The sequence below is a fragment of the Clostridium thermobutyricum DSM 4928 genome (assembly GCF_002050515.1).
GTDB lineage: Bacteria > Bacillota > Clostridia > Clostridiales > Clostridiaceae > Clostridium > Clostridium thermobutyricum.
Map to the genome: position 1 here is coordinate 173,015 of NZ_LTAY01000037.1, position 55,628 is coordinate 228,642.

The window sequence follows — 55,628 nt, forward strand, 5'->3', positions numbered from 1 at the left end:
TTTATGAAAAAAAGAAAACAGATAGTTTAATAACAGCAATAAATAAATTTAAATATGAGTATACGGGACATTTATCCAATAATATGCAATTATATTCTGCTTTAAAAAATTTTGAAGATGTAAATGGAGCCAAAATTGCAATATTTTCGCTTAATGGAGAATTAAAATTTATACCAGGTGAATCTTATACTGATGAACATGATTTAACAATATTAAAAAGTTTTTGTTCAGATATATTAAAAAATAAATCTGTTCTTTATAATATACTTTCACAAAATAAAACTGTTTCAACTCATTTTTCTGGTATCGAAGGTCAAAATATAGGAATTGCTTCTGCTATATCCACTAATTCTAATAATGATTCTATAATACTTTGTGTAGCATCAATTCAACCTATTTTAGAAGCTAGTAATATTATTAGTGAATTTTATATTTATATTTTTATAGGAGCTATAATACTTTCTATACTTTTATCTTATTGTTATAGTAGACAAATTTCTCGCCCACTTATCCAAATAAATAATGTTGCAAAAAAAATGAGCGAAATGGATTTTTCTGAAAGATGCAATATAAAAAAAGAAGACGAAATTGGAAACTTAGCTAAAACTTTTAATTTTCTTTCTGAAAAACTAGAATCTACTTTAGGTGAATTAAAAGAAAAGAATTTAAAGCTTGAAAAAGATATTGAAAAAGAAAGACAACTAGAAGTTATGAGAAAAGATTTTATTGCAAGTGTTAGTCATGAACTTAAAACTCCAATAGGAATAATTGAAGGTTATGCAGAAGGAATAAAAGATGGAGTAGTAAAAGGCGAAGACAGAGATGAATATTTACAAATAATAATAGATGAATCACAAAAAATGGGTAAATTAGTTTCTAATATGCTCCAATTATCAAAATTAGAATCTGGTGCAGTTACTCCACAATTTGAAATATTTAATATAAATAGATTAGCCAAAAAAATTATTAATACTTTTTCTTTAGAATGTTTAGAAAAAAATTTATCTTTAGAGTTTATACCTAAAAATGAGTATTCATATATAAAAGGAGATGTTCTTCAATTAAATCAAGTTTTAACAAATTTAATGTCTAATGCAATAAAATATACTCCTGAAAATTCAGAAATAAAGCTTTCTATTGAATCTACTGATGACAATTTTGTTATTATTAAATTATTAAATACAAATGCTTTTATTCCTGAAAATGAATATGACAATCTTTTCAATAAATTTTATAGACTAGATAAATCAGGTAATCGTGAAAAAAATAGTGCTGGTTTAGGATTAGCAATAGTAAAAAATATATTAGATTTGCACAAATTTGAATATGATTTAAGAAGTATAGAAGAAGGTGTTTTATTTACTATTAAAGCTCCTTTAGAGCAAGTTGATTAATATATTTAAAATATAAAATTATAAAAAAAAAATAAGACAAAAGCATTTATACTTTTGTCTTATTTTTTTATATCATTCCACCATCTGCTTTTATTATTTGACCAGTTATATATGAAGAATCTTCGCTACATAAAAATACTGCAAGCTTTCCAATTTCAGATACATCTCCAAACCTTCCCATTGGAATTTCTTCATTTAATTCTTCTTTTTCTTCTTCATTTAGAAAAGAATTCATATCAGTATTAATAACTCCTGGGGCAATAGCATTAACTCTTATATTGGCCATAGCAAGTTCTTTTCCTAATGCTTTAGTAAAAAGATTTATTCCACCTTTACTAGCAGAATATAAAGTTTCACAAGATGCTCCACAGTCTCCCCATATAGATGATATATTTAAAATAGATCCTCCAGTAGATATCATATGATTTACTACTTCTTTAGTTAAATATATAGGACCTAAAAGATTTATGTTAAATAAATTTTCTATATCTTCCTTTGTAGAATCCATAAAAAGACCTATTTTGCTTATTCCTGCATTATTTACTAAGATATCTATTTTCCCAAAATACTCTTTTGCTTTATTACATATTTCACTTGATAAGCTAAAATCACTTATATCAGCTTTAAAAAACCTTACATTTCCCTTAAAGTTTTCTAACTCTTGTTCAGCTTTAATTTTACTCTTTTCATCTTTAGAATAAGTTCCTAAAACCATAGCTCCTTCATCTAAAAAAGCTTTAGTTATCCCTAAACCTATCCCTTTTGTTGCTCCTGTTATTATAGCTACTTTACCAGTTAATTTTCCCATTCTGCTCTCCTACTTAAAGATCCTCATTGCATTTTTATAGAATACTTTTTCTATATCATTTACTGTAAAACCTTCTTTTTTCATTTCATCTATTAATATTCCCATATAACTACAATCTTTAACTTCTACTTCATTTTCTATTCCATCAAAGTCACTTCCTAAAGCCAAAATATCTATTCCACCTTTATTTCTTATATGGCTCATATGACGAACTAAATCTTTTACTTTTGTTATTTCTGAATCAGCAACAAAATCACTACAGAAATTTATTCCTGTTATTCCACCTTTATTTCCTAAAGCTTTTATCATTTCATCTGTTAAATTTCTTGGATGATTTTGAATAGCTCTTGCATTAGAATGAGTAGCTATAAATGGTTTTTTACAATGCTCTATTAAATCCCAAAATCCTCTATCTGATAAATGAGAACAATCTGGTATTATATTAAATCTTTCTAATTCATCAACAATATCAAAGCCTGTCTTCTTTAACCCTTTATCTTTATGAACAAAATTAAAGTTAGGATATCCTATACTATTTTCATAATTCCAAGTAAGTGTAACCGCTTTTATTCCCATATCACTTATCTTTTCTACATTATAAGGATTTCCTTCTAATACTTCTCCTTCTTCTATTGTAAGACAAGCATATAATTTATTTAAATCTATTTTTCCATCAAATAATTCTATGCTATCTTTATTTTTTTCTAATTGAATTTTGAAGTTATCATACATAGCTAAAAATTCATCCAAGGGACTTCTTTTTATTTCTCCTAAATCTATAAAGAAAGCAAACATTTGCATTAAAGCGTCCCCTTTTTTTAATTTATTTATATCAACTTTACATATGCTATCCTTTAACTCTAAATTTTTTTCATAAAATAATCTACTAGCTGTATCACAGTGTAAATCTATAAACTTCATATCTTTTTCCTCCTATAAATATGTTCTTTTAATTTATTATAGTTTTTTAATCTGTATATTTCAAATAATCGCCAATTCTTTCAGGTCCATCTATGATTCCTCTCTTTATATAAAGATTGTTACTTTCATTTACTTCTATACTCCATTTAATAAGTGTAATAAGACCATTATTTATCTCTAAACTAGTTATTATACCTGGATTTACACAACATCCATCATTAAAATAAAGACCTTTTCCTACTTCAGGAAATTTTACATTATGAGTATGTCCACATATAATCATCTTTTTATTTTTATTAGCAAAATCATTTAATTTTTTATCTACTTTACTTCCTTTTTTATAATTTTTAGCAGATGATATTGGCTCTTTAAAACCTGCTACCCCTTCTAAAAATCTCCATAAATATCTTACTAAAAATCTACTAACTAATTCTAATTCATCATTCATAAAATCAAGCTGGTGTCCATGAGTTAAAAAAATTTCTTTTCCATTATGAATATATTTTAAAGATAAGGCTTCTAAAAATTCAATATTATTTATTAAATTTAAGCAGTCTTTTCCAAAATCCTTATCTATCTTTCTAAAAAGTTTTTTTTGTTTTTCTATAAATCTTTTACTATTTTTTTTCTTATCGTGATTACCATAAAGCATATATAATTTATTTTTTGTATTAAATCTATTTAGCATTCTAAAAACTTCTTTATAAATATATCCTATATCTACGAAATTTTTATTTTTCCATAATTCATCTCCATCACCTATTTCTATTAAAGTATAATCTTCTTTATAATAATATCTAAGTGCTGAAAGATATATATTTTTATTTCCTATTAAACTATCACTACTTCCTCCGTCTCCTCTATGCACATCACTCATTAATACAATTTTACTTTCTTTATCTATATTTATTTTTTTACAAGTCTTAGTTAATTTTAAAAGTCTATTAGCGCTCATAACCTCATTCCTATAAATTTTTATAATATAATATATTCTTTTTCTTATTTTAGGAACATTGCTATAAAAAAAGACCAATCAAAAATTGATCAGCCTTTTTAAACTTATTTATACATTGGATGTTTAGAACTTAATTTTTTTACTCTAATCTTTAATTCTTCTAAATCACCATCTTTATTTTCTATTGCATCATTTATTATTGATGCTATTTCTTTCATATCTTCTGTTGTATATCCTTTTGTTGTAACTGCTGCTGTTCCTATTCTAACTCCTGAAGTTACAAAAGGACTTCTTGTTTCATTTGGAACAGTATTTTTATTTAAAGTTATTCCTATTTTATCTAAAAGATTTTCAACTTCTTTTCCTGTAACATTTTTATTAGTTAAGTCAACTAAAATAAGATGATTATCTGTTCCATTTGATACAAGTTTAAAACCTTTTTTAACTAATTCTTCTCCTAGAACTTTACAATTTTCAACTACATTCTTAGCATACTCTTTAAAACTAGGTTCTAAAGCTTCTTTAAAACATACTGCTTTCCCTGCTATTACATGTATTAAAGGACCTCCTTGCATACCTGGGAATATATTTTTATTTAAATCTTTTGCAAATTTTTCTTTACATAAAATAAGTCCACCTCTAGGTCCTCTTAATGTTTTATGTGTTGTAGTTGTTACAAAATCTGCATATGGTATTGGAGATTGATGAATTCCAGCTGCTACTAATCCTGCAATATGTGCCATATCAACCATTAAATAAGCATTTACTTCATCAGCTATTTCTTTAAACTTTTTAAAATCTAAAACTCTTGGATATGCACTAGCCCCTGCTACTATAAGCTTCGGTTTATTTTCTAAAGCTATTTTTCTAACTTCTTCATAATCTATCATTTCAGTTTCTTTATTTACTCCATAAGAAACAAAATTAAATAATTTTCCTGAAAAATTTACTTTTGAACCATGTGTTAAATGACCACCATGACTTAAATCCATTCCTAATACCGTATCTCCTGGATTTAAAACTGTAAAATAAACAGCCATATTAGCTTGTGATCCTGAATGTGGTTGAACATTAGCATGTTCTGCTCCAAATAATTTTTTTGCTCTATCTATAGCTATTTGCTCTATTTTATCTACAACTTCACATCCACCATAATATCTTTTTTCTGGATATCCTTCAGCGTATTTATTAGTTAAATATGACCCCATTGCTTCCATAACTGCTTCACTAGTAAAATTTTCTGAAGCTATAAGCTCTATTCCCTCTTCTTGTCTATCTAATTCTTCTTCTATTAAACTGTAAATTTCTTTATCAGTTTTAATTATTTTTTCAAAATTCATTTTATCACCCCAAAATATACTTTTTTTATAAAATTATAGTTGTTAAAGTTAAATCTTTCAATATATTTTAAAAATTTATATTATTTTTTTTATATTAACTAATTCTTTTTTAAATGAATTTATTTTTCTATGAAAATGTATTTATATGTTGTAATATTAAAAGTGTATGAATTTTGGAGGTATATTATTATGGATATAAATAAATTGCTTAAACTTTCTATTAGAGCTGGAACATTAATGCTTCAAAGTGGAGCTGAAACTTATAGAGTCGAAGAAACTATATGCCGTATATGTAATTCATATGATATAGATTCTGCTGAAAGCTTTGTTACTCCAACAGGAATAATGGTTTCAATTTGTGCAAATAATCAAACATATTCATTAGTTACAAGGATTTCTTCTAGAGGAGTAAATTTGCATAGAATCGAAGAAATTAATGCACTTTCAAGATATATAACAAGTAATTCTCCAGACTTTGATTTTATAGAGAAAGAATTAGAAAAAATTAGCGAGGAAAAAAGATATTCAGATCCAATAACTATTTTCTTTTCAGCTTTAGCCGCTGCTTGTTTTTCTTGGCTATTTGGTGGAAATTGGAATGATTTTGCAGTTACATTTTTTATTGGAGGATTTATAAAAATACTGTCTATTAAATTTTATAAACTTCAAATAAATGATTTTTTCATAAATTTAATTTGTGCTGGTGTATCAGCTTTATTAGCTATAATAGCTATGAACTTAGGTTTTGTAAATGAAATTGATAAAACTATAATAGGTAGTATAATGCTATTAGTTCCCGGTCTTGCAATAACAAATGCTATTAGGGATACAATAGCTGGTGATTTTTTAGCAGGAATTACAAAAGCTTTTGAGGCTGTACTAGTTGCTGTTTCTATAGCTGTTGGAACAGGTATGGTTCTTAGCCTTTGGATTAGGATATTTGGAGGGATTTAGATGGAAAATGTAATAGTTCAAAGTATTTTCGCTTTTATTTCTACAATAGGATTTGGAGTGGTATTTAATATAAAAGGAAGAAATTTATTTTTTGCTTCAATTGCCGGAGGATTAAGTTGGTTTGTATATAAATTTTGTCTTTTATTTGATCCTTCTACATCTTTTGCAATGTTTATATCAGCTGTTTGTTTCAGTACATATTCAGAAATTTTAGCAAGGAAATTAAAAACTCCAGTAACTACTCTAGTTATTTGTGCTCTTATTCCACTTGTTCCTGGTTCTGGTATGTATTATACAATGCACGCAGCCGTAACTGGAGATACATTAAAGGCTTTAGATTTAGCTATTGATACATTATCAAGTGCTGGTTCTTTAGCTCTTGGAATACTTTTTGTATCAACTATAACAAGGCATTATTATTCTAAAAAACATAAAAAATTATTAAAAAAACAAAATATTTCTAATACTAAATAGAAATTAATCAATAAAAAAACTCTACAACTTTTATTGTTGTAGAGTTTTATTTTTTATTTTTTTCTTTTAAATTTTTTAGCTATTTGATCAAATATAGAATATACAACTGGAATTACTATTAAAGTTAGTAAAGTTCCTATTGTAAGTCCACCTATAACTGTCATAGCAAGAGGTAATTGAATTTCATTTCCCTCTCCTATTCCAAGAGCCATTGGAAGTAATCCAATTATTGTAGTTAATGCAGTCATTAATATTGGTTGTAATCTTGTTTTTCCTGAGTTTATAATAGCTTGTCTAGTTTCTATTCCCTTTTCTTTTTCTTTATTTATAAAATCTATTAAAACTATCCCATTATTTACTATTATCCCTGTTAGCATTACAAATCCAATCATAGCTGGAATACTTATTGTTACTCCAGTATAAAATAATACAAATATGGCTCCTATAAATGCTAAAGGAACTGTGAACATAATTATAAATGGATTTATTAAAGACTCAAATTGAGCTGCCATTACCATATAAACTAATAATACAGCTAAAATTAAAGCTAATGCCATTTGAGAAAATGCATCTTTCATCTGCTCTATTTCTCCACCATAAACTATTTCATATCCTTGTGGAATATTATAATCATTTAAACTATTTTTTATTTCCTTTACAGCTTCATTAAGTGGTTTTCCATCTAATCCTGCACTAATTGTAACTTCTCTTAATCCATCAGTTCTATATATTTCTGAAAATCCTTCCCCTCTTTCTATTTTACATATCTGTAGAAGTGGGATTTTACTTCCTGTAATTGAAGTTACTGTTACTTCTTTTAATGATTCTAAGTCAGGATTTTTATTAGAAATTGGTGATATATATACTTCATAATTAGAGTCATCTATTCTTAAATTCATAACTCTTGTATTTTTAAAGTATCCACTTATACTTTGAGATATAGTTAAAGCATTTAATCCATATTTAGCACTCTTTTCTTTATCTATAGAAATTTTTATTTCTTCGGCTTTATCACTATTAGTTGATTTTATATTTTCTATTCCACTTATAGTTTCCATTCTTTTTAAAACTTCATTTGATATTTCTTCTAATACATTAAAATCAGCACCTTTGACACTAATTGAAATTGGTGAACTCTGTGACATTTGAGTTCCTCCTGTGCTAACTTCAACTTTTAATCCTGGGACATCAGATATTACTTTTCTTATATCTCTTGCAATTTCTTTATCACTTTTCTTTCTATTTTTATCTAATAAAATAGACATATTTGCAGTATTATCTTTTCCTTTTAAAGAAACATTTGCTACTCCATCTACTTCTTTTACTTCATTAGCTAATTTTAAGGATTCTTCTTTTAATATGTTATTTAAAGTTCCATTTGGAGTTTCTAATTTTACATTTACTATCCCTTGATCTGATGTTGGGAAAAATTCTATTCCAACACCTGAAAATGCTATCCCTCCTAATATTATAAATAAAATAACTAATCCTATTATATTTTTTCTTTTATCTAAAGAGTATATTAATGCTTTTTCATATAATTTTTTTAATTTTTCTACTGTTTTATTTTCTTTATTTAAAGAATCATTTTTAAGAAGTTTACTTGCTAATACAGGCACTAATGTAAATGATACTATTAAAGAGGATATTAAAGAGAATGTAACTGTTAACGCCATTTCTTTAAATATATCTGCTGCAATTCCTTGAACAAATACAATTGGTAAAAATACGCATATAGATGTTATTGTGGAAGCTATAATAGCCTTTGAAACTTCTTTTGTTCCATATAAAGCAGCTTCACTATTATTATATCCTAGCTTCTTATACCTATATATACTCTCTATAACTACTATCGAGTTATCAACAAGCATTCCAATTCCTAGTGCTATACCTCCTAGAGATATCATATTTAGTGTCAATCCACTAAAGTAAACCATAACGAAAGTCCAAACTATAGAAATTGGAATTGATATTCCCATTATTATTGTAGTTCTTATATCCTTTAGGAAAAGTAATAATACTATTATTGCAAGGATACCACCTATAACTGCATTTTTCTTTACTGCACTTACCATGTACTCAATTATTTCACCTTGGTCAATAATTTTTATTACTTCTAAATCACTATTCTTTTCTTTTAATTCTTCTAATTTTTTATTTATTTTTCTAGATACATCAACTGTATTTGCTGTACTTTCCTTTTGTATAGTTAATATTAATGCATCATTTCCATCTATTTTTGAAAAAGATTCTTCTTTTTTATCTTCATAACTTATATTAGCTATGTCTGATAGTTTTACTACTTCTCCTGAATTTGTTTTTATTCTTATATTTTTTATATCATCTAAATTTTTTATACTATTAGAAGTTCTTACTAATACACCATAATCACCTTCAACAATACTCCCTATAGGAATATTGACATTTTCACTTTTTATAGCTGCTATTAAGCTTTGTATGTTTATTCCGTTTGAAGATAACTTATCATTGTCTACTTCTATTTTTATTCCTTTTTTCACATTTCCTGATATATCTACTGAAGCTACTCCTTCTACACTTTCAATAGAATTTTTCAAAACTTCATCAGCAAAATTTCCTATTTTATCGTTTCTATCTCCTTTAAAGCTTACACCTAAATTCATTATTGGCATCATAGAAGGATCCATTTGCATTATCATAGGCTGAATAATCTCTTTAGGTAATGCTTCTTTTATCATATCAACTTTTTCTCTTAATTCCAAAGAAGCAAAATTCATATCTGTTCCATCTGCAAATTGAATTATTATTGTTGACATTCCTTCTCTTGATATTGATTTTACATTTTCTACATTTGATACTGTACTTATTACATTTTCTAAAGGCTTTGTAACTTCTCCTTCTACATCAGTTGGTCCAGCTCCAATATATTGAGTATTAACGAGTATTATAGGCACATCCATAGTAGGTAACATATCTAAATTTAATCTTGAATATGAAACTATCCCAAATATAAGTAATGCTACTATTCCCATAAATACTGTGATTGGTCTTTTAATGCTAAATTCAGAAATTTTCATTATTTTTCCCCCTCCACAATATTTACTTTTTGTCCTTCTTTTACATATTCTTTTCCTTTTTCTATAACTAAATCATCTGTGGAAAGTCCTTCTTTTATTCTTATTTTATGAGTTCCTTCTTCTCCAGTTTTTACTTCTTTTTTATTAACTATATTATCTTTTACTACATAAACAAAAGTTTTATCTCCTTCTCTAATAATACAGTTTTTACTTATCATATCATTTGATACATTTGAATTATTCTGTAAAAAGAAGCTTACATAATCATTTATTTTATAATTACCATTATTTTTTATCTCTAAATATACATTATATTGTCCTGTTCTAAGATCACTTTTTTTATCAATCTTTTTTACAATTCCAATATCTTTATACTTTCCTTTATCTCCTTCTATTTGAACCTCTATCTTGTCCCCAACTTTAAAATTAGATAGATATTCTTCATCAACTCCAAACTTCATTTCTAAAACATTTTCATTAGAAATAGTAACTGCTGGAAGCATTTTATTTTCTATTTTTTCATTTAAAAAAGCATTTAAATTAGTTATTTTTCCATCTATTCCGGCTTTAATTGTATAACTTTCTTTTAGCTTTTCCATTTGCTCATAAACTTTATTATTTCCATTACCTTCTAAAGCTCCTAAATCTATTTTATCTATTCCTTCTACAGATTTTTTAAGAGCTAATATTTCTACTTCTTTTGTTTTAATTTCTGCTGAAACTTTTAAAAGTTCAGATTTCTTTTTTATATTTTCTTTATTTTTTTCTTCTTTTAACTTCTCATATTCTTCTATTGAAATTTCATCTTTTTTCTCTTCTAAATTATTTAAACTATTTTCTAATTCTTTTATTTCAGATTCTAATTTTTCCTTAGATTCTTTTAATTTTTTTAATTCATCTTCATTAGTTTTAAGATTATCCTTTAATCCATCTAATTTTTTTAAACTTTCTTTTCCTTTATTTAAGGCTTCTGAATAATTAGATTTAACTTTTTCTAAGTTTTTATCTATATCCGAAGAATCAAATTTTAATATTATGTCACCTTTTTTTACATAGTCACCTTCCTTAACGCCTACATAAACTACTTTTGAATCTAATATAGACATTACTTTTTGTTCTTCTCCATAAGAAAGTTTTCCTGAATATTTTATTTTATCCCCATAAGATGATTGTCCAATTTTTTGTACTAATACTGCTGTCTCTCTATTAGTTTCTACTTCTCTTGTATTCTTTTCATTTACTCTATTTATATAAGTCCATGTAAAGCTACCAATCAAACCAATAGAAATAAGTATTCCCAATATCTTTTTCTTCCCCATAACGTTTACCTCTTATTCATCTTTTATTTACCTTTTGTTCATTATTAGTATACCACTTTTTTCAAATTTATTGAATTTAAAAATATATTTTTTAAAAATTTATGATAAATTTGTATTAATTTGAAAAAGTCTTAAGAATTTAATATTCTTAAGACTTATTTTTTTAAAATTTAACAACAGCTGATATTTCTTTTATATTGTCATAAAAGCTTTTAATATCAATAACTCGTTCAAATTCACTTGATGGATATTTTATATTTTTCTCTAATTCCATATATTTTTCTAAACTTTCATTTGCAATTTTAAAATTACCTAATTGAACTTCACAAAGACATTTTAAAAAATATAGATCTTTAAAATCTTCATATTCTTTTATGCTTTTATCTAAAAATTCTATTTCCATATCAAATAAACCTAGCTTATGCATAGCTTTAGCTTTATTCAAAATAAGACTAGCTTTAAATAACTTATTAGAATCATATATTTCAAATGCTTTATCATAATTTTCTAAGGCAAGTTCAAAATCAAACATTCTACCATATTCATTTCCTATATCAAAATAGTATTTACAGTCTTTTTCTTCATCTCCCATTAAAGAAAATACTTTTAAATTTCTTCTAAGTTTTTCTTTTACGTCAACTATATTTTTATCACTACCATAATGTTGTATTTCTAAGTCAGTATATTTAATTTTATCTATTCCGAAATTTTCTATTACAGATTTTTCTATACTTTCATGTATTCTTCCTTCAAATTTTATCCTTTCATCTTTTTTAAATAATCTTATTATATTATTTTCATTCCTTTTTACGGAATCTAGATAACTACAAACTCTCATTGATATACAAACTTCATCTTTAACTTCTTCTAACACTTTATAAATATCATATTTATTTTGTATTTTTTCATCACAATCTAAAAATAATATCCAATCTCCTGTAGCTTTTTCAATTCCTTTATTTCTTATATCTGAAAAATCATAATAAAAATCTTCATTATAAATTTTAGCTCCAAGTTCTTTAGCTATTTCTATTGTTTTATCTTTTGAACCAGTATCAATTAATATTATTTCATCTACAACTTCTCTTACACTCTCTATTGCATTCCTAATTAAACTTTCTTCATTTTTGCTTATTATACATAAAGATAATTTTTTTCTCCCCATTTTCTCCTCCAAAACTAAAAATTTAATGTTATCTATAATTATGCAAACTTATTTTATATTAGAATAGTTTTAATTAATTTTATTACGTAAACAAAAAAGTCTATCCTAAATGGATAGACTTCTTAACTACACTTTATTTTTATGATAATTATAAATATAAAATGGAACTCCTAATAATAAAAGTATGAATCCCCACATTACTGTTTCTGCCCCTGAACCATATATTGTCCAAATGGAATATACAAAAGCTAAAAGAGGAACTATAGCTCTCTTTATAAATATTTTTAAATTAAATTCTTCTCCTACTTTAAACATAAGCATTATTTCAGCAGCTGCTGTTAAAAGATATATAGGTAAAAATGAAAGTGTTGCAAGTATTGTTATAAAAGTAAATGCGTCTACCATACTTTGCTGATAATTCATTATAAGAAGTATATTAACTAATACAGATCCAATTATTAATGAATTTGCTGGTGTTTTGTATTTAGGATGTAATTTTCCAAAAAACTTTGGAAATACTCCATCTTCTCCTGCCGCATAAGCAACACGTGCAGTTGAAAGAAGCCATCCAATAGTTGTCCCTAAAATACAAATAACAACTGCGAATGTTATTGGCTTTCCTACTGAACTTCCTAAAATTTTTGAAAGAATATCTGTAAGCGGTGCTTGACTTTGGCTTAACTCACTATTTGGCATTGCTCCCATAGAAGCTAAGCTTATTAATATATAAATTACAGATGCAATAAGTATTCCATATATTGTACTTTTTCTTACATTCTTTTTAGGATTTTTTATTTCTCCTGCTGTAACTGTTGCACTTTCCATCCCAACAAATGCCCATAAAGTTGAAGTAGCTGCTAGTGGAATTGTGCTAAATCCTTTTCCTTCTGGTATTAATGGTAAAAGATTTCCTGAATCAAAATTTAAAAAAGCTATAACTATGAATACAAGGAAAAATAAAATTTTAAAAACTGTTGCAAAACTTTGTAATTTTCCTGCTTTTTCAACTCCAACTATATTTATTATTGTAAAAATCCAAAGTATAGCACTTGTATATATTATTGATACAAGAGGATTATTTAAAACTGGAATAACAGCTGCACTATAACTTGCTAGCGTTACAATTATTGCTGCATTTCCTATCCAAGAACCATTCCAATAAAGCCATGCACTTAGAAATCCAGTAAATTCTCCAAATGCTGTTTTAGTATATTGGTATGCTCCTCCTGTTTCAGGATATCTAGTACCTAAGTTTGCAAATGATAAGGCTATTAATATAGAACCTCCTGCTGTTATTATCCAAGCTATTATTGTAGATAATGGTCCTGAAACACTAGCAAGAGTTGCTGGCAACATAAATACTCCTGAACCTATCATATTACCACATACAAGCATGGTAGCCATAAAAAGACTTATTTCTTTTTTTAAATTTCTGTCCTCCATCTAATCCTCCTATGTTTTTATTCTTTTTCTCACAAATGTAATTGTATCAAATTCGTGACTTTTGTCAATTTTTGTTCATAAATTTTAATAAAAAAAAGAAGTAAAAATTTAAAATTTCTACTTCTTTCCATACTAATCTCTTTCTTTGTTAAATAAACTTTTCATAGGTTTAATTATTTTTACTTTTGTTAAAGCCTTTATATATCCATTTTCAGCAGCACGTTTATATAATTCTAATGCTCTTTCTTCATCTCTTCCAACAAAGTTGCCTTTTTCAAATAATTGAGCTAGTTTATACTGTGCTTCTCTATTTTCTTTTTCTGAAGCAATACTATACCATTCAATACATTTTATATCTTCTTCTTCATATAAAATGTCTCCTATTTCAAGAGCTAATTCTCCAGCTTTAACTCTTCCTTCTTCATTACCATCAGTTTCAGATTTATTATACCAATCAAAAGCTTCCTCTTCATCTCTTTCTACCCATTCCCCAATATTATATATTTCTCCAAGCATAAATGAAGCTTCTGGGTCATTTTGAGTAGCTAAATCAATATATATATTTATAAGTTTATTTATACTTTCTTCTACACCTTTTTCAGCTGCTATCATGTAGTATTCCATATATTTTTCTTTATTTTCTTCAACAAAGTCACCATTAAAGAATATATCTCCTAGATAATGATAATAAATATACTCTCCTTCATTACCTTTATTTTCATATATTTGGATTAGTTTTTCTATAGCTTCTTCATATCTTCCAAAACTTGCTCTTTTATAATATTCAATTGCTAAATCTATATCTTTATAAAATTCATTTTCATAATATATATTTCCTAATATATAACTTGCCTTTATACTTCCTAAATCAGAAGCTTCTCCTAAATAATCCATAGATATAATAAGATCTTCATGATTATTATATCTATCTAAATAATATTCTCCTTCTTTTAATAATCCATTTATATCTCTTTTATCTATTTCTTTTGGTTCTTTCCTATCTAAATTCTGTTTTTCTAAAGAAAGCTCTTCTGATGGTTTATTTATAATATTATTGTAATTTTCTTTTTTTAATTCTTTAATGCTATCTAATTTCTCTAAAATTAAATCTAATTTTTTATTTTCCAAACTGTTTTCCCTTAATTTATTCTTTAATTCTGCATTTTCATCTATTAAATATTGTATTTTACTTTCTAAAAAATTTATTTTATTGCTTATATTTTTTAATATATCTTCTTTTTTCTCTATAATTTCTTTTTCTAACCCCTCCATGCTTTTACCTCCCATACATATTTCTAAATATATCGCATAAAATCAACTAATTTTTTATAAATATATTATACTATTATTTTTAATTATTAAAAAAGGTCTTTTTTCATATTAACAAATTCTTCTTTAGTTATTAAATTTAAATCTAATAATTCTTTTAATTTTAATAAATTCTCTAAATCATAACCTTTTTCTTCATAATCTAAATTTTCAATTGTAAATTTGTTTAAAAATTCTTCTTTAGCTTCTAGTATATCTATTTTCTCTATTTTAGAATTTAAGTAATTAGTTATCTTATCCTTCCCAACTCTTATTCCTTGTAATTTAGTTATAATATCCATATAATTTTCTGCTAATACCCCATTTTTTATTTTTATCTTTTTATTATTATAAATTTCTCTTAATGAATCTTCTAAAGCTTCTATTTCATCTTTATCAAATGAGAATCCTTTAATTGATAATTTATTTATAACTATATTTTTTATTTCATTTTCTGAATAATCATTAAGTCTTATATATTCTAAGAATATTCCACCAAGTTTTGTATTTCTATATAGAAGCTCTTTTATCTCTTTCTCTTTTCCTCCTAAAATAAGTACTATCTTTCCACTATTTTTATTCATAAAATCTATTAATTCATTTATATAATAAACTCCATTTTTATCTTTTATTATGCTATCCAAATTATATAAATAAACTGTTTTTCCTATATTTTTTCCTAAAATACTATCAACAGAATTATTTTTTAATTTTTCACTTAACTCTATTCCTTTTATTCTTACTAAATTTTTAGTTTTTGTTAAACCTAAAGAAAATAATTCTTCACTTATAGTTTCAGCAAAAATACTTTTTCCTGAACCTTCATCTCCTGAAAGAATTATATTTAAGTCTTTAGGAGCCGATACAGATATACCTTTTTTTCTTCTAAACTCTCTAAGTTTTATTAGTTCTGCTATGTTTTTAAATATTCTTTTTTCTTTTTCTCTTCCTATTATATTTAAAGTTAACTTATCAAAGTCTATTACATTTCTAGCATAATCTCCAACACTTTCTATATCTTTAGCAGTTATTAAATTCATATCATAAGTACTTATGTCAGTTTCTGAAATTCTTATACTTTGAATTCTAATTAAATTCTCTACATAGTTTCTAACCATACGCCCATTTCCTGATTGAGCATCTGATTCTTCATATATATTTTCAAAGCTCTTTTTAAGCCATACATATCCATTTTTAGATAACTTAAAGCCTTTATTATTTATTATTTTTACGGCCATATCTAAAAGCTCTTCAGGATTATAATCTTCAAACTTAGTCCATAATGGGAATCTTGATTTCAATCCTATATTTACATCAAAGAAATCTTCAAGTTCCTTTTCATATCCTGCTAAAATAACAACTACGCTGTTTCCATAGTCCTCTATAAGCTTTAATAAAGTTTCTATGGCTTCTATTCCAAGTTCATCATTTGCAAGAGTATAAGCTTCATCAATAAATAATACTCCTCCAATAGCTTTTTTAAACACTTCTTCTGTTCTTTTTGCAGTACTTCCTTTTTCTCCAGTTACAAAGCTACTTCTATCTGTTTCTATTAATTGACCAGTTTTTAGAAGCCCAATACTATTAAGCATTTCTGCTACTAATCTAGCTATACTAGTTTTTCCTGTTCCTGGATTACCTGCAAATACCATATTTAAGTTTTGGTCTATTTCAGTATGAATTCCAACTGATTTTCTTTTTTCTTGTGCAATAATTAATTTATATTGATCTCTTAAAAGTCTCTTAACGCTATGAAGCCCTATAATTTCTGAAAGTTTCTTTTCTAAATCAAATTTAGTTTTTACTTTAAAGTTAAAGTTTTCAAAATCAAGGACATCTATGCCTTTTCCTTCTCCACTAATATATTTTTTAGAAGCATCCATTATTGCATTTTCAACTATGTTTCTTACAAATCTAGCATTACCTAAATCATTTTTACCTGATATTTGGTTTTTATAAAATAATTCAATTATTTCATTTTTAATTTCTGGATTTATTTCATAACCTTTTGCTTTTGCAATATTTATAGCAATATCATACATTTCTTCTGGAGTATAATCATAAAAATGAATTGTATTTGGGAATCTTGACTTTAATCCTTGATTTATAGAAAAGAATCTTTCCATATCTTTTTCATATCCAGCCATTATAACAATAAGATTTTCTCTATTATCTTCTATTCCTTTTAATAAAGCATCTACTATTTCTTTTCCCCACTTATCATCTTCACTTTCACATAAAGAATAAGCTTCATCTATAAATAATACTCCTCCCATAGCTGAATCTATAATGTCCATAGTTATTTTAGAAGCATCATTTACATTTTCAGAAACAAAATCACTTTTACTTACTTCTCTAAAAACTCCATTAGATAAAAGACCTAATGCATTAAAATATTCAAATGTTACTCTTGCTGCATTTGTCTTTCCTGTTCCTGCATTACCTGCAAAAATCATATTTAATGAAGGAGAAGTTACTTTTAAGCCTAATTTTTTTCTTATTTTTTGTACCTTTACATTATTTTCAACATTTTCAATGAAATCTTTTAATTCCTTAACTCCTATTATAGAGTTCAATTTATATTTAGCTTCTTCTAATGTTGTGTCTGAATAGTTACTTAAATTATATTCTTCACTTCCATCACTGCAATAAATACTATCTTCTTTTCTATAAACTATTAGATTACTTCCTTCTTCGAGTCTTTCTCTAACTATAAGATTTTTAACTGGCTTTAATACTGTATAATTTACATATTTTTTTATATCTAATTCTTCATCTGATCTAAAACTTTCATAAATAAATTTACTTAAATCATATTTTCCATCTTCTATATTTTCATTTAGATTTATCCATAAATCAATTTTATAGTTTTCTTTTATCATTTCTATATTTGATGAAAGAATTCTTTTTATTATCTCGTATCTTTCTTTAAGAGTTAAACTTTTACTTTTAAAAACTCTATCAACTCTATTTAGATAATCTTTACCAAATAATTTTTCTATATCTAACTCTCTATCATCTGATACAAAAATAAAAAATTTGCTGTGACAAACAATTTGATTAAAATCTGATTTCTCATCATTTTCTGCTCTTACTAAAATATCATTTTTCATTATGTAATTATCCATTAAGTTTAAACAACTATTAGGATATATGCTATTTATTAAATTTAAGATATCTTTACTTCCTTTTTTCAAATTTTTAAAAATTATTCCTTCTGACTCACTATTTAAACTTCTATATAAATCTGTTAAAAATGCATTATATCCAAATTTAAAATTATATGAACCTAAATCTATAGTATCTATTTTTGATGATTTAGTTTTTCCTTCTTTATGTAATAATTCAAATAACTTTTTGACTAAAACTTTCTTTCCAGTATCTTTTTCACCTTGAATGAAAATTACACTTTTTTCTTTTTTATCTATCTTATCATAAAAATAATTGCAAACTTCATTAATTAATTCTTCTTGTCCTATTAACATTTCATTTAACTCTTTTTTAATTTCTTTTATCATTTGTTTCTCCCCTCATTTAATAATTATTATTAAATAATAATATACGCTCTTTTTTTATTTATTTCAACTCATTCTTATTATTTATTTTAAATTAAAATTCTATGCTATTGTCTTATAAAAGATTTAAATATATACTTTTTATATAACAATTCAATATGAAAGGATAGATGATTATGACAAGCTTAATATTAGAAGGCGGAACATTTAGACCTATATTTAGTGCTGGAATTATGGATGCTCTTCTAGATAATGATATTATGGCACCTTATTGCATTGGGGTTTCTGCTGGAATTACTAATGCTTTCTCATATCTTTCTAGACAAAAAAGAAGAAATCTAGAGGTATTAGAAAACTTTAGAAATGATAAGCGTTATTTAAGTTTTAGAAATCTATTTAATTGTAGAAGTATATTTGGTTTAGATTTTGTTTTTGATACTATACCAAATGAAATTAATCCATTTGATTATGATACTTTCAATAAATACACTGGAAAAGTATTAGTAGGTGTAACTAATGCTTTAACTGGAAAATCTGAATATTTAAATGGAATGGAACTTGATAAAAAATGTACTATGTTAAGAGCTACATGTGCTATTCCTATGGCTTTTCCTAGCATAATGATAAATGGAACACCTTATTTTGATGGTGGACTTTGTGATCCTATTCCTATAAGAAAAGCAATAGAAGATGGAGCAGATAAGCACTTAATAATTTTAACTAGACCTAAAAGTTATAAAAAAGAAATAAGTAGAGGTGTAAAAATAACTGCAAAACTTCTTAAGAGAAAATATCCAAAACTTACACCTGTATTTTTAAATAGACATGAAAAATACAATGAAACAGTAAAATTCTGTGAACAACTTGAACAAGAAGGTAAAGCAATAATTCTTAGACCTAGCGAAGAAGAAAAAATCGAAAGCTTTGAAAAAGATGTTAAAAAACTTCATGAAGCTTACGATAATGGTTATAAACTAGCTATGTCTAGAATGGATGAAATAAAAAAATTATTTTCTAACTAAAAAGCTAGCAAATTTTATTTTGCTAGCTTTTTTTATTATTTATTTTTGAATTTTTTAAATAATCCAGCAATACCTATAGCTGCTGCTGTTACTCCAACTCCAATTGCTACCTTTTTCTTTGTTACAGGATTCTTTTTAATAACTGTTTCTGTCATTTCAATTGTAGAATCTCCGAAATTATTGTATTCAGTATAAAGAGCTTTTAATAACTCATATTTTTTTCTTGAAAAATTCTTCATAAGTGATGTATTACATCTCTCTATATAAACTCCTAAGCTTTCTTTTGGCTTTCTTTTTATTTCATCACCATTATCTTCATCAAATACATCATTTTCAACTGCTTTACGTTCTAATTCTTTTAATTGCGCTTCATTTCCGCTCCATAATAATGCATTTAGAAGTTGCTCTCTTATTTCTCTTATCATCATATTTTCTCTGTTCATATGTATACCTCCAATTCCTTAACTATTCTATATAATCTCACATTAAATTTATTTAATTATTTAATTTTATTATACCTTATTTATGTGATTTTGAAATTAACAAAATTATGTCAATTTTAAATAAATAAAATATTTAAAATTGAAAAATAAAAAAGATAATTTAAAATATTTTATTTTAAATTATCTTTAATAAAATTTAATCTATTTTCTTTCTTTTATTCATTATTTTTTTTGAAAATAATAAACCAATAATTAATATTATTATAGGTATAATAAATTCTGGAGAAAAAGGCTTATCAAAATTTTTACCAAGAATAGAGTAACATATAGTTTCAGGCATTACACCTAATAGAGAAGCTATTATAAAACTTCTATAAGATACTTTTGTAAATCCACAAGCATAACTTAATGGGTCATATGGTAAAATTGGTGGTAATCTTAGTAAAAATAATATTTTAAAACCATTATGTTCTAAATTTTCATCTAGTCTAAGCATTCTCTTTCCAAGCAGTCCTTCAACAAAATCTCTTCCTAGTAGTCTTGAAATAAAAAATGCTATTGTTCCTGTTATAAAAAATCCTATCATTGTAAGTATAAATCCTTTAACAGGACCAAACATCATTCCTCCTGCTATTGCTATAATGTTTGTAGGTATAATAAGGAAAAATGGTTTAATAACGTATATTCCTAAATATATAAGTGCTGAAAATGTACCTCTTTGCTCAATAAAATTAAGTACTTGTTCAATTTTAATATTCATTATTGCATGTCTATTTTCAAATAAAACAAATAATGCTAAACCTATTAAAACCAAAAATATACAAAATTTCAATTTTATATATTTATTTTTTTCTCTTCCAATCATTAAAAATCTCCTTAGTCGTTTAAAATAAATTTCATTTGTTTACAATTTTTATATATTGATTATATCATATAAATATTCTTTTTCATAATAAAAAATAGTAAAAAACACCATTTAGCGCTTTTTACTATTCTTTATACTATAAATTATTCTCATTATATTTCTTCAACTTCTGATGGTTCATCAGCCTTTGTTAAGAACTCATTTAAGTCATTGTATGAACTTTTAGCGAATTCTTGGAATGTATCCTCATCAATTTCAATAAACGCTCTACTATTAACTACAACTAAATCTCTCATTATCATTTTTACATCTATTTTTCCAACAACTCTTACTAAACTTGCTGCTGTTAAAACATTTAAGATTCCCTCATAATGCTCTCTGTTGTTTATTATAGCATTATTAATCTTTGGTAAGCTTTCTCTATAGTCAAGTGTAACACACTCATAAAATTCACCATCTTCATCATATAATTCTAATGCTAAATTATTTGTATCTAAATATCTTTCCATAACACAAGATAAATTTAATCCATCCCAATGAATTTTCTTGTTAAATACTTTCATATTTTCCATGATTAATAATACCTTCTTTCAAAAATTTTTACGACTATTTAAAAAATAACTCTCTACTTTGAATAATTTACTTTTTAATTATACCGTAATTATGAGTAAATTAAAAATTCCAGCCATAATTTTTCAATATATCTCATTTTTATTTATAAATAGATTATATTTTAAAACTAGACTTTTGTCTATATTTATGGATTATAACTTTGATTTTATTTAATTTATAGTTATTTCACCATATTTTTCATTTGTTTTCTTTTCTATAACATTAAATTGGACTTTTTCTTTAAATATAGGCCCATCAAATACAAATGTATGATATTCTCCATTTTCGCCACATACATCTGACCCAGCTTTTTTTATATCAATAATTAAATCCTCATCTAATATTTTTCCTAAAAAATCTTCATTTAATATATCTAATCTTACTTTTTTTATTACTGCTTTAAATCCACTTTTTATAAATTCTAAAGTTAATTTTTCTCTATCTTCATTCCACAATGGTAAAATACCTTCAATCTCAGCTTTTTTACACATATCTAAATCCCATTTTCTATGAAGCTCTATATCAATATCTCCAAAAGCACATATTTTAGCATCATATTTATCTCTTGCTTCTTTTAAAGCAGAAACAAAATTTTCTTCATATTTCTCTACACTACAATTTGCAAATAATAAATCTATTCCTAGACTTTCAGAAACTTTCTTAACTAAACTTTTATTTATTCCATGAAACCAAGAATCTTCACCATCTCCAGTAGTCACTAAAATACAAACTGGTTTATATCCCCTTTCTATCATTCTATATAAAGCCAATGTACTATCTTTTCCACAACTATATGCCATTATAAAATTTTTACTCAAACTCATTACTCCTTTACTTTAACTAAATAATCTTTAAAACTTTTTATTTCTTATAAAAACAATTAAATATCTTCTATTATAAATTATTATATTTTTTCTTTAGTATCTTATATAAAATATATCCAATAAATAATATAACAAAAATTATGACTATAATGTAAATATATTTTTTAGAAATTTCAAATATATATTTTATATTACTTCCAAAAAAGTATCCTAAAATAAATAATATTCCATTCCATATTCCAATTCCTATAGAAGTAAAAATAATAAAATATTTTATATTTAATCTTTCAACTCCAGCTACTAAAGATATATATGCTCTGGTAAATGGCATTACTCTAGCAATTAATACAACCATATTTCCATGTTTCTCAAATAAAATTCCTATTTTGTTTATGATAGGTCCTGATTTTTTTATTTTAACTTTTATAAAATTTAAAATTTTTCTTCCACCTAAATATCCCACTAAATAAGTTGTTAATGATCCTATTACACCTCCAAATATTGTAGTTAAATAGGCTACTATTAAATTATATTCTCCTTTAGCTGCCATAGCACTTATAAATGGGATTATAACTTCACTTGGAGGAGCTGGAACACATGCATATTCAATTCCAGATGCAATAAAAACTCCAAAGTATCCTGAAGTATGAACTAGTCCCATTATATTTTTTATTATCATATGAATTAAATCCATTATATTCCTCACTTCAGTTAAATTTTTTAATATTTCTAGCCTTGATTATAAAATAAATATTTTAATTTTATTATTATTTTTCTATTAAATTTATATTTTTAGGGAATTATAAAAAAGAAATATTTAATATTTTCATGTGTTTAAAAATATATTTTAAATAAAATAAGGAGTGATTCAAAATGATAAATTGTACAGTTCTAAATTGTTCTCATAATGCTAGTGGTAATTGTAAAGCTAATAGAGTTGATATTGGAGGTGCATTAGCTAATGAAGCTTCTGCTACTTGTTGCGGATCTTTTTTAGATAATAAACATTATGGTGATTTAACTAATAGTACAAATAGATTTACAGGAGAACCTGCACTTGTTTGTTCTGCTGAAACTTGTGAACACAACAAAAATAAACTTTGCTCACTTTCTTCTATAACTGTAAAAACTAATACTGACACTAAAATTTATACAGAAACTTTTTGTAGCAATTTTGATAAATAATAATAAAAAAATTAAAGGCGAATATTTCTATTCGCCTTTAATTTTTATTTTTCAACTAATTCCATAACTTCTTCTTTTGTAGCTTTTACAGTAAATATCATGTCACTATCAATTTTTATTTTGCATTCTTTTGAATTTATTTTTATTTCATCTGAAAATTTTCCTTTGCAAATTTCTTTATATCTTGTATCTGCAATTTGGACATTAAATCCACCTTTCATTCCAGTTATTTTTAAAGTTGCACCTTCTTTATCATCAGTTTTTATATTTATATCTATAATATTATTTCCTTTATTAAAACTTAAAGCATTTTGTGGTATTTTTTCTACTTTTACCTCTCCAAACATAGTCATAAATCCACCACTTAATTTTATTTTTGTCATTAATGTTGTTGGATACTTTTCAGATACATCCTTTAATAATTTTCCTAATTTATAAGTTGTTAAATTTAATTCCATTTCTTTTCTCTCTTTCTTCATGTAATTTATTAACTATATAATACTACCATTTTACTCGGATTTCAAATTCTTCTATATGCAAATCATTCTTATTTAACAGATTTATTACAATTTACTATTTATTTTAATTGTATAATATTTATGTAAATAAAAATTTATACACTAATAATTTTTATTTATTATATTTAATAAAAACTAAGGAGCCCTAATATGAATTACTTTTTAATTGCATTACTTTCATGTTCAATTGGAAGTTTTGTTGGATTAGGTGGAGACATAATAATAATCCCCCTATTACTTTCACTTGGTGTACCTAAAGCATTAATATCTATAAATACTGATTTAACAATGCTTTTTATGACATTTATGTCTACATTTATATATAGAAAAAGGCATCAAGGAGATTTTAAGACAGCTGTATTGATTGCTATTGGTATTATTCCAGGAGCATCTCTAGGTGTATATATAAATAGCTTTATAACAGTACATATATTTAATTTGTTCTTTATAATATTATTATTCATTTTAATATTACTTATGTTTTTTGAAAAAAGATTACCTAAAATAATTCTTCCTAATTGGACTAAACCCTTCGTTGGACTCTCTATTGGAATTATATCTGGGTTATTTGGTCTTGGTGGAGCTATAATGCTTATACCAATTCTTTTAATTTTTTATGGTTTTGATCAAAAAGGAGCATCTGCAACAACACTTTCACTTATATTTATAAGTACATTTATAACAGTTAGTAATTATTATTTTAGAGGATATCATAACTTAACCTATGCTATTTTTATGATTCCTGGTGCTTTAGTAGGTTCAAAAATTGGAACTTTTTTCAATAAAAAAGCTTCTAATGAATTAATTTCTTTATCTTTTAAATTAATATTAATAGGAATCTTTATTAAACAGTTAATAATGTTATTTTATATTTAATAAAAATTTTATATATATCTCTCATTTGTTTACAAATAATATATATGTACAAAGTTTTTTTACATTTTTCCAGTTCATTTTTAACCTTTTTGTAATTTTTTCATAACCTGCATTGATATAATTAAGAGGAATTAAAAATTAAATTAGATTAGTTGGAGGTTAGTTACATGTTAAAAGTTGGAGTACTTATGGGAGGAATTTCTTCAGAAAGAGAAGTTTCATTAGATAGTGGAAATAATGTTATTGAACACTTAGACAAATCAAAATATGAAGTTATTCCTGTTGTAATAGATGACAAACTAGATGTATTTGAAAAAGTTAAAGGATTAGATTTTGCTCTTCTTATGCTTCATGGTAAATTTGGTGAAGATGGTAGAGTACAAGCTATATTAGAAACTTATGGAATTCCTTATTCAGGATGTGGAGTTTTAGCTGGTGGATTAGGAGTAGATAAAGATATAAGTAAACAAATCTTAAGATACCACAATATAAGAACAGCTGATTGGTTCGTTGTTAAGTCAGTTGAAGAAATCGATTATGATAAAATCGAAGAATTTGGTTACCCAGTAATGGTTAAACCAGTAAGTGGTGGTGGAAGTGTTGCTACTTTCATAGTTAAGAAAAAAGAAGATGTTGAAGAAGCTGTAAGAGAAGGTCTTCTTTGGGATGAAGAAATAATGATAGAACAATTTATCGAAGGTGCTACTGAAATAACTTGTCCAGTACTTGATGGTAAAATGTTACCTGTTCTTCAAATAGATCCAAAAGGAGAATTCTTCGATTATCAATCAAAATATACTGCTGAAGGTGCTGACAGATATGTTATAGACCTTCCAAAAGAATTACACGAAGAAGTTGAAAGAATGGCTGTTGGAACTTACTATGCTTTAAAAACTAGCGTTTACACAAGAGTTGATATGTTAGTTAAAGATGGTGTTCCTTATGTTCTTGAAGTTAACACATTACCAGGAATGACTAAAAACAGTCTTTACCCAGTAAGCTTAAAAGGTGCTGGAATTGAAGTTTCAGACTTCTTAGATACAATAATCGAAAAATCACTTGCAGTTAGAAAGAAAGTTTTTGCTTTAGATGATGCAAGAAACAACGGTGTTGTAGTTAAAGAAAAATAGTAAAATAAAAAAAGACCGAATTTATCGGTCTTTTTTATTTTGCTAATTTTTTAGAAATAGTCATTATTATAAATGGAAGTAAAAGTATAATTATAAATACTATTATTAATAAACTTGTATAAGAAGTAACTTGACTCTCTTTTACTCCACTTGGAGGAATAAATGAAATTATAAATGCTATAACTGTAAAAATTAATCCAATAATTCCTATAAATAATTTAATAAATTTATTTTTTGATATTCTATATTTTCTTTCTAAATTATCATATTTTAATGTCAGTTTTATGTACGCTAAGAAAAATAAAAAATATGCTGTAAGATATACTATAACTGTAAGAGTCATTGCCATAAAAAATGAATTATTTGAAGTTCCTGCCCCAAAAGTAATTATAAATGCCCATATAGTCACTAATACTCCTTGTATTATAAGTATATATGATGCTACATCATTTTTATTTCTTTTAGCTATTCTTTTATCAAAAAGTCCTTTTTCTCCTGCTAATGAAAGTCCTCTACTTGGACCTATTATCCATGCACTAACTTCTGCAATTGAGCCAAGGCAAAGTAAAATAGCTAATATTTTTACTACTATATTAAAATTTCCAAAATGATTTAAAAGACTTGAAAAAGCTTGAAAAACACCTTGATTTAAACTTAACTCTGATTTTGGTACAACCATTCCAATTGATAATGCTCCCATACTACTTAAAAGTACAGCAAGTATAAGTAAAATTATTATTGCTCTTGGATAATCTCTCTTAGGGTTTTTCATATCATTAATATGTGTTGCCGAAACTTCAAGTCCCATATATGAAAGCATAAATGATACCAAAACAACTAAAGAGCTCTTATTATGTAAGTTTGGGAAAAATGTATTCTTATCCATAACTAAATGTATAGGATATCCTTTAAATATATAAATTCCTGTAAGAACAAATAAAAATAACGCTGGAATTAATATTCCTCCAATAAAACCAATTTTGGCTATTAATGCAGTTTTATTTATTCCTTTTAGCTGTACATAAGTAATAATCCAAAATATAATTATTACAGATAAAAACTTTAATATTGGATTTGAATTTATCGCCTCAATTCCTGTAACGTAGGCTATAGCTCCAACTATAAAATAAATCATTGTTACAGCTCCTATTGTAAAGACTATAAATTGATAAAATATATGAGCAAATCCTAATTTTTTTCCTAATGTATTACTTGTCCAAGTAAATACTCCTCCTTCTTGAAATCCTTCAACTGTTGCCATTTCTGCAGCACATAAACAAACTGGCAAAAACCAAAATAGTCCTCCAACTAATAAATAAAATATTGAATTAAATCCGCTAGTAGCAAATGTTGGATATTCATAAATTTCTATTAATATTGAACTTGTAAGAAATAAAAATCCAAACATACTTAAATTTTTTTTATTCACCTTTAATTTCTCCTTTATCTTTTGTTTCTTAAATCAAGAAGGAGAAAAAACAAAAGCTATCTTTTGATTTTTCAGACAAAAGATAGCTAAATTATTCCTAATTACCATACTCTTATCTCTCAGAAAAATTTTTTCTGCAGGATTTAGCACAATTCTCAAATTTGAGCTGTTGCTAGGCTTCATAGGGCCAGTCCCTCCACCTTCTTGATAAAAGATTTATTTATTTACTTTTAATTTTAAAATTATCTATATGATATTTCAAGTTAAATTTATGTGAAAATTTGAAACAAAACTTATTATCTATTTAACACTTTTATATGAATACCTTCTAATATATCTAAAGTTTTTTCATGCATTTCTTTATTAAAACTTGCACACAATTTAGCATCAACTATTATATCACTATTTATATATGCATTTTGGAACATTACTACATTGCTTAAAAGACACATATTCGTAACTATTCCTATTATCTCAATTTCAGTTATATATCCAAAATCTTTTTTGATTTCACAAAGTGACTTAGGAGATATTCCAAAAGCTTTTTTCTCTAATAAAAATATTTCTTTATTATTTTTTACTATATCTTCTAATTTTCCATAAAGACTATGTCCTTTTGTTCCTTTTATACAATGGATTATTGGGAAATTTTTTCCCTCTCTAGTCTCTAAATAATTTTCCCCATGAGTATCAAGAGTACATATAACTCTATCTCCACTAGCTAAATATTTTAAAACCTTATTACATATCCCCTCTTCTAAATATTTAGCTTCTTCAAAGCCAGCTGATCCATTAACAAAATCTTTTTGATAATCTACAACTACTAATAATTTTCCCATTTTCTAACTCCCCTTAAATAAATTTATATAAATATTATATTTTATATAAATAATAGAGACAATATAAATTTATACTGTCTCTACTATTAAAATTAATTATTAAATAAACTATTTATTTGATTATTCATTTCATTTATTTGTTTATTCATATTGTTTTGTATTTGTTCCATAACTTTATTTTCTGCTTGCATTTGCTCAGCTATATTATGTCTTATCTCTGTTCCAACTTTATTTTCATTATTAGCTATTTTTTCTACTAACTCTATTTGTTCTTTAGTTAATTTTGAATCCTTTGAAACTGTCCATTGATTATTTTCTTTAACTAATTCTATATTATTTAATGTTACTTCTTTTTGGTCTTTTCCTGCTAATTTATATTTTAAATCCATTTTTTCATTTTTACCATCTGGATTTATATTTACACTTAAATTATCAAAATCTTGTCCAAACAATTTTTGTCCTAAAGCATTTAAAGTATCACTATTATTGTTTTCATTATTAGCTTGAAGCGTACTTTGTATTTGAGCTTTTTCTAAATTTTCTATTCTCTTATTTTTATTATATATCTCTACTCCACAAGCAATTATAATAACTACTAAAATTCCAACAATAACCCAACTTACTATTAAACTTTTACGTTTCATAAATAATCACTCCTTTTTCTAGTGTTTTTTATAATTATATCATCTTTAAATTGTTATTTTATCTATTTAATTTTTAATTAAGAAATCTTTAGTTTTATCTTAATAATTATATTTTATTTTTACTGGATTCCCATAAAATTCTATAAAAACTCCATTAAATTCTTTTATTTCTTCTTTATTATGAGTTATTATTATACAGGTTTTTCCTTTAGTTTTTTTCTTAATTATTTCAATTATATTTTTTTTATTATCTCTATCTAGTCCATTAAAAGGTTCATCCATTAAAAATATATCTCCATAATATAAAATTGCTCTAGCTATATTAATCCTTTTTTTCATTCCACCACTTAATTCATAAGGATATTTTTCTAAAACATCTTTTAAATTCATTTCAATTAATAATTTTTCTATCTCTTTCCTATCCTTTAAAATTAATTCTAGATTTTTCTCTACTGTAATCCATGGAATAAGTCTATCTTCTTGAAATACATAAGAAACTTTTTTATTAGATTCTAAAAGTCTATTTTTTATTATGTTTAAAAGTGATGTTTTTCCTACTCCTGACTCTCCTGTAATAAAATTAAATTCATTTTCTTTTATATTTATTTCAAAATCTTTAAACACTTCTTTTTTATAGGCTAAATTTATATTTTTAAAAATCATCTTTATCTCCATATAAAATAAAATTTTTATTTATTATTTTTAAAATTATATCTATTATAAAAGTTATAAAAACTATTATTATTATCCATGCAAAAATTCCTACTGTGTTAAAATTCATTTTATCCATTTGTATTAATGTTCCTATTCCATAATCAGGTTGTCCATAAACTTCTCCTGCAATTACTACTTTTAAAGTAAGAGAAATAGTTGAACTTAATATATTAAATAAAGAAAAAATAATTTTAGGTCCATATATATTTTTTATCCTACTTAAAAATGAAATTTTAAATGTATCACACATTTCTATAAGTTCTCTATCAATATTTAATATAGATGAAATTATTACATCATAAAAAATAGGATATGAAATAAAAAACCCTATTAAAAATGGAGCAAAACTTTTATCTACCCAAATTAATGCTATAACTATAAATGCAATGGTTGGAATTGATTTTATTAGTAAATTTATTGGATATAAAAAATTATATATGTATTTATTAAAGGCACTTATAACTCCTAATATAACACTTATTAAAATGGCTATTAACACACTTATAAGTCCTCTTAATATTGAACTTATTATTGAGTATACTACTTCTTTAGTAAATAAAATATTATAAATTTCTATTAAAATATTTTTTAAAGTTGGAAGATATATATCATTATTTATTTTTCTAGAAACTAAAAACCATATCAGCCCTAAAATAAGAACTGATATAGTTATAAGTCTTCTATCCTTCATAGAAGATTTTTTCATCTGGAACTTTTCCTCCTATTGATTTAGAATTTTCTTTTTCTAAAATTTCATAATACTTAATATATTCTTCTTTTGTTTCTTTAGCTTTTTTAAACTTTAAATTACTATTTTCTATTGATTTTGAAGTTATATCTTTATTTATTTTTCCACCGTTATTAATAAATAACTCTACTACTTCATCTTTGTTTTCATTAGAAAATAAAATACTCTTTTCTACTTTTTCTAAAAATAAATCTATAAATTCTTTATTATTTTCTATTAAGCTTTTTTTAGCTATAATAGTTGATTGTGGAAATCCTTCTTTTACACCAAATATTTTCTCCCACTCTTTATTTAGATTTAGAATTATTTTTATGTTTTTATTTTTACTCATTAATGTACTTAATGCTGGCTCTGGTACAACTGCATATTTAGCTTTTCCACTTAAAACAGCTGGTAAAATTTCTGTTCCACCACCAACATAGCTTAAATTTATCTTATCTATAAGATTTTTTTCTTTTAAAATTGTTTTAAAAACTAAATCTGGAGTCAATCCTTTTCCTATTCCAAACACTTCTTTTCCTTTTAAATCCTCTAATTTAGCTTCCCCTTCTGTAGAAATTAAGTATAAAGAACCAAATCCTACTGTTCCTATTATTTCATAATCAAGCCCTTTATTATAAGCTTGTGCTGCTAAATTTGAAGGAACTATAGAGATATCCGGATTTTCTTTCATAACTTCTGCTACAAGTGTATCAGGTGTCCCTTCTATTTCATATTTCATTAAAAAGTCTTTTATACTTTCCTTTGAAGATACCATTTTTGCCATTCCAATAGCTGGTGTACCATCAGGAATATATACTTTTGCTATCTTCTTATCATTTTTTATTTCTCTTTTTTCAGATACTACATTATCTCCTAAAATAATAAAAAAAGTTATTACTATTAATAATGTTATTATTATTTTTTTCATAAATCCCCCTAGAATATTTTTCCATTTTAATTTTATCATTTTTTGAAAAAAAATAAAGCCAAAGAAAGTTTTCTTTGACTTTAAACATCAATATATAAAAAAGGTATTTCCATTTCATCTTTGCTAAGTCCTCCATGGACTCCTTTCACATTTACACTAAACATTCCCTCTTCATAAAACCATATACATTTATTTCGTAATGGTAATATTATAATATCACCAATTCTTTTTTTAGCTTTTTTAGTTAAATTCTTAAATATATTTAATTTTTCACATTCTTCTATTGTAAAAACCAAGGCTTTTCCTTCTAAGTGCTTTTTTAATATTTCTTTTAATTCATCTATATATTCTTCTTTAACATGTAAAAATACATCTCTATAATATCCACATGGGGAATATATGTCACCTCTTTTATTTCTTTTTAAATATTTATATATATTTTCTATCTCTAAATTTAAATATATAATATCATCTAAATCACTTTCTATTTGACCATGATCTGCTGAAAGCAACATTACTGAATTTTCAATAGAATCTTTTATTTCTTCATAAAAGCTGTCTAAAAATATTAAAAAGTTTTCTACTTCTTCTTCAAAATTTTTAGAAGTATCTCCAAACTCATGCCCTATAGAGTCTATTTTAGGAAGATAAATATAATAATATTCTTTTTCATTATTTCTTTTTAAATCTTCTAAAAGCTTTTCTTTTAGATCTTCATAACTATTAAAATTTTTTAAATTTGCATCTCTAAACATATATTTACTATACGTACTACTATTTAAATTAGTATTTTGATATGCTATAGTTTTTATTCCATTATCTAAAAGCTCACTAAAAAAACTTTCTTTTGGAAGAAAATCTTCTGGTTTAATTCCTAAATTTTTTAAATTTTCATTTCCTTTTAAAAAAGTAGATTTAAATAAAAATGCAGTTATGTTATCATCAACCATTGGCTCATAGTAATACCAATCTCCAATTCCATGATTGTTTACATCAAGATTTGTTAAAGCAGTTGTTATTTCTCCAGAAGTTGAAGATGGAAATTGTGCTGTCAATTTTGATACTATACCTTTTTCTTCAAATAATTTTAATACTTTTGATTTATTTTTATATTTAGAATAAAATTTCCATCCAAATGCATCAACTAAAAAAAATATTACTTTATTGCATTCTTTTCCTTTTTTAATAGTATCCTTTGGAAGACTTTTTTCATCTTCTAATCCAAATAAATTTTTTATAGTTCCAAATATATTTGAAAAGCAATATGAATTATATAAAGGAATAGTAAATTCACCTATTTTACTATTATTAACTTCATTTATTGAATTTTTATTTAACACTACTTCACCACCATAATTTTAATTAATATATACTATTATACCAATAATTTTAATTTATATTCTTTTCTCCTCTACTGTTTCTTTTCTACTTACAAACCATAATAAAAGTGCGCCTCCAATTATAAATGCATATCCTAAAAATGCAAGTTTATCTGGCATATCTCCCCATATAACATATCCTAAAAGTGTAACAAATATTATACTTGAATAGTTATAAACAGATATTTCTTTAGCTGCTGCAAATCTATAAGCAAAAGTAAGAGTAAATTGTGTTACTGTTGATGATATCCCAGCTGAAAGAAGAACTATTAATTGATATTCTGTTGGCATTTGAAAATGTATAATCATTAATGGAATAGATAAACACATTGAGAAAAATGCATAAAAGAAAACTATTGTATTTGGATTTTCTTTTTTTCTAAGAGTTCTTATACAAGTAGCAACTCCTGCTCCTAAAAATGCAGATAATATAGCTGCTAATGAAGGCAATAGTGCATAACTACTTCCTGTTGGCTTAACTACTAATATAACTCCAATAAATGCAATTATAAAAGATATAATATGTATTTTTTTTATTTTTTCTTTTAAGAAAATTGCTGCAAATATTACAGTAAATATTGGACTTATTTTAGTTAGTATTGTTGAGTTTGCAATCATCATATGTGAAAGAGACCAATAACTACTCCATACTGCTAAAGTACCACATAAAGCTCTTAAAACCAAAATCCATCTACTTCCCTTGTGTCCAAAAAATACTCCTCCACTTTTCTTTATTACAATTATAGAAACTATAATTGTAGTAACATTTCTTAAAAAACTTTTTTCATAAACAGGAACATTCCCTCCAAGAGTTATTAATGTTATTGTTATTGCTCCAAAAAAACATGAAATTAAAAGAAGTAATATTCCTTTTTCTTTATTTCCGATAATATCTCCTCCATCCTTACTTTTATATTATAACTTTTTTTATTAAATAAACTTTTTAATAAAGAATTAATATTAAAAAAAGCTACCTTAAAAAGGTAGCTTTTTAATTAATTTTTCAATATACTCTCTCATATAAAAATATTATTTTACAAAGTTATTTATAGTTTTTATCATTTTCTTTAAATTTTCTTGCTCAATTGTTCCTTCATCTATACCAAGGCAATTTCTAGCGTAGTTTTCTATAATAAGTCCTCCAACATTATTTATGGCTGATCTTACTGCTGATATTTGTACAAGGACATCACCACAACATGTGTTTTTTTCCATCATTCCTTGAATGCCTTTTACTTGCCCTTCAATTCTCTTTAATCTATTCATTATATCTTTTCTTAATGCTTCATTTTCTTTTATATATAAATCTATATTTTTTTCGTCCATATCCTTTTCTTTTGCCTCCCTTATAAATTATCCCATTCCAATTTTACCTTATTTTATTATTTATTTAAAGTTAATTTAATATCTAAATCTTTCTCAATATCAATTATCTCTCTTTTTGCTCTAGCCATTTCATACATATTTTTATATATAAGCTTTTCTGAATTGTTATCTGAAAGTTCTAAATAGTTATTTAAATTTATATCCTCTTTATTTATTTGCTTTTCTATTAAAGATTTTATACACTTCATTCTAATTTTACCATTTAGTTTTAATCTTATATCAAAATATTCTCCTAAATTAAAAGTATTTTGTATGCTATTTATTATTATTCTTTCATTATCCATTAAATTCATAATCTCTGTATTATTAACTAAAAGTTTATTTAGAATAATTTTGTTTTCTAAAGCTCTTCCATGAAGAATTATATTTTTTATTTTTTCTCTTTCATCTTTATTATCATATATATTTACAACACTTCTAAAAGCTTCATCACAACATTTTATATATTTTTCTAATAAAACAACTGTTTCTTTTTTAAGATTATATGGGAATATATATTTGTTTCCTAGTAAAACTACTAAACTTCCAATAAGGATAAATACTATTCTCCATTCTGTTGCAACTGTTGCATTAGTTATATTAACTGTTGCTAATCCTAAAAACATAACTGTTATCATAATAACATTTTGCATATATTTCTTAAAATGAATATATAAATAAACTGCTATTAAAATAATAATTATTCTTTCAAATTCATGAACAAATATTAAAGATAATATGTAATAAATTGCTCCACCTATAAGAGTTCCAAGTATTCTTTCTTTTGCCCTATTTCTTACTGTCTCATTATATGGTTGTGAAACGGATGCTATAGTGAATATTATCCACTTACCATATTCTATATGATAGTACTCTACTATAAAATAAATTATAGAAATAATAAGAGCTGTCCTAAATGAAAATACAAATCTTACAGATTTAGTATTAAAATCTTCTTTTATTAATTTTATACTTTCTTTTATGTCTTTATATCTAAGTTTTTTCTTAACTTTTAGTTCACCTTGCTCTATTTGCCAAAGATCCACTACTAATTTTTTAAATGTTTCTACTGTACTTGCTATTTCAAAAATATAAATGTTATTTTTATCTTTGTATTTTTCTAAATAATTAATTATGTAATATTCCAATTTTTCTTCAGATATATTTCCATATATAAAACTTCTTATATTTTTTAATATATCTCTCAAATCTTTATGTATTTCTTCTATGTTATTTATATTATAATATATGTCTTTATTTATTATTTTACTATTTATATCTTCTAACTTATCTAAAAGAGCTATTAAGTTAAGTTCTAGATTTTCTTTATAATTTAAATAGAAGCTTCTTCCTTTATATTCTAAAAGTTCTCTACTCCAAGAAGCATTAACTTGTTTAAAAGCTTCTAAATTTTTATTTGAATTCTTTATATCATTATCGTCTATATATGTTATTAAAAAGTCTAAGCTTCTTTTAAGGCCACTCATAGGATTTTTTTCACAAACCTTTGAATAAAACAGCTGGAATAAAACTGCTATTATCCCTAAAAAACCTAATGCTAAAACTCTATATAATAGTTCCCTTCCTTCTACATTACTTGTTAAAAGAAGTGTATATCCAAATAAAAATGGATAATATATAGATTTATTTAGATTATATACTATTGCATATAAAAGTATAAAAATTCCTATAAAATTGATAAATAAACCTGAATATACATTTATGTTAACGAAAAATGGTAATGCACCTATGAACATCATAAGTACAGAAACCTTTATTATACTTTTTATTGGAGCATTTGAAAAATTTTTATTTAGTATACCGACAAGTAAAAATACTGCATTTGCTCCTACCATTAAATTGTCTTTTCCTAAAAATAATATTGAAATTAATATCGCCGTCATTGATAAAAGAAATATTCCACCATTTCTTAATACGGAGCTCTTATTCATTTTTGCACCTCTATTTTGTCATTTTAAAGCTTATTCTAAAAGCTTTCTTCCTTCTTCTGTTCTTTCTGTTAAAAGTATTTTATCACTATACTCTAATATTGCTATTAAATATTTTCTTGGAATATTTAATATTTCTTTTAGATCACTTAAATTTATATAAGTGTTCTTCTCTAAAAACTTTTTAACCTCTTCTAAAGCTTTATCTAAATACACCTTTGTATAAATAACTTCTTCACTTAACTCTATAAGCTCACCTTCTTCCTTTAGATATTCAAATATATTTAAACAAAGTTTTCTATCTCTTTGCTTATCTAATATTTCTTTTAATTTTCTTGTTTTAAATCCATCTTCTAGAAAATAATTTAAAAGTTCATTTTTCATATTTTTCTGTGCTAAATTTAACTTAACAACAAAATCATATTTACTTACATAATTATTTTGTATCTTTATATAATTTCTTTTTTCCATTAATTTTAATAACTCTTCAAAGTAAACTTTTTTAATTTTTTTATTAAAAATCTTAGATTTTATTTCTTCTTTTTTCATTCCTATTTTTAAACTATTTTCTAAATGAAATTTATTTAAAAGTTGTACTAGTTCCTCGCTTTTATCTAATAAAAATCTATTGTGAATATACATATTATCTAAAGCTATTATTCTTTTTTCCTCTTCTAACTCTTTTAATGAATCTAATATAACTTCTTCCTCTTTATTTATTTCATTTTTTATATCATTAAGAGAAACTATAGTGTTTAAATCCTTTATTAAATTTTCAATTTTTTTATTTAAACTACCACTTTCTTTTATCTTTAAATTCTCTATATATTCTTCTTTAAATCTTTTACATTTATTAGCCTTTGCATCTAAAACGCTTCCCCCACCTAATGTTTCTATTGGTGAATAATTTCTTATGACTATCTTATCTCCACTTCTTGATGATATTTCTTCTTCTAATCTTATTTGACAATAAGCTTCTTCTCCTTTTTTAAGCTCATCTCTATCTAATAAAATTATTCTTCCTATAACTTCTTTTGTTCCATGATTAAGTCTTATTCTTTGTCTATTAACTATATTTTTTTCAATATAATCTGATAAATAGATTTTTGCGTCTATTATATAACTACTCACTTCTCTATTTTCTTCTCCAAGAATAAGTCCTCTCTTAACATCTTCTTTTTCAATTCCAGTTAAGTTTATGGCACATCTTTCTCCAGCTTCTCCAATTGTTTTATCTACTCCATGAATTTGTATTCCACGAACTTTACATTTCATTTTTCCAGGATATAATTCTAAATTATCACCTATAGAAACACGCCCACCCAAAACAGTTCCAGTAACAACAGTACCAAATCCTTTGATTGTGAAAACTCTGTCAATCCCCATTCTAAAAAGGGCCTCTCTATCTTTTTCTTCAATATTTTTAGAAATATTTTTTATTTCGCTTTTAAGAGTATCTAAACCTTCTCCTGTTTTAGAAGAAAATTTTACTATTTTTGCATTTTCTAAAAAAGAACCTTTAGTAAATTCTTTTATTTCATCTATTATAAAGTTAATCCATTCATCATCTACTAAATCTACTTTAGTTAATACTATTATTCCATTTTTAACTCCTAAAGTTTTTAATATGCTAAAATGTTCTTTTGTTTGTGGCATTATTCCATCATCTGCTCCTATTACAAAAAGAACTAAATCTATAGATGATACTCCCGCTACCATATTCTTTATAAATTTTTCATGCCCTGGAACATCAATTACTCCAATATTTAATTCATCATCTATCTTAAGATTTGTATATCCATTATTAATTGTTATTCCTCTTCTTTTTTCTTCTTCTAATGTATCTGTATCAAACCCAGTAAGACATTTTATAAGTGATGTTTTTCCGTGATCAATATGTCCTGATGTTCCTAATACTATATGCTTCATTATAATCCCCTCTTTCTAAATTTCCTTTAAAGCTTCACCAATTATATCAAAATCATCAAGTTTTAAAGTTCTCAAATGTATTAAAACTTCATTTTTTTGAATTCTCCCTATTATGGGAATTTTATAAAATCTAAGCTTTCTTTCTATTTCTTCAGCATTTGTATTTTTTTTAGATAAACTTATAGCATAGCTTTTTAATTTATGAATAGGTAATGTTCCTCCACCAATATAATCATTTTCCTCAACTATTTTAACTTCTATATCTTTATTAGAGTTTTGAATAACTTCTTTTAATTTAATACTTCTTTCCTCTAATTTTTCTAAAGACATACTTATCATATTTAAAGTAGGAATTTCCTCTATAGCTTTTTTCTTATCTAAATAACTGAAAAATGTCCCTTCTAATGATGCAAGAGTAAATTTATCTACTCTTAATGCCCTTAAAAGTTGATTTTTTTTCAATCTATCTATATATTGTTTTTTTCCAACTATTATTCCTGCTTGTGGCCCTCCTAAAAGCTTATCTCCTGAAAATGTAACTATATCAATTCCAGATTTTATAACATCACTTACTGTTTTCTCTTCAATTCCAAATTCATTTAAATCTATTAATGCTCCACTTCCTAAATCTTCAATAGTTAAAATATTATTTTCTTTTCCTATTTCTCCAATTTCCTTTGAAGAAACTTCATGAGTAAATCCTACTATTTTAAAATTAGAATTATGCACTTTTAAAAGTGCTGCCGTATTTTCATTTATTGAATTTTCATAATCTCTTCTATGTGTTCTATTAGTTGTTCCTACTTCTTTTAATTTAGCTCCTGACATCTCCATTACATCAGGAACTCTAAATGAACCTCCAATTTCAACTAATTCACCTCTTGAAACTATAACTTCTTTTTCTTTTGCAAATTCATTTAAAACAAGTAATACTGCTGCTGCATTATTATTTACAACTAAAGCGCCCTCTGCTCCTGTTAAATTTTTTAATAATTCTTCAACATGAGAATATCTTGAACCTCTTTCACCTTTTTTTATGTCATACTCTAAATTATTATAGCTATACATCACTTTATTTAAATTTTTTATTGCATTATCACTTAAAAGAGAACGTCCTAAATTTGTATGTATTATAACTCCAGTTCCATTTATAACTTTTTTTATTGTAGATTCATATTTATTATTTAGATTCATAAATATATCTTTTATTATTATTTCATCAGAAATATATGTTTTTAATTTATCATTCAAAATATTTTTTCTATAATTTTCTAAAATATTTCTTATCTCTATTAATACATTTTCTCGTCCAAACTTATTTATTATTTCAATTAAACATTCATTTTCTAAAAGCTTATCTGTTTTAGGTAAAGCTCTTAATAAATCTTTTTTCATTTTACTATCCCCTATGATTAATAATTTCTACCATCAAGTATATCACAAACATTTTATAAAAATTTAACAAAATTATATATAAAATAAGGACAATCTTTTAATTTAGATTGTCCCAATTTAACATTTATAATTTTATACTCTGTTCGAAATTAAACACATTTAAAGGATCATATTTTTTCTTTATTTCTTTTAATCTTTTAGAATTTTCTCCAAAATATTCTTCTTCATAATTACATAACTCTGCTAAAGGGAAACTCACAAAAGATCCTTTTGTTAATTCTTTTATTATCTTTATGTTTTCGACAATCCACTTTTTATTTATATTTGCAAATTTATCTTCTTCCCAAACAGATTGAAATCCTAATATTCCTCTAGATTCTCTATAGAAAAATGCAGAATCTTCTTTATTTTCTTTTAATACATTTCCTCCTAATCCATAAAGAGAAATTGCTGTATAAACAGAACCTTCTGCTCTTTCTTTTAATATATTTAATATATTTTCTATTTCAAAATCCTCATAATAATCTTTTACAAATCTTCCTGATGATTTGTATTTTTCATAATCTGGATGGGAATCTTGTATCCATCTATTTATATCTAAAATTCTCATTTCCCTTAAATCTAATTCCCAATTATAATCTAATAATAATTTTCTAATTTCTTTTTCAGCTTCTATTTTTTCTCCATAAAAAATTCCTGTTATCTTAACGCCTATACCTTTATTTAAATCATTATAAAAAGCTATTTTCATATTTAATCTTTCATCAAGAGATTTTATATTTTTATCCCATGCTTTAAAGACATTCTTTAATATATCTAAATTTGTGTTTTTTATTTCACAAACAATTAAAGTTCCTTTTTCTTCTTTTTTAGGTAGATTGAAAGTCATAGAAGTTACAACTCCAAAATTTCCTGCACCTGCACCTTTTAAAGCCCAAAATAAATCTTTATTTTTATTATTATCTACATAAAGTAAATTTCCGTTGTAATCTATCATTTCTAATGAAATTAAATTATCAATTCCAAGTCCTAAATGTCTACATGAGAATCCCCATCCTCCCCCTAAAGTATATCCAACTACTCCAACTGTTGGACATCCTCCTCCTGGAAATGGAATTCCATGCTCTCCTATAGCTTCATATAATTCTCTATTTCTAACACCAGCTTCTATTGTTACAGTGTTTTTTTCTAAATCAATATCTATATTATTCATTTTGCTTACATCAATTACTAAAACATCATCCCCTGTAGAAAATCCTTCATAATGATGAGCTCCTGATCTTATTCTAAAACTTAATTCTTCTTTTCTAGCTAATCCTATACATCCTTTTATATCCTCTATATTTTCGCAATAAGCAATAGCTGTAGGTTTTTTATCAATAGCTCTGTTCCATGCCATTCTTTTTTCTTCATATGTATTTGTATCTTTATAGAATACTTCTCCTTTTAAAAAAGAAAAATCTAATTTTTTCATTTAATCACCTTCTTGTCAACTTTTATATCTATTATACTAGATATATTTTATAACCAAAACTTTATTTAACGCTTTATTATGTTAAATCTTTACTTAAAACTTAAATACCTTTAATTATCAAGCTTTTTGTTATTCTGTGTCAATTTATTAATTAATATATTTTCGAATTAATTTTGTACATAATATATCCTTTTTTTGTATTTACTATCCACATTTTTGAATATTATTGAATGATTATTGAATGTTATTGATAGATTTTATTCCATATTTTTTTAAATATAATATAAAAAGGACTTTTTTTTCATAAAATAAGTCCTTTTTATTAATATTATTTATTTAAATAATATTTTATTATATTCTTATTCTTTTCCCGTTTTAATAGATGTAATTTTTACTAACTGAGAATTTATTAATGATGGAGTTAATTTAAGCCATAAGGCAAAAACATTATTTATTAACCCTGGAACAATAAATGAAATTCCAGCTTTCATAGCTAAATATCCAATTCTAGCAACTCTTTTAGTTGACATAGGCATAACAAATAATATAGATTTTTTAGCATGAGCTCTTTTACTAAATTCACTTTTAGTTGGTCCAGGACAAAGTGCTGTTACAGTTATTCCAGAAAATCTTAATTCTTCTTTAAGTGCTTGTGAAAAAGAAAGAACATAAGATTTACTTGCATAATAAACTGCCATATATGGTCCAGGCGTAAATGAAGCCAAAGAAGCCACATTTAATATTTTTCCTCTCTTTAATTTTTTCATATCTTCTAAAAAATAATATGTTATCTCTGTTAATACTGAAATATTTAATCTTATCATTGAAAGTTGCTTTTCTAATTTAATTTCATTAAATTTTCCCATAGCCCCAAATCCAGCATTATTAACTAAATGAGTTACAACAAGGTTTAAAGTTTTAACCTCATCATAAACTTCTTTTCCTGCTCCAATTTTAGACAAATCCTTTTTTATAGTAAAAACTTTTATATTATTATTTATATTTATTAATTCACTTTTAGTATCTCTTAATTTCTCTTCATCTCTTGCCACTAAAATTATATTAAAATTATCTTTTGCAAATCTTTTACTAAGTTCATATCCTATTCCACTTGTTCCACCTGTTATAAGAACTGTATCCATATTATTTCTCCTTTGTAAAATAAATATATATTATTAGTATAATCCATATTAAAAGATAAATTTATTCACCTCAAAAAAATTAATATAAATTTTTTATATTATAAATATCTGTATACTAAAAATAAAAAATAAGCACATTTTTAAAATGTACTTATTTTTTTATAACTATCTTATTACTTTATAATTATCATTTTTTAATATATCTATAGCTTTTTCTAAATTTTTTTCTTTTATAAGTATATAGTCAGTATCATAAGTAGAAACTACAAAAATACTTATTTCGTTCTCTGCCATTAATACACTTATTTTAGATAGAATTCCTATTAAAGAAAAATCTAATGGTCCATCTATCTTTAATATCTTCCAATTTTTCTCACATTTAATTTTACTTTTTAAATTATCTTGTACGCAAACTATTGATAACTCATCTTCAGTTCTTGTTATAGAATAAAATTCTCCTTTTAAAGCCCAACTTGGAATTTCATCATCTTTATTTAATCTACATACACAATACTTTTCTTTTAATAAAGTAAGGCTTAGCTTCTTATTATTCATTTTTATCTATTCCTTCCATAATATTCTCATATAAAAATATTATAATATAAATTTTTCACTTTTTATTAAATAAAATTCTTATTTCATCTTTTTCTAAAATATAACTAATTTTTATTTTAAATTAATAAAAAATAGACTGTATTTATAAAAAATACAGCCTATTTTACTATTCAATTTCAAATTTAATTCTTATTGAATTTCCATTTACTTTCATATCATAACTTTTTTCTTCTATATAAGAAATCTCTTCAAAATCTGAACTTCCATTTTCACTTATTTCTAAAGAGCTAATTACACGCTCATCTTTTACATATACTCTAAAAATAACTTTTATATCAGTATCCTCAATTTCATACTCTTTTAAAATTATATTTCCGCCTTCTCCTTTATTTGTATAATCACTTATACTGCTATTTTTAAAAAGATTATTTATCTTAGTTACTTCTTCTTTTTCAAATTTTAAAATCCTTGTAATCATTTAAATCCACTCCTAAAATCAATTTATCTTTTTATAGTTTATACTATAATTAGTTTTATATACTCACTAATTATATAAATCTCTTTAAGGAAAAATAGATTTTAGTATATCTTTTATTTTGAATACTTTTTTTCTCCATCCATTATTAATAGTATTAATATACCTATAAGAGTTATATCAGTAATACTAATAAATGCAACTGACCTAATTGAAATTGTAATAAAAGCTGTCACTAAAATTAAAAATCCAATCACAAGTTCTGATGCTCCAACCCAATTAGTATATAAATTCTTATTAATTAGATTTTTAGTTTTGTATCCATTAATAAGTTTAATTCGATGTTTAAATTTTATTTGATATCCTAAAAATATACATGCTAATCCAAGAACAAAGTTTATTCCAATAAAAAAATTCATAAACCTCTCTCCTTTTAAATTATTTTATATTAACATAGGTATTTTTATCTATAATTAAATACTTTATGTATATTAATGTTAAAATTTTTGTTATACCTCTAATTTCATGGCTAAGTATATTAATAAAATTATCTTTGTTATATTATATTAAACTTCCTATTATCCTTCTATTATTTTCACATAAAAATTTCTATTTCTTGGTCCATCAAATTCACAAAAATAAATTTCTTGCCAAATTCCTAATATAATATTACCTTCATTAATAATAAAGCTTTGTGAAGCTCCAACAGTAATATATTAACATTTAATTTTTATAATTTTCTATAAACTTTAAAACTTTTTCTATATTTTGAATTTTAGCAAATCTATTATTTAAAATACTATAATTATGATATTCATATAAAAATTCTGCTGATATATCTCCATTATCAAATGTAGTATTAGTTTTTTCAGGTATAATAACTTTGAAACCATATTCAAAAGCTACTTTACAAGTAGTAGCTATGCAATACTCTGTTTGCATACCTGTAATTATTAAATCTCTTATATTTTTGCTTTCTAAATAATTTTTTAAATTTGTATTTTTAAAAGCTGAATTATAACTTTTTTCTATTATAACTTCACCTTTATTAGGTTTTATTTCATCATAGATTTCCCATCCATAAGAATTTAATTTTAATTCTCCTTCTTTATCATTATGTCTGACATAAATAACTTCTAACCCATTTTTTCTAGAAGCTTTAAGTAACAACTTTATATTATTTTTAATCTTTTCAAAATCAAATGGCTTATCTAAAACTAATGCGTTTTGAACATCTATTATTAAAAGCGCTGTATTCATAATAACCCCCTTTTTTTACAATTATATCCTTCAAGGAAACTTTAATCAATAAATTGTAAGAGAATATATTAGAATTACTCTCAAAAAGTTATAAGAATATGATATAAAATAAAAGTTCATATTCAATTAAGTACTAATATTCTTTATTATCTAAAAATTTAATATTGATATCTTTTTATAATAGCTCTTCAACTTATTATTTTATAAATAATTACTTTACTTATAATCATAATTATTTATAAAAAAAATTCTACGACTTAAAAGTTGTAGAATTTTTACATTACATCTTAATATCCTAATAAAGAACCTATTTGATATATTAAAACTGACATTACCCATGCTATTAAAAAAGTATATCCACCAGCAAACAAAGTCCATTTCCAAGAATTTGTTTCTCTTTTTATTGCTCCTAAAGCAACTAAACATGGAGTATATAAAAGTGACATAACCATAAATGACATAGCTGATAATGGTGTAAATGCACCTTGAATTGCTGCAACTACTGTTGCACCTTCTTCAACTCCTGCATAAGTTAATCCCATAGTTCCTACTACAGTTTCTTTTGCTAAAATTCCTGTTATAAGAGCAATGGAAGCTTGCCATGTTCCAAATCCTGCTGGAGCAAATATTGGTGCTATAAAACTTCCTATTAAACCTAATAAAGAATCAACTTCACTTCCTTCAATAGAAATTGGGAAATTTGATAAAACGGCTAAAACAATCATCATTGGCAAAATTACAACTCCTGCCTTCTTTAAAAATGCTCCTGCTTTATCCCACATTAATAATAAAACATTTTTTATTGATGGAACTTTATAATTTGGAAGTTCCATAACAAAATAAGATGGTTCTCCTTTAAATAATGTTTTACTAAATAGTTTTCCCATAATAAGTGCCATAATTATTCCAAGTGTATAAATACTAAATAATATTAATCCTCTATTTTTTTCAAAAAATGCACTTATAAAAAGAGCATATATAGGTAATCTTGCTCCACAAGACACAAATGGATTTATTAATATTGCAATCATTCTATCTTTTTTATTATCTAATGTTCTAGTCGCCATTATACCTGGAACATTACATCCTACACTTACAAGCATAGATACAAATGTTTTTCCATGAAGTCCTAATTTTCTCATAAGTCTATCCATAACATAAGCTGCTCTAGCCATATATCCGCTATCTTCTAAAAGTCCAATTAACAAATACATTGTCATAATTAAAGGTAAAAATGATAATACAGCTCCTACACCACCAAAAACTCCATCTACAAAAATATTAATAAAAATTTCTGAAGTATTTAAAGTCACTAAATATTCAGCTACTCTTTCCCCTATTGTAGATATTGCTCCATCTACAAACTCTTGTAATCCAGCTCCTATAAAGAAAGTTAATTGATAAAGAATAAACATAACTCCAGCAAATATAGGTAACCCTAAATATTTATTTGTTACAATTTTATCAATTTTATCACTTAAAGATTCTTTTTCTTCTTCTCTTTTTACCGCTTTTGAAATTATATTAGAAATAATATCGTATCTTTTATTTACTACTTCCATTTCACCTTCAAATCCTAGCTTTTCTTCAATTCTTTTTTTAGCAGATTCAATGGTATTCTTTAAATCTTTGTTTTCTGAAACTTTTGTTATTTCTTCTATATAGCTATCATTCTCAATTAATTTTAATGCAAGCCATCTTTTTGATACAAGATTAATATCTATTTTTTCTGATATAATTTCTAATTCTTTCTCAATATCTTCGCCATAAGAAATATCTATTGGCTTTCCATTTATATTTTCTTTTACTGCTTCTTCTATTAAATCTTTTACTCCATTTGAATTTAAAGCAATAGTCTCTACTACTGGAATTCCTAATTCTTTAGATAATTTCTTCTTATCTATAAATATATTTTTATTTTTAGCTAAATCCATCATATTTAAAGCTAATATAACTTTAATATTCATCTCTAGAAGCTGCAAAGTTAAATATAAATTTCTTTCTATATTAGTACTATCTATTACATTTATTACTACATCTGATTCTCCACTTAAAATATAATTTCTTCCTATAATTTCATCTTCTGAATAAGCTCCTAAACTATATGTTCCAGGCAAATCTATTATTTTATAATCTATTCCTTTATATTTTAAAATTCCTTCTTTTTTCTCAACAGTTACCCCTGGCCAATTTCCTACATGCTGTTTTGACCCTGTTAATGTATTAAACAAACTTGTTTTTCCACTATTAGGATTTCCAGCTAAAGCTATACTTTTCATTTTTATCCCCCTCATTTAAAAGATTATCATTATCAATAAAATTTCAAAAAAAATTACTCTCCTAATACTATACTTGCTTCTTCTTTTCTTAAAGTAAGCCTATATCCTCTAACTCCTATTTCTATTGGGTCACCTAAAGGTGCTTTTCCTCTAACTTTTATCATAGCTCCTACTGTAATACCCATATCTAAAAGTCTTCTTCTAACCTTACTATTTTTATCTAATCCTTTTACTGTCATAACATCACCTATTGATAACTTATCTAAACTTGTCATTTTCTATTTCCCCCTATTAATAATTTTTTCTCCCTTTTCTGTTATAATCCATTCTAAGCTCTTATTTAATTCTCTATTTGAACATCCACAAGAACATCCTTTGCACATACTTTCATTGCATTCTTTCTTTTCTAAATACCCCATTTTAATAAGTTTATCTTTCATATCATCAACTATTTCTTTAGGAATATTTAAATTCCTACTAATTGCTTTAGAAGAAAAATCACCATTCTTTTTTAAATCATTTAATATTTCTTTTATCATTTCTCCTCCATTTTTTAACTTTTTATGAATTTATATTAACATTTTCATTTTGTAATTGCAAGTAAATTTCAATTGATTTTTATTTTCTCAAACAAAAAAAGCATAACGCCTCTTAAACATAGACATTATGCTTTTAATTTTCTTATTTTTTTATAAATACTTTTGTTTCATTATATGCCACTTGCCCACCTATATCAGATATATCAGAATTAGTTAAAAAATTAGGATTTCCACTTCTTTCCCACCAACCAATATGCATCATAACTGTATTATCAGAAACTTTATCATCTTTTTGTATTTTTACTTTTATCTCACCATTTTTAGATTGAAGCTTTACTATATCATTATCTTTTAAATCTAATTTTTCCATTTCAAAAGAATTTATATAACAAATTGCTATTTCATCTACATCTATAAAATGTTGACTAAACAAACTATCTTTTGTATGAGTTGTTAATAAATTAAATCCTTTTTCTTCTTTTTCTTCAGAAATAAAAAATTCTCCAAATTCAAATTTTTCAGAAGGCGTTTTAAACTTCAAACTACTCCAAGGCACTCTTATTTCTTTAGTTATATAACCATTTTTTATATCTTCAATAGATTCATCTAAATTTTCTATTATTTTTTCTATATACTCTCTTTTAGATACAAAAGGATAATCTTTAATATCTAATCTTTTAGCTACCTCTTGAAAAAAGTAATATTCATCCATAAACTTATTATCTGGTTCAACTACTCTCTCTATATAAGTAATATATGGGTTAGTCATAGAACTAAATATTATATCTTCACTTTCTAAAGTTGTTGTGCTTGGAATAAATAAGTCACAATGCTTAGCTGTATCTGTCATAAATATATCAAAACAAACTTTAAAATTAATTTTTTTAAAGGAATTAGTTAGTTTATTTAAGTTTGGTAGCTGATTTAGTAAATTACTTTTAGTTATAACAGCCATTTTAACATTTTTTTCTTCTATAATATCTTCTAAATCACTTACAAAAAATTCTTCATTCTTAGCAAACTTTTCACTTGAATAAGGATCAGTATTTAATATTCCAGAATAAAGCTTATTTGCATAACTTACTCCACCACCACTTTTTCCTATTTGTCCAGTAATTGCACAAAGGGCATCAATAGCCCTTACAGCTTTTCCTCCAACTTTATATTTTTGAATACCATATCCTAAAAGTATTGAAGAATATTTTTCTACATAAAGATTTACTAGTAAATTTATATTTTCTATACTTACTCCTGACATTTTTGATAATTCTTCAATAGATGTTTTTTCTAATAATTTTTTATAGCCTTCAAAATATTTTGTATTATTTTTTATAAACTCTTTATCCTCTAAATTTTTCTCTAATATTATTTTTCCCATTGCTAAAGCTAAATAGTAATCTCCACCGGGTTTTACTCTAATGTAAATATCAGCAAATTTAGATGTCTCATTTTTTATTGGATCTATAACTATTATTTTACTTCCACTTTTTTTAGCTTCTATTATCTCTTTTAGAGTATGTATTGTTGTATTTGCTGGATTTTTTCCCCACACAAAAATATTTTTACTATTCTTCATATCACTTAAGCTATGACTTAAAGCTATACCATAATCAAATTTTTGTGCCTTTATTCCCGCACTCCAGCATGGACCACCTTTTTGTTTTAATGCTCCTCCATAAAAGTTAAAGAAAATATCTCCTATACTCTTTAAAACTCCACCATTTCCGTACTGTTCATAATAAAGAATATTTTCTTTTTTATATTCTTTTAATTTACTAACAAAAATATCTATACATTCCTCAAAAGATATTTCTGTCCATTCACCATTCTTTTTTAACATTGGCTTTTTAATTCTTTTAGGATGATTCAAAAAAGTTTTATGATAGAGACCTTTTTTACATATTATCCCTTTTGTAAATGGATGATTTTTATCTCCTTCTATTTTTATTTCTCCATCTTCATTTTTATAAACATTAAATTTACAACAATCAAAACAATCTAATGTACATGCACTACTATATTTTTTCAAATAACCACCCCTCTTTTAATCTTTTATAATATTATACAAAAAAGAAGAGAGAATAAAAATATTTTATTCTCTCTTCCCTTCTATTTATAAAAGACTATTTTTATAAATTAAATATATTTCTTCTTCTGTTATATCTTCTGGATGATTTTTAAGCTTAGACTTATTTTTTAGAAATTCTTTTGTGTAACTTTTTAATTCTCCCTCTATTACATTTACTTCAGCTTTCCCAATTATTCTTAAAAAGTCTTCTAATTCATTTTCATTCCTAAATCCTAAAAGCTTATATATATTATCTACTTTTTCTCTATTTTTAAATACTTTCAAATATTCTATATAAAGACAACCATTTGCAAGTCCATGTGGCACTCCTTTATTATAAGTTAGTGCATATCCAAGACCATGTGGCAATGAAGTTCCTGTATGAGCAATTATTATTCCTGCTAAATTAGAAGCTATTGCTAAACTTTCTCTATCTTCAAAACTTAAATTACCTTTTATAAGTCCATCTATAGCTTTAGAAAATTCTTCTAATGCAATCTTCACTATTCCATCAGTTATTATTGTACTATTTGTATTTAAATATCCTTCAATAATATGTGAAAGGGCATCCATAGCTGTATTTCTAGTAGTTTCTAAAGGCATATTCATTGTGTATAATGGGTCTAACAAAGATAATTTTGGAAAGACTTCTTGTCCTAAATTTCTTTTTATTTTTTCTTTGTTATCAGTTAAAATTGAATACTGTGTTGTTTCTGTTCCTGTCCCACAAGTAGTTGGAACTGCTATAAGAGGAATTCCATCTAATTTTTCCTCTGTAAAGATTGTATCTTTAGTTAACTCTCTATTTTTAATCATTATAGAAATAGCTTTAGATGCATCTATTGGTGACCCTCCACCTACTCCTATAATAAAATCAACATTTTCTTTTTTCCCAAGTTCACTAGCTATACAAACTGTTTCAACTGAAGGATTTTCCTCTACTTCATCAAATATAATATAATCTATTTTATTAAAAGTTAAAACTTCTATTATATTATCTAGTGATCCATTTTTCTTAGATGAGCTTTTTCCTGTAACTATTAATGCTTTTTTACCAAAAGCTTTAAATCTCTCACTATTTTCTTTTACTATATTTTTACCTATTAAAACTTCTGTTGGCATAAAAAATTTCATATACAATCCCTCCTACTCTTAATATTCTAATTCTAAAAATTATTTAAAACTCAATATATAATCAATACTTGAGATTCTTCTCTTAAATATTATTTATTTAAATTTTAACTAGAATTTTTTTAGAAATATTAACCACCTTATTTAATCTATGACTTTGAAATCATTTTCTTCCTTCTTTTTTATTCATTTATAATCATATTCGTTCATAATTGTTGATTTCAAATTTTTTTACTACAATTATCTACATTTTATTATGGACACTTTTTTATTACTTTACATGGATTTCCCACTGCTATTGAATTGGATTCAATATCTTTTGTTACAACACTACCTGCTCCTATTACCACGTTATCTCCTATTGTAACACCTGGTAAAACTACCACATTTCCACCTATCCATACATCATTTCCAATTTTTATTTCTTTTGCAAATTCTAATCCACTATTTCTAATGTCTTTATTTAAAGGATGTCCAGCTGTATAAAATCCGCAATTTGGAGCAATAAACACATTATCTCCAAAAGTTACTTTTGCACAATCTAAAATTACACAATTATGATTTGAATAAAAATTATTTCCAATTTCTATATTATAACCATAATCACAAAAAAAGTTAGGCTCTATGCAAAAACTACCTGTAACCTTTCCAAAAAGTTTTTTTATTATTTCTTCCTTTTTATCTTTTTCTTTAGGTCTGCAATTATTATATTCAAAACATAATTCTTTTGCATTTTCTCTATCATTTGCTAATTCTTGTACTCCTGCATCATATAATTCACCTAAAATCATTTTTTCTTTTTCTCTCATTATTCTCTCCTTTTAACTATAATAATAAATTCATCTATAATTTATTTACATTTTCATATAAATAAATTTTAGATGAATCATTTAATAACCTCTCTCTTTCAAAAGATATTTAACTATTTAATACTTTTTGTTTAGCTATTTGAAATTCTTCTTCTGTTAAAATTCCACTTTCTTTTAAATTAGAAAGTTGTAATAATTTCTCAACTAAATCTTCTTTAATTTTAGGAGCTTCCTCTTCTTTATATTCTACTTTAGGTTGATAAAGTTGTTGTTTAAAATATTCTAATTGATTATTTACTTTTTCAACAAAGCTTCTTCCTGAAGGCTTAGAAACATTTGATATTAATATAAATTCTCCACCTATCCAAATTTTTACACTCCCTAAAACTAACCCACTATCAAATTCAACAGATTCTATTTTATCTAAGCTTATATTTTTTGTTTTAAGATCAATTAAACCTTTATATACAAATAATAATCTTTTATCTGTTAAATTTATTAACCATCTGTTGTTCTCATAAAATCCATCTATTGAAAAAATAAGTTCTTCCTCTTCTCCTAATAAGTTTGGCAATTGCTCAACAGATTTTTTACTAAATCTATTCGAATTCTCCATATATCTTATTTTTTCAAAAACATATTTTTTATTTCTCATAAGTAAACCTTCTTTTTAACTATAAATTTCTAAATAATACATATTTTTATTTTTTCCATTATATCATAACTTTTTAAATAATATATATTATTTATTTTTATTTTCCATTTTAGTAATATTATATTTATTTTCTACATCAATTTTATCCTTAGTAAATATAAATAAGGAATAACCATTAAATGATTATTCCTTATAAACTATATATTTTGCATTTCTTTTATCATTTCCTTAGTTGTTAATATTCCTGGTCCCCCTAAATACCATACATTTGTATCTAAGTATACAATTTTATTATTTTTAAATGCATTCATATTTTTTGTTAAATCATTAGTTAAAACATCTTTAGCTTTAGGAGCATTTTTATTATTTCCTATTACTTCTTTATCTACTACAAATAAATATTCTGGATTTTTATCTAAAAGATATTCATATGAAATAGTTTGTCCATGATCAGCCTTATCTATATCTTTGTCAGCTGTGCCATACCCAAATTGCTCATAAATGCTTCCAAATCTTGATACTTCACCAAACACTGTAATTTCATTATTATAAACCATAGTAACTAAAGCATTTCTATTTTCTTTTTTTACCTTTTCTTTTACTTCTTGAACACTTTTATCTATTTCAGCTAATTGCTTATCTGCAAAATCTTCCATGTCATAAATTTCTCCAAGAATTTTAACATTGTTTTTTAATGATTTGAAGTGATCATTATTTTCTGTTCCTAATCCTATTGTAGGTGCTATTTTAGATAATTCATCATAAAAACTTCCTTGTCTACCTTCTATTATTATTAAATCTGGCTTAAGCTCATTTATTTTTTCTATATTAAAGTTTTTAAGACCACCTAAATCTACATATTTGTCATCTTTATATTCACTTAAATATGTTGGTAAATTTTCTTTTGGAATTGCTATTGCTTCTTTTCCCATAACCTTCATATTATCCAAAGATGAATAATCTAATACAACAACTTTTTCAGGATTTTTTGGAACTTTTGTAGTTCCATATCTATGTTTTACTTCAATAGTTTCAACTTTTTTAGATGCACCTGATAACTCCATATCACTTTTTGCATTTGCTTTTTTTATTCCAAATCCTACTCCTAAAGTTCCTATAATTACTGCACAAATTCCTATTAATATTTTTTTATTCAAATTCTATCTCCCCTTTTTAAAAATATACACATATTTTATCTGTATTTATATCATGAATGTGAAAATCAATTTCATAAGCATTTTCTAAGATTTCTTTTTTTATAACATTTTCTTTAGTTTCATTTATTATCACTTCTCCTTCTTTAAAGATAATTATATTATCTGAATATTTTGATGCAAAATTTATATCATGTAAAACTATTATTATAGTTTTATCTTTTTCCTCAGCTAAATTTTTTAGCCTTTTCATCATATTAACTGAATGCTTCATATCAAGATTATTTAAAGGTTCATCTAAAAGAATATATTCTGTATCTTGTGCAATTACCATTGCAATATAAGCTCTTTGTAATTGTCCTCCACTAAGCTCATCTATATATTTATCTTTTATCTCGTATAACTCCATATATTCTAATGCCTCTTTAACTATAATTTTGTCCTCATTATTGATATAACCTTTAGAATGAGGAAATCTACCAAACTCAACTAATTCCTGTATAGTTAATCTCATTATTATATTGTTACTTTGTTTTAAAATTCCTATTTTTTTTGATAAATCATCGTCATTCCATAAAGATAATTCTTTGTTATCTATAAAAATTTTTCCTGAGTCTTTTTTTATTGTTCTAGATATCATTGATAATACTGTACTTTTTCCTGCACCATTTGGACCTATAAGAGAAGTTATTTTATTTTTTTCTATATTAAAAGAAACATTATTTACAACTTTTTTATTTCCATAAGACTTATTTAATCCTTCCACTCTTATCATTTTTCTCTACTCCTTACTAATAAAAATATAAAATATATACCTCCTATAAAATTGATTATTATACTTACTGTACTTTTATAATTTAATATTCGTTCTACAAATAATTGTCCACCTAATAATGCGATTACACTTACAATAGAAGAAACTAAAATGATATATGTATGTTTATAAGTTTTTAAAATTGTATATGTAATATTTGCTGAAAGCAATCCTAAAAAAGTTATTGGACCCACTAAAGCCGTAGATATTGATATTAATATGCTTATAATAATTAAAATCTTTTTTGCTAAATAATCGTAATTTACTCCTAAATTTATTGATATATCTTTTCCTAAAAGCATAACATCTAATTTTTTTAAATCATCCCATATAAAAGGAATAATAAGTAGTAATACTATTACTGCAATAAGTAATATATTTGAATTTATATTATTAAAACTTGCAAATATTTTATTTGTTAGTGCATCAAATTCATTTGGATCTATTAATACTTGCATAAACATAGATAAACTTTTAAAAAGTGTTCCAAATACAACTCCAATTAACAATAAAAAATAAATATTTTTATCATTTTTAAATAATACTTTGAATAATATTACTGATAATAAAACCATAACTGCTGTACTTAAAGCAAAATTAATATTTTTATCAATAAAGAAATAACTATTTATTCCAAATAAAAATACTATTAAAGTTTGTATCATATTATATAAAGAATCTAATCCTATAATACTTGGAGTTAAAATTCTATTATTCGTAACAGTTTGAAAAAGTACAGTTGATGTGCCTATAGAAATTCCAGTTAAAAATATAGCAAATATCTTTTTTAATCTTAAATTTAAACTATAATCATAATTTAATTTATTTAATCCTATAAAAATAAACATAATAACAACTACTATTAATGTAAAAAATAAAATACTTAATTTTCTTTTATCTTCTTTATGTAAATCTCTCATTATTTCTCTCCCCTAAAAATCAAATATAAGAAAACAAAACTTCCTATAACTCCAACTATTAAATTTATAGGGATTTCATATGGATATATTATTAATCTCCCAATTATGTCACATGTTAATAGAAAAATTCCTCCTAAAATTCCAATTTCCCAAATATTATTTTTTAAATTATCTCCATTTCTAATTGATACAATATTCGGTATTATAAGCCCAACAAAAGGAATACTTCCTACTGTAATTACTACTAGAGATGATATTATAGAAACAATAACCACTCCAATATTTAATGTCCTTTCAAAATTTACTCCTAAATTAGTTGATATATTTTCTCCCATTCCTATTACTGTAAATTTACTAGCATATAAACCTGATATAACGAGAAGAGGTATACTAAGTAGTATTAATTCATAATTTCCCCTTATAACTCCTGAAAAATTTCCTTGAAGAAAGCTTGTCATATTTTGAATTAAATTAAATCTATAACCTATAAAATCTGTAACTGCTCCTATTACTCCTCCAAGAGTTATTCCTATTAATGGTATAAAAATGTTGTCTTTTACTTTTATTTTTTTCATTATTTTCATAAAAATAAAAGTTCCTAAAATAGAAAAAATAAATGATATTAACATTTTTCCTAATATCCCGACTTGTACAAAAAATATTGTTGAAAATAATGCTCCAAGTTTTGCTGAATCTATTGTTGCTGATGTAGTTGGAGATACAAATTTATTATTACTAATTTGTTGCATTATAACCCCTGCAATACTCATTCCAACTCCTGCTACTAATATAGAAATTAATCTAGGAAATCTACTTATAAATAAAATATTTAATTTTTCTATATCCAAATTAAATATATCTTTTATCCCAATATCTTTTACTCCTATAAAAAGAGAAAAACAAGATAAAATTATTAATATAAGTA

The 55,628-nt window shown here is 24.6% G+C and carries 52 protein-coding genes, 1 pseudogene and 1 riboswitch (1 of these 54 cut by a window edge); of the genes and pseudogenes, 7 read left to right on the forward strand and 46 right to left on the reverse strand.

Annotated elements, in window-relative coordinates; genetic code table 11:
* Positions 1-1,394 carry the 3' portion of a sensor histidine kinase gene (locus CLTHE_RS07900; RefSeq protein WP_080022763.1) on the forward strand. It extends 121 nt beyond the left edge of the window, so the window shows 1,394 of its 1,515 coding nt (coding positions 122-1,515); the start codon falls outside the window, past its left edge; it ends in the stop codon at positions 1,392-1,394.
* Between the two features lie 67 nt (positions 1,395-1,461).
* Here the strand turns inward: CLTHE_RS07900 and ymfI are convergent, their stop codons facing one another.
* The 4 genes from ymfI to CLTHE_RS07915 form a co-directional block, all read right to left on the reverse strand.
* Entirely contained in the window at positions 1,462-2,202 is a 741-nt protein-coding gene (ymfI, locus tag CLTHE_RS16880) for an elongation factor P 5-aminopentanone reductase (RefSeq protein WP_169840823.1), read from the reverse strand.
* A gap of 9 nt (positions 2,203-2,211) precedes the next feature.
* Positions 2,212-3,123, reverse strand: a complete 912-nt coding sequence (locus CLTHE_RS16885; RefSeq protein ID WP_169840825.1) for a dipeptidase — start codon at positions 3,121-3,123, stop codon at positions 2,212-2,214.
* 46 nt (positions 3,124-3,169) lie between these two features.
* Positions 3,170-4,078: a metallophosphoesterase gene (locus CLTHE_RS07910; protein ID WP_080022764.1), complete on the reverse strand. Its 909-nt coding sequence runs from the start codon at positions 4,076-4,078 to the stop codon at positions 3,170-3,172.
* Positions 4,079-4,182: 104 nt separating this feature from the next.
* Complete coding sequence (locus CLTHE_RS07915) at positions 4,183-5,418, reverse strand: serine hydroxymethyltransferase (protein WP_080022765.1); 1,236 nt, start codon at positions 5,416-5,418, stop codon at positions 4,183-4,185.
* Positions 5,419-5,607: 189 nt separating this feature from the next.
* On the opposite strand from CLTHE_RS07915, the gene CLTHE_RS07920 reads away from it, so the two are divergent.
* Both CLTHE_RS07920 and CLTHE_RS07925 read left to right on the forward strand, forming a co-directional pair.
* Positions 5,608-6,372 carry a threonine/serine exporter family protein gene (locus CLTHE_RS07920; protein WP_080022766.1) on the forward strand — a complete coding sequence of 255 codons (765 nt, stop codon included), beginning with the start codon at positions 5,608-5,610 and terminating at the stop codon, positions 6,370-6,372.
* Positions 6,373-6,846: a threonine/serine exporter family protein gene (locus tag CLTHE_RS07925; protein WP_080022767.1), complete on the forward strand. Its 474-nt coding sequence runs from the start codon at positions 6,373-6,375 to the stop codon at positions 6,844-6,846.
* Positions 6,847-6,899: 53 nt separating this feature from the next.
* Here CLTHE_RS07925 and CLTHE_RS07930 read toward each other — a convergent pair whose 3' ends face one another.
* The 6 genes from CLTHE_RS07930 to CLTHE_RS07955 form a co-directional block, all read right to left on the reverse strand.
* Entirely contained in the window at positions 6,900-9,902 is a 3,003-nt protein-coding gene (locus CLTHE_RS07930; RefSeq protein WP_080022768.1) for an efflux RND transporter permease subunit, read from the reverse strand.
* Complete coding sequence (locus CLTHE_RS07935) at positions 9,902-11,221, reverse strand: efflux RND transporter periplasmic adaptor subunit (RefSeq protein WP_080022769.1); 1,320 nt, start codon at positions 11,219-11,221, stop codon at positions 9,902-9,904. Before CLTHE_RS07935 ends, CLTHE_RS07930 begins: the two co-directional genes overlap by 1 nt.
* A gap of 163 nt (positions 11,222-11,384) precedes the next feature.
* Positions 11,385-12,386, reverse strand: coding sequence for a glycosyltransferase (locus CLTHE_RS07940; RefSeq protein ID WP_080022770.1), 1,002 nt, complete (start codon positions 12,384-12,386; stop codon positions 11,385-11,387).
* Positions 12,387-12,512: 126 nt separating this feature from the next.
* Positions 12,513-13,829: an APC family permease gene (locus CLTHE_RS07945; protein WP_080022771.1), complete on the reverse strand. Its 1,317-nt coding sequence runs from the start codon at positions 13,827-13,829 to the stop codon at positions 12,513-12,515.
* A 132-nt stretch (positions 13,830-13,961) separates the two neighbouring features.
* Positions 13,962-15,101: a tetratricopeptide repeat protein gene (locus CLTHE_RS07950; RefSeq protein WP_158082687.1), complete on the reverse strand. Its 1,140-nt coding sequence runs from the start codon at positions 15,099-15,101 to the stop codon at positions 13,962-13,964.
* Between the two features lie 86 nt (positions 15,102-15,187).
* Entirely contained in the window at positions 15,188-18,655 is a 3,468-nt protein-coding gene (locus CLTHE_RS07955) for an AAA family ATPase (protein ID WP_080022773.1), read from the reverse strand.
* A 173-nt stretch (positions 18,656-18,828) separates the two neighbouring features.
* On the opposite strand from CLTHE_RS07955, the gene CLTHE_RS07960 reads away from it, so the two are divergent.
* The gene (locus CLTHE_RS07960) at positions 18,829-19,674 is read left to right on the forward strand and encodes a patatin-like phospholipase family protein (protein WP_080022774.1); all 846 of its coding nucleotides are present in this window, start codon (positions 18,829-18,831) and stop codon (positions 19,672-19,674) included.
* Positions 19,675-19,709: 35 nt separating this feature from the next.
* Here the strand turns inward: CLTHE_RS07960 and CLTHE_RS07965 are convergent, their stop codons facing one another.
* From CLTHE_RS07965 to CLTHE_RS07985, 5 genes are all read right to left on the reverse strand, one after another.
* Positions 19,710-20,117 (reverse strand): hypothetical protein, encoded by a 408-nt coding sequence (locus tag CLTHE_RS07965; protein WP_002597614.1) that lies wholly within the window; start codon positions 20,115-20,117, stop codon positions 19,710-19,712.
* A 196-nt stretch (positions 20,118-20,313) separates the two neighbouring features.
* Complete coding sequence (locus CLTHE_RS07970; RefSeq protein ID WP_080022775.1) at positions 20,314-20,982, reverse strand: TVP38/TMEM64 family protein; 669 nt, start codon at positions 20,980-20,982, stop codon at positions 20,314-20,316.
* A 152-nt stretch (positions 20,983-21,134) separates the two neighbouring features.
* Positions 21,135-21,554: a hypothetical protein gene (locus CLTHE_RS07975; RefSeq protein ID WP_080022776.1), complete on the reverse strand. Its 420-nt coding sequence runs from the start codon at positions 21,552-21,554 to the stop codon at positions 21,135-21,137.
* 210 nt (positions 21,555-21,764) lie between these two features.
* Positions 21,765-22,412 carry a Dph6-related ATP pyrophosphatase gene (locus CLTHE_RS07980; protein ID WP_080022777.1) on the reverse strand — a complete coding sequence of 216 codons (648 nt, stop codon included), beginning with the start codon at positions 22,410-22,412 and terminating at the stop codon, positions 21,765-21,767.
* Positions 22,413-22,488: 76 nt separating this feature from the next.
* A complete protein-coding gene (locus CLTHE_RS07985; protein WP_080022778.1) occupies positions 22,489-23,112 on the reverse strand; it encodes a DedA family protein in 624 nt (207 codons plus the stop codon).
* Positions 23,113-23,291: 179 nt separating this feature from the next.
* Between CLTHE_RS07985 and CLTHE_RS07990 the strand changes: the two genes are divergently transcribed.
* Positions 23,292-23,603 carry a DUF1540 domain-containing protein gene (locus CLTHE_RS07990; protein ID WP_080022779.1) on the forward strand — a complete coding sequence of 104 codons (312 nt, stop codon included), beginning with the start codon at positions 23,292-23,294 and terminating at the stop codon, positions 23,601-23,603.
* A 44-nt stretch (positions 23,604-23,647) separates the two neighbouring features.
* Here the strand turns inward: CLTHE_RS07990 and CLTHE_RS07995 are convergent, their stop codons facing one another.
* Positions 23,648-24,082, reverse strand: a complete 435-nt coding sequence (locus CLTHE_RS07995) for a UDP-N-acetylglucosamine pyrophosphorylase (RefSeq protein WP_158082688.1) — start codon at positions 24,080-24,082, stop codon at positions 23,648-23,650.
* 189 nt (positions 24,083-24,271) lie between these two features.
* Between CLTHE_RS07995 and CLTHE_RS08000 the strand changes: the two genes are divergently transcribed.
* The gene (locus tag CLTHE_RS08000; protein WP_080022781.1) at positions 24,272-24,997 is read left to right on the forward strand and encodes a sulfite exporter TauE/SafE family protein; all 726 of its coding nucleotides are present in this window, start codon (positions 24,272-24,274) and stop codon (positions 24,995-24,997) included.
* A gap of 167 nt (positions 24,998-25,164) precedes the next feature.
* Positions 25,165-26,127 (forward strand): D-alanine--D-alanine ligase, encoded by a 963-nt coding sequence (locus tag CLTHE_RS08005; protein ID WP_080022782.1) that lies wholly within the window; start codon positions 25,165-25,167, stop codon positions 26,125-26,127.
* 34 nt (positions 26,128-26,161) lie between these two features.
* Here the strand turns inward: CLTHE_RS08005 and CLTHE_RS08010 are convergent, their stop codons facing one another.
* From CLTHE_RS08010 to CLTHE_RS08160, 30 genes and pseudogenes are all read right to left on the reverse strand, one after another.
* Positions 26,162-27,556: an amino acid permease gene (locus CLTHE_RS08010; protein ID WP_080022783.1), complete on the reverse strand. Its 1,395-nt coding sequence runs from the start codon at positions 27,554-27,556 to the stop codon at positions 26,162-26,164.
* Between the two features lie 109 nt (positions 27,557-27,665).
* Positions 27,666-27,770, reverse strand: a riboswitch (SAM riboswitch).
* Positions 27,771-27,852: 82 nt separating this feature from the next.
* Positions 27,853-28,395 (reverse strand): cysteine hydrolase family protein, encoded by a 543-nt coding sequence (locus CLTHE_RS08015; RefSeq protein WP_080022784.1) that lies wholly within the window; start codon positions 28,393-28,395, stop codon positions 27,853-27,855.
* Positions 28,396-28,487: 92 nt separating this feature from the next.
* Positions 28,488-29,039: a hypothetical protein gene (locus CLTHE_RS08020; RefSeq protein ID WP_080022785.1), complete on the reverse strand. Its 552-nt coding sequence runs from the start codon at positions 29,037-29,039 to the stop codon at positions 28,488-28,490.
* A gap of 99 nt (positions 29,040-29,138) precedes the next feature.
* Positions 29,139-29,702 (reverse strand): ATP-binding cassette domain-containing protein, encoded by a 564-nt coding sequence (locus CLTHE_RS08025; RefSeq protein ID WP_080022786.1) that lies wholly within the window; start codon positions 29,700-29,702, stop codon positions 29,139-29,141.
* Positions 29,692-30,459, reverse strand: coding sequence for an ABC transporter permease (locus CLTHE_RS08030; RefSeq protein ID WP_080022787.1), 768 nt, complete (start codon positions 30,457-30,459; stop codon positions 29,692-29,694). Before CLTHE_RS08030 ends, CLTHE_RS08025 begins: the two co-directional genes overlap by 11 nt.
* Positions 30,434-31,411 carry an ABC transporter substrate-binding protein gene (locus CLTHE_RS08035; protein ID WP_080022788.1) on the reverse strand — a complete coding sequence of 326 codons (978 nt, stop codon included), beginning with the start codon at positions 31,409-31,411 and terminating at the stop codon, positions 30,434-30,436. The genes CLTHE_RS08030 and CLTHE_RS08035 overlap by 26 nt, the downstream gene beginning before the upstream one ends.
* Positions 31,412-31,491: 80 nt before the next feature.
* The gene (locus CLTHE_RS08045) at positions 31,492-32,751 is read right to left on the reverse strand and encodes an alkaline phosphatase family protein (protein WP_080022790.1); all 1,260 of its coding nucleotides are present in this window, start codon (positions 32,749-32,751) and stop codon (positions 31,492-31,494) included.
* Between the two features lie 54 nt (positions 32,752-32,805).
* A complete protein-coding gene (locus CLTHE_RS08050) occupies positions 32,806-33,681 on the reverse strand; it encodes a DMT family transporter (protein ID WP_341456354.1) in 876 nt (291 codons plus the stop codon).
* 138 nt (positions 33,682-33,819) lie between these two features.
* Complete coding sequence (locus CLTHE_RS08055) at positions 33,820-34,116, reverse strand: metal-sensitive transcriptional regulator (protein ID WP_002597596.1); 297 nt, start codon at positions 34,114-34,116, stop codon at positions 33,820-33,822.
* 56 nt (positions 34,117-34,172) lie between these two features.
* On the reverse strand, positions 34,173-36,107 hold the full coding sequence (locus CLTHE_RS08060) for an FUSC family protein (RefSeq protein ID WP_080022792.1): 1,935 nt from the start codon (positions 36,105-36,107) through the stop codon (positions 34,173-34,175).
* 30 nt (positions 36,108-36,137) lie between these two features.
* Positions 36,138-38,033 (reverse strand): selenocysteine-specific translation elongation factor, encoded by a 1,896-nt coding sequence (gene selB, locus CLTHE_RS08065; RefSeq protein ID WP_080022793.1) that lies wholly within the window; start codon positions 38,031-38,033, stop codon positions 36,138-36,140.
* A 15-nt stretch (positions 38,034-38,048) separates the two neighbouring features.
* Positions 38,049-39,428: an L-seryl-tRNA(Sec) selenium transferase gene (gene selA / locus CLTHE_RS08070; RefSeq protein WP_080022794.1), complete on the reverse strand. Its 1,380-nt coding sequence runs from the start codon at positions 39,426-39,428 to the stop codon at positions 38,049-38,051.
* 124 nt (positions 39,429-39,552) lie between these two features.
* Positions 39,553-40,902, reverse strand: coding sequence for an FAD-binding oxidoreductase (locus tag CLTHE_RS08075; protein WP_080022795.1), 1,350 nt, complete (start codon positions 40,900-40,902; stop codon positions 39,553-39,555).
* 359 nt (positions 40,903-41,261) lie between these two features.
* Positions 41,262-42,044, reverse strand: coding sequence for an SDR family NAD(P)-dependent oxidoreductase (locus CLTHE_RS08080; protein ID WP_080022796.1), 783 nt, complete (start codon positions 42,042-42,044; stop codon positions 41,262-41,264).
* A 165-nt stretch (positions 42,045-42,209) separates the two neighbouring features.
* Positions 42,210-42,599, reverse strand: a complete 390-nt coding sequence (locus CLTHE_RS08085; RefSeq protein ID WP_080022797.1) for an ACT domain-containing protein — start codon at positions 42,597-42,599, stop codon at positions 42,210-42,212.
* Positions 42,600-42,765: 166 nt separating this feature from the next.
* Positions 42,766-43,077 carry a hypothetical protein gene (locus tag CLTHE_RS08090; protein ID WP_080022798.1) on the reverse strand — a complete coding sequence of 104 codons (312 nt, stop codon included), beginning with the start codon at positions 43,075-43,077 and terminating at the stop codon, positions 42,766-42,768.
* A 113-nt stretch (positions 43,078-43,190) separates the two neighbouring features.
* Positions 43,191-43,493 carry a DUF3784 domain-containing protein gene (locus CLTHE_RS08095; RefSeq protein ID WP_080022799.1) on the reverse strand — a complete coding sequence of 101 codons (303 nt, stop codon included), beginning with the start codon at positions 43,491-43,493 and terminating at the stop codon, positions 43,191-43,193.
* Between the two features lie 159 nt (positions 43,494-43,652).
* Positions 43,653-43,784 (reverse strand): annotated as a pseudogene (locus CLTHE_RS08100) (YjbQ family protein); the annotation flags it as partial.
* Between the two features lie 13 nt (positions 43,785-43,797).
* Positions 43,798-44,334 carry a cysteine hydrolase family protein gene (locus CLTHE_RS08105; protein ID WP_423237261.1) on the reverse strand — a complete coding sequence of 179 codons (537 nt, stop codon included), beginning with the start codon at positions 44,332-44,334 and terminating at the stop codon, positions 43,798-43,800.
* Positions 44,335-44,621: 287 nt separating this feature from the next.
* On the reverse strand, positions 44,622-46,613 hold the full coding sequence (gene feoB / locus CLTHE_RS08110) for a ferrous iron transport protein B (protein WP_080022801.1): 1,992 nt from the start codon (positions 46,611-46,613) through the stop codon (positions 44,622-44,624).
* Between the two features lie 53 nt (positions 46,614-46,666).
* Entirely contained in the window at positions 46,667-46,888 is a 222-nt protein-coding gene (locus CLTHE_RS08115) for a FeoA family protein (RefSeq protein WP_080022802.1), read from the reverse strand.
* Between the two features lie 3 nt (positions 46,889-46,891).
* A complete protein-coding gene (locus CLTHE_RS08120; RefSeq protein WP_080022803.1) occupies positions 46,892-47,152 on the reverse strand; it encodes a FeoC-like transcriptional regulator in 261 nt (86 codons plus the stop codon).
* Positions 47,153-47,294: 142 nt separating this feature from the next.
* Entirely contained in the window at positions 47,295-49,181 is a 1,887-nt protein-coding gene (locus CLTHE_RS08125) for a molybdopterin-dependent oxidoreductase (protein ID WP_080022804.1), read from the reverse strand.
* 84 nt (positions 49,182-49,265) lie between these two features.
* Positions 49,266-50,354, reverse strand: a complete 1,089-nt coding sequence (locus tag CLTHE_RS08130) for an iron-containing alcohol dehydrogenase family protein (protein ID WP_080022805.1) — start codon at positions 50,352-50,354, stop codon at positions 49,266-49,268.
* A 251-nt stretch (positions 50,355-50,605) separates the two neighbouring features.
* The gene (locus CLTHE_RS08135) at positions 50,606-51,160 is read right to left on the reverse strand and encodes a sugar O-acetyltransferase (protein WP_080022806.1); all 555 of its coding nucleotides are present in this window, start codon (positions 51,158-51,160) and stop codon (positions 50,606-50,608) included.
* 109 nt (positions 51,161-51,269) lie between these two features.
* On the reverse strand, positions 51,270-51,815 hold the full coding sequence (locus tag CLTHE_RS08140) for a PH domain-containing protein (protein ID WP_080022807.1): 546 nt from the start codon (positions 51,813-51,815) through the stop codon (positions 51,270-51,272).
* Positions 51,816-52,012: 197 nt separating this feature from the next.
* Positions 52,013-52,972, reverse strand: a complete 960-nt coding sequence (locus CLTHE_RS08145) for a siderophore ABC transporter substrate-binding protein (RefSeq protein WP_080022808.1) — start codon at positions 52,970-52,972, stop codon at positions 52,013-52,015.
* A gap of 16 nt (positions 52,973-52,988) precedes the next feature.
* Positions 52,989-53,744 carry an iron ABC transporter ATP-binding protein gene (locus CLTHE_RS08150; RefSeq protein WP_080022809.1) on the reverse strand — a complete coding sequence of 252 codons (756 nt, stop codon included), beginning with the start codon at positions 53,742-53,744 and terminating at the stop codon, positions 52,989-52,991.
* Entirely contained in the window at positions 53,741-54,703 is a 963-nt protein-coding gene (locus CLTHE_RS08155) for an iron chelate uptake ABC transporter family permease subunit (RefSeq protein WP_080022810.1), read from the reverse strand. The genes CLTHE_RS08150 and CLTHE_RS08155 overlap by 4 nt, the downstream gene beginning before the upstream one ends.
* A partial coding sequence (locus tag CLTHE_RS08160) for an ABC transporter permease (RefSeq protein ID WP_143324041.1) occupies positions 54,703-55,628 on the reverse strand: 926 nt, incomplete at its 5' end. The genes CLTHE_RS08160 and CLTHE_RS08155, both read right to left, overlap by 1 nt.

What these genes read in the sequence shown, in the direction of transcription:
- CLTHE_RS08090 (WP_080022798.1), bottom strand. Translation starts at nt 43,077, where the DNA reads ATGATTACAAGGATTTTAAAATTTGAAAAAGAAGAAGTAACTAAGATA.
- CLTHE_RS07990 (WP_080022779.1), top strand. Translation starts at nt 23,292, where the DNA reads ATGATAAATTGTACAGTTCTAAATTGTTCTCATAATGCTAGTGGTAAT.
- CLTHE_RS08035 (WP_080022788.1), bottom strand. Translation starts at nt 31,411, where the DNA reads ATGAAAAAAATAATAATAACATTATTAATAGTAATAACTTTTTTTATT.
- CLTHE_RS08080 (WP_080022796.1), bottom strand. Translation starts at nt 42,044, where the DNA reads ATGGATACAGTTCTTATAACAGGTGGAACAAGTGGAATAGGATATGAA.
- CLTHE_RS08095 (WP_080022799.1), bottom strand. Translation starts at nt 43,493, where the DNA reads ATGAATTTTTTTATTGGAATAAACTTTGTTCTTGGATTAGCATGTATA.
- CLTHE_RS08055 (WP_002597596.1), bottom strand. Translation starts at nt 34,116, where the DNA reads ATGGACGAAAAAAATATAGATTTATATATAAAAGAAAATGAAGCATTA.
- CLTHE_RS08020 (WP_080022785.1), bottom strand. Translation starts at nt 29,039, where the DNA reads ATGAAACGTAAAAGTTTAATAGTAAGTTGGGTTATTGTTGGAATTTTA.
- CLTHE_RS08105 (WP_423237261.1), bottom strand. Translation starts at nt 44,334, where the DNA reads ATGAATACAGCGCTTTTAATAATAGATGTTCAAAACGCATTAGTTTTA.
- CLTHE_RS08085 (WP_080022797.1), bottom strand. Translation starts at nt 42,599, where the DNA reads ATGAATAATAAGAAGCTAAGCCTTACTTTATTAAAAGAAAAGTATTGT.
- CLTHE_RS08015 (WP_080022784.1), bottom strand. Translation starts at nt 28,395, where the DNA reads ATGGGAAAATTATTAGTAGTTGTAGATTATCAAAAAGATTTTGTTAAT.
- CLTHE_RS07975 (WP_080022776.1), bottom strand. Translation starts at nt 21,554, where the DNA reads ATGGAAAATATGAAAGTATTTAACAAGAAAATTCATTGGGATGGATTA.
- CLTHE_RS08155 (WP_080022810.1), bottom strand. Translation starts at nt 54,703, where the DNA reads ATGAGAGATTTACATAAAGAAGATAAAAGAAAATTAAGTATTTTATTT.
- selB (WP_080022793.1), bottom strand. Translation starts at nt 38,033, where the DNA reads ATGAAGCATATAGTATTAGGAACATCAGGACATATTGATCACGGAAAA.
- CLTHE_RS08140 (WP_080022807.1), bottom strand. Translation starts at nt 51,815, where the DNA reads ATGAGAAATAAAAAATATGTTTTTGAAAAAATAAGATATATGGAGAAT.
- CLTHE_RS08060 (WP_080022792.1), bottom strand. Translation starts at nt 36,107, where the DNA reads ATGAATAAGAGCTCCGTATTAAGAAATGGTGGAATATTTCTTTTATCA.
- CLTHE_RS08000 (WP_080022781.1), top strand. Translation starts at nt 24,272, where the DNA reads ATGAATTACTTTTTAATTGCATTACTTTCATGTTCAATTGGAAGTTTT.
- CLTHE_RS07965 (WP_002597614.1), bottom strand. Translation starts at nt 20,117, where the DNA reads ATGAACAGAGAAAATATGATGATAAGAGAAATAAGAGAGCAACTTCTA.
- CLTHE_RS08025 (WP_080022786.1), bottom strand. Translation starts at nt 29,702, where the DNA reads ATGATTTTTAAAAATATAAATTTAGCCTATAAAAAAGAAGTGTTTAAA.
- CLTHE_RS07995 (WP_158082688.1), bottom strand. Translation starts at nt 24,082, where the DNA reads ATGAAGAAAGAGAGAAAAGAAATGGAATTAAATTTAACAACTTATAAA.
- CLTHE_RS07955 (WP_080022773.1), bottom strand. Translation starts at nt 18,655, where the DNA reads ATGATAAAAGAAATTAAAAAAGAGTTAAATGAAATGTTAATAGGACAA.
- CLTHE_RS08115 (WP_080022802.1), bottom strand. Translation starts at nt 46,888, where the DNA reads ATGACAAGTTTAGATAAGTTATCAATAGGTGATGTTATGACAGTAAAA.
- CLTHE_RS07935 (WP_080022769.1), bottom strand. Translation starts at nt 11,221, where the DNA reads ATGGGGAAGAAAAAGATATTGGGAATACTTATTTCTATTGGTTTGATT.
- CLTHE_RS07915 (WP_080022765.1), bottom strand. Translation starts at nt 5,418, where the DNA reads ATGAATTTTGAAAAAATAATTAAAACTGATAAAGAAATTTACAGTTTA.
- feoB (WP_080022801.1), bottom strand. Translation starts at nt 46,613, where the DNA reads ATGAAAAGTATAGCTTTAGCTGGAAATCCTAATAGTGGAAAAACAAGT.
- CLTHE_RS07970 (WP_080022775.1), bottom strand. Translation starts at nt 20,982, where the DNA reads ATGATTGGAAGAGAAAAAAATAAATATATAAAATTGAAATTTTGTATA.
- CLTHE_RS08005 (WP_080022782.1), top strand. Translation starts at nt 25,165, where the DNA reads ATGTTAAAAGTTGGAGTACTTATGGGAGGAATTTCTTCAGAAAGAGAA.
- CLTHE_RS08075 (WP_080022795.1), bottom strand. Translation starts at nt 40,902, where the DNA reads ATGAAAAAATTAGATTTTTCTTTTTTAAAAGGAGAAGTATTCTATAAA.
- CLTHE_RS07930 (WP_080022768.1), bottom strand. Translation starts at nt 9,902, where the DNA reads ATGAAAATTTCTGAATTTAGCATTAAAAGACCAATCACAGTATTTATG.
- CLTHE_RS07925 (WP_080022767.1), top strand. Translation starts at nt 6,373, where the DNA reads ATGGAAAATGTAATAGTTCAAAGTATTTTCGCTTTTATTTCTACAATA.
- selA (WP_080022794.1), bottom strand. Translation starts at nt 39,428, where the DNA reads ATGAAAAAAGATTTATTAAGAGCTTTACCTAAAACAGATAAGCTTTTA.
- CLTHE_RS07920 (WP_080022766.1), top strand. Translation starts at nt 5,608, where the DNA reads ATGGATATAAATAAATTGCTTAAACTTTCTATTAGAGCTGGAACATTA.
- CLTHE_RS07910 (WP_080022764.1), bottom strand. Translation starts at nt 4,078, where the DNA reads ATGAGCGCTAATAGACTTTTAAAATTAACTAAGACTTGTAAAAAAATA.
- CLTHE_RS08150 (WP_080022809.1), bottom strand. Translation starts at nt 53,744, where the DNA reads ATGATAAGAGTGGAAGGATTAAATAAGTCTTATGGAAATAAAAAAGTT.
- CLTHE_RS07945 (WP_080022771.1), bottom strand. Translation starts at nt 13,829, where the DNA reads ATGGAGGACAGAAATTTAAAAAAAGAAATAAGTCTTTTTATGGCTACC.
- CLTHE_RS08130 (WP_080022805.1), bottom strand. Translation starts at nt 50,354, where the DNA reads ATGAAATTTTTTATGCCAACAGAAGTTTTAATAGGTAAAAATATAGTA.
- ymfI (WP_169840823.1), bottom strand. Translation starts at nt 2,202, where the DNA reads ATGGGAAAATTAACTGGTAAAGTAGCTATAATAACAGGAGCAACAAAA.
- CLTHE_RS07940 (WP_080022770.1), bottom strand. Translation starts at nt 12,386, where the DNA reads ATGGGGAGAAAAAAATTATCTTTATGTATAATAAGCAAAAATGAAGAA.
- CLTHE_RS16885 (WP_169840825.1), bottom strand. Translation starts at nt 3,123, where the DNA reads ATGAAGTTTATAGATTTACACTGTGATACAGCTAGTAGATTATTTTAT.
- CLTHE_RS07985 (WP_080022778.1), bottom strand. Translation starts at nt 23,112, where the DNA reads ATGGATTTAATTCATATGATAATAAAAAATATAATGGGACTAGTTCAT.
- CLTHE_RS08120 (WP_080022803.1), bottom strand. Translation starts at nt 47,152, where the DNA reads ATGATAAAAGAAATATTAAATGATTTAAAAAAGAATGGTGATTTTTCT.
- CLTHE_RS07950 (WP_158082687.1), bottom strand. Translation starts at nt 15,101, where the DNA reads ATGGAGGGGTTAGAAAAAGAAATTATAGAGAAAAAAGAAGATATATTA.
- CLTHE_RS08030 (WP_080022787.1), bottom strand. Translation starts at nt 30,459, where the DNA reads ATGAAAAAATCTTCTATGAAGGATAGAAGACTTATAACTATATCAGTT.
- CLTHE_RS07960 (WP_080022774.1), top strand. Translation starts at nt 18,829, where the DNA reads ATGACAAGCTTAATATTAGAAGGCGGAACATTTAGACCTATATTTAGT.
- CLTHE_RS08135 (WP_080022806.1), bottom strand. Translation starts at nt 51,160, where the DNA reads ATGAGAGAAAAAGAAAAAATGATTTTAGGTGAATTATATGATGCAGGA.